This is a genomic window from Microcoleus sp. S13_B4 (assembly GCF_036700885.1).
GTDB lineage: Bacteria > Cyanobacteriota > Cyanobacteriia > Cyanobacteriales > Microcoleaceae > Microcoleus.
In genome coordinates this window covers 1-46,508 of record NZ_JAUBPU010000046.1, presented here as the reverse complement: position 1 = coordinate 46,508, position 46,508 = coordinate 1, and the positions used below count along the sequence as shown (strand labels likewise).

At 45.5% G+C, this 46,508-nt stretch carries 43 protein-coding genes and 3 pseudogenes; 23 read left to right on the top strand and 23 right to left on the bottom strand.

Annotated features, from left to right (window positions below; translation table 11 throughout):
• Positions 1–126: 126 nt before the first annotated feature.
• Positions 127–1,953, bottom strand: a complete 1,827-nt coding sequence (gene mrdA / locus QT994_RS20505; protein WP_333047726.1) for a penicillin-binding protein 2 — start codon at positions 1,951–1,953, stop codon at positions 127–129.
• A 548-nt stretch (positions 1,954–2,501) separates the two neighbouring features.
• Between mrdA and QT994_RS20500 the strand changes: the two genes are divergently transcribed.
• Positions 2,502–2,984, top strand: a complete 483-nt coding sequence (locus QT994_RS20500; protein ID WP_333177614.1) for a hypothetical protein — start codon at positions 2,502–2,504, stop codon at positions 2,982–2,984.
• Positions 2,985–3,155: 171 nt separating this feature from the next.
• On the top strand, positions 3,156–3,953 hold the full coding sequence (gene cysE / locus QT994_RS20495) for a serine O-acetyltransferase (protein ID WP_333047724.1): 798 nt from the start codon (positions 3,156–3,158) through the stop codon (positions 3,951–3,953).
• A 127-nt stretch (positions 3,954–4,080) separates the two neighbouring features.
• Here the strand turns inward: cysE and QT994_RS20490 are convergent, their stop codons facing one another.
• Positions 4,081–4,662 (bottom strand): Npun_F5749 family FMN-dependent PPOX-type flavoprotein, encoded by a 582-nt coding sequence (locus tag QT994_RS20490; protein ID WP_333177612.1) that lies wholly within the window; start codon positions 4,660–4,662, stop codon positions 4,081–4,083.
• A gap of 83 nt (positions 4,663–4,745) precedes the next feature.
• Between QT994_RS20490 and QT994_RS20485 the strand changes: the two genes are divergently transcribed.
• From QT994_RS20485 to QT994_RS20475, 3 genes are all read left to right on the top strand, one after another.
• On the top strand, positions 4,746–5,864 hold the full coding sequence (locus QT994_RS20485) for a tocopherol cyclase family protein (protein WP_333047722.1): 1,119 nt from the start codon (positions 4,746–4,748) through the stop codon (positions 5,862–5,864).
• A gap of 61 nt (positions 5,865–5,925) precedes the next feature.
• Positions 5,926–6,243: a hypothetical protein gene (locus tag QT994_RS20480; RefSeq protein ID WP_333177610.1), complete on the top strand. Its 318-nt coding sequence runs from the start codon at positions 5,926–5,928 to the stop codon at positions 6,241–6,243.
• A 24-nt stretch (positions 6,244–6,267) separates the two neighbouring features.
• A complete protein-coding gene (locus tag QT994_RS20475; RefSeq protein ID WP_333177608.1) occupies positions 6,268–6,426 on the top strand; it encodes a sulfocyanin-like copper-binding protein in 159 nt (52 codons plus the stop codon).
• A 93-nt stretch (positions 6,427–6,519) separates the two neighbouring features.
• On the opposite strand, the gene clpS is transcribed toward QT994_RS20475, so the two are convergent.
• Together clpS and QT994_RS20465 are read right to left on the bottom strand one after the other, a co-directional pair.
• Entirely contained in the window at positions 6,520–6,813 is a 294-nt protein-coding gene (clpS, locus tag QT994_RS20470; protein WP_006633998.1) for an ATP-dependent Clp protease adapter ClpS, read from the bottom strand.
• A 253-nt stretch (positions 6,814–7,066) separates the two neighbouring features.
• Complete coding sequence (locus tag QT994_RS20465; RefSeq protein WP_333177606.1) at positions 7,067–7,669, bottom strand: superoxide dismutase; 603 nt, start codon at positions 7,667–7,669, stop codon at positions 7,067–7,069.
• Between the two features lie 381 nt (positions 7,670–8,050).
• On the opposite strand from QT994_RS20465, the gene QT994_RS20460 reads away from it, so the two are divergent.
• Positions 8,051–8,590 (top strand): phosphate-starvation-inducible PsiE family protein, encoded by a 540-nt coding sequence (locus QT994_RS20460; RefSeq protein WP_333047719.1) that lies wholly within the window; start codon positions 8,051–8,053, stop codon positions 8,588–8,590.
• Positions 8,591–8,949: 359 nt separating this feature from the next.
• Here QT994_RS20460 and QT994_RS20455 read toward each other — a convergent pair whose 3' ends face one another.
• Positions 8,950–9,501, bottom strand: coding sequence for a peroxiredoxin (locus tag QT994_RS20455; protein ID WP_333177604.1), 552 nt, complete (start codon positions 9,499–9,501; stop codon positions 8,950–8,952).
• A gap of 119 nt (positions 9,502–9,620) precedes the next feature.
• Between QT994_RS20455 and QT994_RS20450 the strand changes: the two genes are divergently transcribed.
• Entirely contained in the window at positions 9,621–10,970 is a 1,350-nt protein-coding gene (locus QT994_RS20450) for a peptidylprolyl isomerase (protein WP_333177602.1), read from the top strand.
• 98 nt (positions 10,971–11,068) lie between these two features.
• On the opposite strand, the gene QT994_RS20445 is transcribed toward QT994_RS20450, so the two are convergent.
• On the bottom strand, positions 11,069–11,779 hold the full coding sequence (locus QT994_RS20445) for a tetratricopeptide repeat protein (protein ID WP_333177600.1): 711 nt from the start codon (positions 11,777–11,779) through the stop codon (positions 11,069–11,071).
• A 263-nt stretch (positions 11,780–12,042) separates the two neighbouring features.
• On the opposite strand from QT994_RS20445, the gene QT994_RS20440 reads away from it, so the two are divergent.
• The 5 genes from QT994_RS20440 (at position 12,043) to QT994_RS20420 (ending at position 16,121) form a co-directional block, all read left to right on the top strand.
• On the top strand, positions 12,043–12,237 hold the full coding sequence (locus QT994_RS20440) for a hypothetical protein (RefSeq protein WP_333177598.1): 195 nt from the start codon (positions 12,043–12,045) through the stop codon (positions 12,235–12,237).
• A gap of 149 nt (positions 12,238–12,386) precedes the next feature.
• Entirely contained in the window at positions 12,387–13,091 is a 705-nt protein-coding gene (locus QT994_RS20435; protein WP_333047714.1) for a pentapeptide repeat-containing protein, read from the top strand.
• A gap of 113 nt (positions 13,092–13,204) precedes the next feature.
• Positions 13,205–13,447 carry a hypothetical protein gene (locus QT994_RS20430; RefSeq protein WP_333177595.1) on the top strand — a complete coding sequence of 81 codons (243 nt, stop codon included), beginning with the start codon at positions 13,205–13,207 and terminating at the stop codon, positions 13,445–13,447.
• 284 nt (positions 13,448–13,731) lie between these two features.
• The gene (locus tag QT994_RS20425) at positions 13,732–14,463 is read left to right on the top strand and encodes a cytochrome c biogenesis protein CcdA (protein ID WP_445243929.1); all 732 of its coding nucleotides are present in this window, start codon (positions 13,732–13,734) and stop codon (positions 14,461–14,463) included.
• A 245-nt stretch (positions 14,464–14,708) separates the two neighbouring features.
• Positions 14,709–16,121 (top strand): cytochrome c biogenesis protein, encoded by a 1,413-nt coding sequence (locus QT994_RS20420; protein WP_333177592.1) that lies wholly within the window; start codon positions 14,709–14,711, stop codon positions 16,119–16,121.
• A gap of 450 nt (positions 16,122–16,571) precedes the next feature.
• On the opposite strand, the gene queF is transcribed toward QT994_RS20420, so the two are convergent.
• Complete coding sequence (queF, locus tag QT994_RS20415; RefSeq protein ID WP_333177589.1) at positions 16,572–16,991, bottom strand: preQ(1) synthase; 420 nt, start codon at positions 16,989–16,991, stop codon at positions 16,572–16,574.
• 145 nt (positions 16,992–17,136) lie between these two features.
• Between queF and QT994_RS20410 the strand changes: the two genes are divergently transcribed.
• A complete protein-coding gene (locus tag QT994_RS20410; protein WP_333177587.1) occupies positions 17,137–17,733 on the top strand; it encodes a hypothetical protein in 597 nt (198 codons plus the stop codon).
• Between the two features lie 84 nt (positions 17,734–17,817).
• Here QT994_RS20410 and speD read toward each other — a convergent pair whose 3' ends face one another.
• The 6 genes from speD to QT994_RS20380 form a co-directional block, all read right to left on the bottom strand.
• Positions 17,818–18,240: an adenosylmethionine decarboxylase gene (gene speD, locus QT994_RS20405; RefSeq protein WP_333177584.1), complete on the bottom strand. Its 423-nt coding sequence runs from the start codon at positions 18,238–18,240 to the stop codon at positions 17,818–17,820.
• A gap of 363 nt (positions 18,241–18,603) precedes the next feature.
• Positions 18,604–19,665 carry a pentapeptide repeat-containing protein gene (locus QT994_RS20400; protein WP_333047709.1) on the bottom strand — a complete coding sequence of 354 codons (1,062 nt, stop codon included), beginning with the start codon at positions 19,663–19,665 and terminating at the stop codon, positions 18,604–18,606.
• Between the two features lie 507 nt (positions 19,666–20,172).
• Positions 20,173–20,355: a hypothetical protein gene (locus QT994_RS20395; protein WP_333047708.1), complete on the bottom strand. Its 183-nt coding sequence runs from the start codon at positions 20,353–20,355 to the stop codon at positions 20,173–20,175.
• Between the two features lie 797 nt (positions 20,356–21,152).
• Entirely contained in the window at positions 21,153–22,364 is a 1,212-nt protein-coding gene (locus QT994_RS20390; protein ID WP_333047707.1) for a histidine kinase, read from the bottom strand.
• A 399-nt stretch (positions 22,365–22,763) separates the two neighbouring features.
• The gene (locus QT994_RS20385) at positions 22,764–23,246 is read right to left on the bottom strand and encodes a BON domain-containing protein (protein ID WP_333177581.1); all 483 of its coding nucleotides are present in this window, start codon (positions 23,244–23,246) and stop codon (positions 22,764–22,766) included.
• Positions 23,247–23,737: 491 nt separating this feature from the next.
• On the bottom strand, positions 23,738–24,292 hold the full coding sequence (locus QT994_RS20380; RefSeq protein WP_333177578.1) for a hypothetical protein: 555 nt from the start codon (positions 24,290–24,292) through the stop codon (positions 23,738–23,740).
• Positions 24,293–24,361: 69 nt separating this feature from the next.
• Between QT994_RS20380 and QT994_RS20375 the strand changes: the two genes are divergently transcribed.
• Positions 24,362–25,783 carry an S-layer homology domain-containing protein gene (locus QT994_RS20375; RefSeq protein ID WP_333177575.1) on the top strand — a complete coding sequence of 474 codons (1,422 nt, stop codon included), beginning with the start codon at positions 24,362–24,364 and terminating at the stop codon, positions 25,781–25,783.
• 540 nt (positions 25,784–26,323) lie between these two features.
• Positions 26,324–27,358: a histidine kinase gene (locus QT994_RS20370; protein WP_333177572.1), complete on the top strand. Its 1,035-nt coding sequence runs from the start codon at positions 26,324–26,326 to the stop codon at positions 27,356–27,358.
• Between the two features lie 543 nt (positions 27,359–27,901).
• Here QT994_RS20370 and QT994_RS20365 read toward each other — a convergent pair.
• Both QT994_RS20365 and holA read right to left on the bottom strand, forming a co-directional pair.
• The gene (locus tag QT994_RS20365) at positions 27,902–28,939 is read right to left on the bottom strand and encodes a hypothetical protein (RefSeq protein ID WP_333047702.1); all 1,038 of its coding nucleotides are present in this window, start codon (positions 28,937–28,939) and stop codon (positions 27,902–27,904) included.
• Positions 28,940–29,168: 229 nt separating this feature from the next.
• Complete coding sequence (gene holA / locus QT994_RS20360; RefSeq protein ID WP_333177569.1) at positions 29,169–30,149, bottom strand: DNA polymerase III subunit delta; 981 nt, start codon at positions 30,147–30,149, stop codon at positions 29,169–29,171.
• Positions 30,150–30,325: 176 nt separating this feature from the next.
• On the opposite strand from holA, the gene QT994_RS20355 reads away from it, so the two are divergent.
• Positions 30,326–31,066 (top strand): DUF1868 domain-containing protein, encoded by a 741-nt coding sequence (locus tag QT994_RS20355; protein WP_333047749.1) that lies wholly within the window; start codon positions 30,326–30,328, stop codon positions 31,064–31,066.
• A 265-nt stretch (positions 31,067–31,331) separates the two neighbouring features.
• Complete coding sequence (gene cbiE / locus QT994_RS20350; protein WP_333177566.1) at positions 31,332–32,636, top strand: precorrin-6y C5,15-methyltransferase (decarboxylating) subunit CbiE; 1,305 nt, start codon at positions 31,332–31,334, stop codon at positions 32,634–32,636.
• Between the two features lie 31 nt (positions 32,637–32,667).
• Here the strand turns inward: cbiE and QT994_RS20345 are convergent, their stop codons facing one another.
• From QT994_RS20345 to QT994_RS20335, 3 genes are all read right to left on the bottom strand, one after another.
• Positions 32,668–33,552 carry a type II CAAX endopeptidase family protein gene (locus tag QT994_RS20345; protein ID WP_333177563.1) on the bottom strand — a complete coding sequence of 295 codons (885 nt, stop codon included), beginning with the start codon at positions 33,550–33,552 and terminating at the stop codon, positions 32,668–32,670.
• Positions 33,553–33,637: 85 nt separating this feature from the next.
• Positions 33,638–34,678: a UDP-3-O-(3-hydroxymyristoyl)glucosamine N-acyltransferase gene (gene lpxD / locus QT994_RS20340; RefSeq protein ID WP_333177560.1), complete on the bottom strand. Its 1,041-nt coding sequence runs from the start codon at positions 34,676–34,678 to the stop codon at positions 33,638–33,640.
• Between the two features lie 143 nt (positions 34,679–34,821).
• The gene (locus QT994_RS20335; protein ID WP_333177558.1) at positions 34,822–35,139 is read right to left on the bottom strand and encodes a YkvA family protein; all 318 of its coding nucleotides are present in this window, start codon (positions 35,137–35,139) and stop codon (positions 34,822–34,824) included.
• Between the two features lie 494 nt (positions 35,140–35,633).
• Here QT994_RS20335 and QT994_RS20330 point away from each other — a divergent pair, with 494 nt between their 5' ends.
• Positions 35,634–36,374, top strand: coding sequence for an IS1 family transposase (locus QT994_RS20330; protein ID WP_333177556.1), 741 nt, complete (start codon positions 35,634–35,636; stop codon positions 36,372–36,374).
• A gap of 75 nt (positions 36,375–36,449) precedes the next feature.
• Here the strand turns inward: QT994_RS20330 and QT994_RS20325 are convergent, their stop codons facing one another.
• Positions 36,450–37,562, bottom strand: a complete 1,113-nt coding sequence (locus QT994_RS20325; protein ID WP_333177553.1) for an SPFH domain-containing protein — start codon at positions 37,560–37,562, stop codon at positions 36,450–36,452.
• A gap of 224 nt (positions 37,563–37,786) precedes the next feature.
• Between QT994_RS20325 and QT994_RS20320 the strand changes: the two are divergent.
• A pseudogene (locus tag QT994_RS20320) lies at positions 37,787–37,951 on the top strand (DUF433 domain-containing protein); the annotation flags it as partial.
• A 42-nt stretch (positions 37,952–37,993) separates the two neighbouring features.
• Here QT994_RS20320 and QT994_RS20315 read toward each other — a convergent pair.
• A pseudogene (locus QT994_RS20315) lies at positions 37,994–38,715 on the bottom strand (IS1 family transposase).
• A gap of 167 nt (positions 38,716–38,882) precedes the next feature.
• Here QT994_RS20315 and QT994_RS20310 point away from each other — a divergent pair.
• Together QT994_RS20310 and QT994_RS20305 are read left to right on the top strand one after the other, a co-directional pair.
• The gene (locus QT994_RS20310; RefSeq protein WP_333177551.1) at positions 38,883–39,281 is read left to right on the top strand and encodes an IS630 transposase-related protein; all 399 of its coding nucleotides are present in this window, start codon (positions 38,883–38,885) and stop codon (positions 39,279–39,281) included.
• 20 nt (positions 39,282–39,301) lie between these two features.
• A pseudogene (locus QT994_RS20305) lies at positions 39,302–39,880 on the top strand (IS630 family transposase); the annotation flags it as partial.
• 457 nt (positions 39,881–40,337) lie between these two features.
• On the opposite strand, the gene QT994_RS20300 reads toward QT994_RS20305, so the two are convergent.
• Together QT994_RS20300 and QT994_RS20295 are read right to left on the bottom strand one after the other, a co-directional pair.
• Positions 40,338–42,242 carry an EAL domain-containing protein gene (locus QT994_RS20300; RefSeq protein ID WP_333177545.1) on the bottom strand — a complete coding sequence of 635 codons (1,905 nt, stop codon included), beginning with the start codon at positions 42,240–42,242 and terminating at the stop codon, positions 40,338–40,340.
• Between the two features lies 1 nt (position 42,243).
• Positions 42,244–45,042 carry an ATP-binding protein gene (locus tag QT994_RS20295; RefSeq protein WP_333177542.1) on the bottom strand — a complete coding sequence of 933 codons (2,799 nt, stop codon included), beginning with the start codon at positions 45,040–45,042 and terminating at the stop codon, positions 42,244–42,246.
• A gap of 563 nt (positions 45,043–45,605) precedes the next feature.
• Here QT994_RS20295 and QT994_RS20290 point away from each other — a divergent pair.
• Entirely contained in the window at positions 45,606–45,761 is a 156-nt protein-coding gene (locus QT994_RS20290) for a hypothetical protein (RefSeq protein WP_333049127.1), read from the top strand.
• A gap of 17 nt (positions 45,762–45,778) precedes the next feature.
• Here the strand turns inward: QT994_RS20290 and QT994_RS20285 are convergent, their stop codons facing one another.
• On the bottom strand, positions 45,779–46,051 hold the full coding sequence (locus QT994_RS20285; RefSeq protein WP_445243928.1) for an IS1 family transposase: 273 nt from the start codon (positions 46,049–46,051) through the stop codon (positions 45,779–45,781).
• A gap of 155 nt (positions 46,052–46,206) precedes the next feature.
• Between QT994_RS20285 and QT994_RS20280 the strand changes: the two genes are divergently transcribed.
• Positions 46,207–46,508 (top strand): IS630 transposase-related protein (locus tag QT994_RS20280; RefSeq protein WP_333177617.1); only part of this gene is annotated, 302 nt, incomplete at its 3' end.

Here is a 46,508-nt window from a genome sequence, read left to right as displayed (position 1 = left end):
GGAAGAAGGAAGAAGGAAGAAGGAAGAAGGAAGAAGGAAGAAGGAAGAAGGAAGAAGGAAGAAGGAAGAAGGAAGAAACTATGCCCAATGCCCAATTCCCAATTCCCTATGCCCAATTCCCAATAACTAAGGACTAATAACTACTGACTCCTTCCCCTTTTTCGGTTGCCCAAAATAAGCTTGAAACACCTCTTTGGCGACCGGGGCCGCGGCAACAGAACCAAAACCGCCATTTTCCACAACCACGGCGATCGCAATTTCCGGCTTGTCAGCAGGCCCGAACCCCACATACAAAGAATGATCGTTGTGTCCGATGACCTCCGAAGTCCCAGTTTTGCCCGCCGTCATCGGAATCGTACCGTCATTCATCCCCTGTCCCGTACCCTCGGCAACCACGGCGATCAGTCCTTCCTTAATCACCTGAATTGTCGAAGGTTTCATCCCAATCTTTACCCGTTGAGTCTCCGGTGTGCTGGTCATAGAAGTCAAAAGATGAGGCTTCACCCGATAGCCCCCATTAGCGATCGAACTCACCATCACCGCCGCCTCCAAAGGAGTCACCAAGACCAACCCCTGACCGATCGACATCGTTACCGTATCACCCGCATACCAAGGTTCTTTATAAATTTTCTCCTTCTCCTCCGGCGTCGGGATTTGACCGTGATCGCCGCCGCCTAGCCCCAAAAGATTCAAATCCGTATCCTTGCCAATTCCCAAGCGGTGTCCCCACTTAGAAATTTGCTCCGGCCCCGTACTCATCCCCACTTGATAAAAAAACGTATTGCTGCTGAAAGCCAAAGCCTCTCGAAAGCCTATATCGCCGTAACCGCCGCTGTGTTCGTTAAAATCAATTCCCCCCACAGTAATGTAAGACGAAGTACCGAGAATTGAGTCCGGCGAAAATTTGCCCGACTCCAAGCCCGCGACGGAAGTCACAATTTTAAACGTGCTGCCGGGGGGATAGCCTTGCATGGCCCGATTCAAAAATGGATTTTCCTGGTCTTGAAGAGTTTGCCACTCATCCTTAGTGATTTTTCGCGTAAACAGATTAGGGTCAAAAGTCGGGTGGCTGGCCAGAACTAATACCGCCCCGGTTTTGACATCCAGCGCCACTACTGCTCCCCGGCGGTTCCCCAGGGCTTTTTCGGCTGCTTTTTGCATGGACAAGTCTATGGTTAGCTGCACCGCCTCACCGGGTTTGGGCGGTGTCTCTCCCATCAGCCGCAATTCTTGATTTTGGGCATTGACCTCGATCAGCCGATCGCCCCAAACTCCCGCAATCTTCTTGTTAGAACTCGCTTCTATGCCCATTTGACCGACAATCATCCCCATCGGATATTCAGGATGAGCTTCCAAATCTGCTGCGGTAGCTTCGCCAATATATCCGAGAACGTGAGCCGCCAAACTGCCTTCGGGATAATAGCGGTTAGCTTCGGGCCGCACTTCCACTCCCCGGATTTGTCCCACCTGTTCTGCTAGTGGCACAAACACCTCTGGCGGCATCGCTTGCTTGATCCGCACCGGTCTGTAGGATAGAGGATCGACCTCTTTTATTTTTTCTAAAATTTCTTTTGCCGGGATTTTAACCAGCGGACTCAACTTTTCTGCTGTCGCTTTCCACTCTTCGGGCGTTTGTTCTTTCGGCCACAAATATACCGATCGAGCTAAATTGTTTGCAGCTAGCAACTTGCCTTTGCGATCGACAATGTGTCCGCGATTCGCCGGCATTGGCACTAGGCGAACGCGATTGTTTTCGGCTCGTTCCCGGTTTTGCTTCCCTTGTACCAGTTGCAATTCCACCAGCCGACTAGCGTGCAGCCCCAGCAAACCGGTTGCCACCAGCATTAATACGATCGCCCGGTGTATCGGACGCTCCTGTTTCTTAGGAGTTTCCGCCAGGGTTCTGTCAGAAGAGTGAAATGCTGAGATTGAATAAACTTGTCGTTGCATCATTCTATAGGTAGATGTCAAATCCTAGATTTTAGATTCTTGAATTGTCAATTTTGAAGTATACATCATCAAACCGGGGACAATCGGGCCTTGACTCTTGGGGGAAGTGGAATGATTGATCATTAACTTTTGACTAATCACTAATAACTCATGACTGCGGACTAATCCCCCAAGCACCAAGAAATAGCGAGAAAAATCAAGGTCAGGCTCAGCCAATTAGGGAGGTGGAGCCAGCCGGATAGACCTATAGGTAACAATACCAAGGCCTGTGTCAATAGGGAACTGATCGCCAACAGCAAGGCTAGGAGTATCAAATTTATCATCTTGACACCGTACAATTTCGGACATGAGTCGATCGCCTGTGGCAGAAATCCGAGTGGCACAAGCGAGCGCGATCGTACAGGGATTGTCCTGATAGACATAAGGAAGAGAAGCCAGAAGGTTTTGAACTAATTTAAAAAAAATTATTCTTCCTCCCGAGTTTGGATTCTAGGGGCTGCGATGGGTAAATTCTGAGTTGTGATGTTAAATAGTGACCGAGGAGTATTGCCATGTTGTTTAATCAGCGAGCCAATTTGAAAAACGGTGCGCTCTTGGCTGCGATCGCCGCGATCGCCGCCCTACCAGTTTTAGCAGAAACAGCCAATTTCGGCACTTTAACTTTATCGCGAGGTTTTGCAGCCCCAACAGCAGTTTTGAGAGGTTCCACAGGCGGCTCGTACTCTCTATCTGCCATAGCCAACGCCGATCGCCACAAAAACAAATGTTTGGGTTTTGCCACCCCAACTCCCGACCACATCATAGTCTTGCAGCAAAACTTTTCAAAACTCACAATCCAAGTCAACAGCGGAGGCAAGGACACAACCTTACTCGTACAAGGCCCCGGTAATGCGGTGCGCTGCGGAGACGATGCTGGTCAGAATAAAGATGCTGGGATACTTGATTCTGACTGGCAAGCCGGCTCTTACAGGATTTGGGTAGGTACTCTCGAACCCGGAGTCAAGTCTAACTATACAATCTCAGTACAGGAATAAAACGCAGCGGCGCTGTTGGATGGCGGCAATAAAATGTCGTCAAATTCTACCCCAATCTCCCACACTCTTAATCTCACACTACCCAATCTCCCGATCGACCGCTCACTTCCCCCATCCAGTAAAATGTAAAATCGAAAGTGGCGTGTTTAACCAAAATAGGTAACTCCGAAAGTGCTAAAGACTCTTAGAGCTGACTTCAGTATAATTTTCGATCGCGACCCTGCCGCTCGCAACTGGCTGGAAGTTTTGTTTTGCTACCCCGGTCTTCAGGCTCTAGTGCTGCACCGCCTCGCACACTGGCTTTATGTGCTGGGGCTTCCCTTCATCCCCCGCTTGATTTCCCACATTGCTCGCTTTTTGACCGGAATTGAAATTCACCCCGGGGCAACCATCGGCAAAAGCGTATTCATCGACCACGGTATGGGGGTTGTGATCGGCGAAACAGCGATTATCGGCGATTTTGCCCTAATTTACCAAGGTGTCACCCTCGGCGGCACAGGCAAGGAAAGTGGCAAGCGTCACCCTACCGTCGGCGAAAATGTAGTTGTCGGTGCCGGGGCCAAGGTACTCGGCAATCTGCTAATTGGCAACAACGTTCGCATCGGCGCCGGTTCGGTTGTGCTGCGCGACGTACCATCTGACTGTACGGTTGTAGGGATTCCCGGCCGCATCGTCTATCGATCGGGAGTGCGCGTCAATCCCCTAGAACACGGCAGTTTGCCGGATTCGGAAGCAGTGGTAATTCGCTCTTTGCTCGATCGTATCGAATCCCTCGAACAGCAAGTAAAAAGTTTACTTCCTCAAGCATCTGTCTCCTTAAATTCTGTTCCCAATTCGCCTTCAGGATTCCCAACTTTAAATCAAACGAGCAATGTAGCTGTAGCTGAAAAAACCCAATTAGCTGTTGCCACCACTTGTCAGTTAAAAGATAAAGCAATTCAAGAGTTTTTTGACGGCACCGGCATCTAAAATTTGAATTGGGAATTGGGCATTGGGAATTGGGCATTGGGAATTGGGAATTGGGAATTGGGCATTGAAACTGACAATAAATAACCAATAACCAATAACTAATAACTAATGACTACTGACTTCTTTTTCAAGGATTAACCGATCGCACACACCAATTTCCCTGCGCGTCGCACCAATAAAGCGATCGGTTTTGCGGTTCCCCCCGCAACTCCAAAAAATCCACCGTTTCCGGTTCCAACAACAGCAAACAAAAATTAGGCAGCGGCTCGATCGCATTTGGGGAAGCAGAATCAAAAGCACTAGCCTCGGCTTTGTCATCCCCCGACTGCGGCCAAGTAAACTGCGCTCTAGCGGCCTCAGAAAGCTCCTGCCAAGTTGTGCGGCGCGATGAGCACAACTTGGCCTCTGGATAATCTGCCCCTACCAAAACTAGCTTTCCAGCAATCCGAAATTGTTCGCGAGTTTTTGGGAAATACCAGCAAATTTCCCCCCAAGGATAGAGGTTAATTTCCTCTGCCTTTTGACTCCGAATATCTGTAATAAACTTTAACTGGTTGGTGTCTTCCAAAAAGCCTCGAAACACCACAGTGCGGTTAGCCGGACGCCCGGTAGCGCGAACAGTTGCTAGTTGCAAGTAGCGAGCAAAAGCAAGACTGCGATTGCGGTGGAGCGCGCGAGCTAAGGGCGATCGCCAAAGTGCTAAAGACATAAAGGAAGGAAGAAGGAAGAAGGAAGAAGGAAGAAGGAAGAAACAGTTATCCGTGAATTCCCTGTCATGCTATTGGTAATTTTATGTCAAATTCACTCTCAAAACTCAAAACTATTGAAACTCCCCACAGCGGATACCACTGGGACGGCAGTTCACGGCGCTTTTTTGAAGGCTGGTACTACCGAATAACATTACCGATTCACGGACAATCCTTTGCATTCATGTATTCCATCGAAGACCCCAGAGGCGGTCAACCTTATAGTGGCGGTGCAGCTCAAATTCTCGGTCCGAAAGATAGCTATTTGTGCCGCACATTCCCCGATGTAAATAAGTTTTGGGCCCACCGAGAAAGCTTAGGTTTCGGACATTGGGGCAAAACTAATTTACAAATTAAACCTCAATATTTAGAGCCGCAAGTATTCGACAGCCAGGTCGAAGAAGGCTATCAAGCTACTGCTAGTTTGAATCAAGGTTATCTGCACGATCCAGGAAGTGGCAGTCGCTGTTTGTGGCAGTATGAACTCCAACCTATTTACGGCTGGGGCAACTCTGAGGATATCCAGAAATCTACGGCGGGAATGCTATCTTTTCTGCCCGTATTTGAACCGGGATGGCAAATTTTAATGGCTCACGGTTTAGCCACGGGCTGGATCGATTGGAACGGCGAACGCTACGAATTTAAAGATGCTCCCGCTTACAGCGAAAAAAACTGGGGCGGTGCTTTTCCCCAAAAGTGGTTTTGGATTAATTGCAATTGTTTTCAAGGCGAAAAGGATTTAGCTTTAACTGCTGGTGGTGGCAAGCGGGGCGTGCTGTGGTGGATGGAATCGGTAGCAATGATTTGTCTGCATTACCGAGGCAAGTTTTACGAATTTGTGCCTTGGAATTCGCAAGTTAGTTGGAATATTGAACCTTGGGGAAGCTGGAAAATGCAGGCTAGAAACAGTCAGTTTGAAGTTGAGTTAATTGGCACTACAAACAGTCCTGGTACTTATGTGCGAACTCCTACAGAAAAAGGTATGGCTTTTTGCTGCCGGGATACGACGCACGGCGAATTGCGCTTGCAACTGCGAGAGTTGTTGGGGGGAAAAGTTGAAAACAATGGCAAGCAGCGTTCTAGAATTATCTTAGAGGCTCAAAGTTCTTTATCGGGTTTGGAAGTTGGGGGCGGGCCTTGGGATGAAGTTTGGCGATCGAATTAAATCAGTAGTCATTAGTCATTAGTCATTAGTCAGTTAATAGTTAACAGTAGTCATAACAGCCATGATCAATTTACTCGGTTGGCAATTAGGGAAATTCTACCGCAGCCAGCGGTTACAACCAGCTCTCAAGGTTATTTTGGGACTAATTTTATGTTTGAGTACAATTTTGATGCCGGCGACAATTGCTAGTGCTGCAGGTGATTTGTCTCGCCAACCAGTCACCGAAATTACTGTTAGTTTAGGTAACGAAGCTGGGGAACTTAAGTTTTTTCCGAATTTGCTAGAATTTGAATCGGGCAAGCGCTATAAATTAGTGCTACAAAATCCCAGTTCGCAGAAACATTATTTCACTGCTAAAAACTTTGCTGATGCGAGTTAGACTCAAAAAGTTGAAGCGGGCAAGGTGGAAATTAAAGGAAGTATTCACGAATTGGAACTTAAACCGGGCGCTAGGGCAGAATGGATGTTTGTACCGATGAAATCGGGAACCTATAACCTTCGATGTACCGTAGCTGGACATAGGGAAGCGGGGATGATTGGCAAAATTACGATCGCCTCTTAACCCCAATCTCCGTCGCCTCACCGGACATCCTATCAATTTCCGATTAATTAGCGACAAACAATCGATCGAACTTTCGGACCTTTTACACACTTTTCAAGTAGACTCTAGCGGAGCCATTGTCAGTCCCGCACGGCTTAATTGCATATGATAAAGTTCTGCTTGCTCTTGGGGGCCAACCCAGACGGTGGCCTGGCCTTCGTGGTGGATTTGGTTGGCGAGTTTCCAAGCTTGATCGCTCGTCATCCCTGGAATGTATTTGGTCAAACATTCCACAACGTGCTGAAATGTGTTGAAATCGTCGTTGAGGACTATTACCCGATAGTTGGGATAAGGTTTGCGGGTAACTTGACTCGATCGAACGGGTGCTATGGTTGGTGAAGAGGTCATCGCGCGAACAGCCACTAAAACTACAAAATTCGTAAAAGAGTTACCGATTACAGTATAACCCTATTTATGAAATTTTTAACCGCTATTGGGCAGTGCGATCGGCTTCGAGGTTTATTTTCACCGCAGCACGCTGCGTTGCACCGCGCCCGTCAAACTCAAGTTAATTAATACTCATCTCAACAAAGACTTTAGTCCTCACTACCAACCTATGAAGTTGTGTAGTAAGGACTAAAGTCCTCAAACTCAGATGCTACTAAGCCGCAGCCAAATTTGCTGCTGCGAAATCCCAGTTAGCCAAATTATCCAAGAAATTAGTAATGTAGTCGGGACGGCGGTTTTGGAAATCCAAATAATAAGCGTGTTCCCACACATCCAAAGTCAGCAACGGAGTTTGCCCGTGTGCAACCGGGGTGTCAGCGTTCGCAGTTTTGGTAACTTTCAAAGTGCCGTTGTCCACAACCAGCCAAGCCCAGCCGCTACCGAACTGAGTTGTCGCAGCAGTCTTGAATTCTTCTTTGAATTTGTCGAAGCTGCCGAAGTCGGCGTTGATTTTGTCAGCTAAAGCTCCTGTCGGAGTGCCGCCGCCGCCCGGTGCCAGGGAATTCCAGAAAAAATTGTGGTTCCAAACTTGACCTGCATTGTTAAAAATGCCTGCTTTGGATGGGTCTTTAGCAGATTCCTTGACAATTTCTTCAAGGGATTTGCTCGCCATTTCAGTCCCTTCAATCAGTTTATTCAGATTGGTGACGTAAGCAGCGTGGTGCTTGTCGTGGTGGAACGAAAACGTCTCAGCCGACATATGAGCTGGTTCTAGGGCGTCAGCGGCGAAGGGTAATGGTGCGAGTTCAAATGCCATTGTGTTCAATCCTCTCTGGATTACTTTTGGTTTTTCGGTTGACTTGGTGGCTTTTGTATGATTAAAGCCGAGAGTCACTAGCTTGAGTTTATCAAGCTGTGGTAAATAATTCTTTACAATTTTCCTATTTTATAGCAGTTGCAGCATTTCAGCATTCAGACTTCTATTTTTTAGATATCAAAGCTACTTATTGCAGGCTTCATTTAGCATAAAGTATCACTAAATGTCAAGCCACCTGGGAGGCAAATAAAAGTGTGTGGGAAATTGTCAACCGCTCGAAATTTTATGAGACTGATAAATAGATTAAACCTGTAAATTGTCAAAGATTAACCTAAGTTCAATTAAGCTGTATGAAAGTCAAATAAGTGGCAGGAGCTGTCAATGGAAAAGCGTTTAAACAATTCGTCCAGTAACCCCGCTCAATGGTTGAATCTGCAATTAATCGTCACCGCTCTGGAAACAGTCCAAGACTTAATTGTAATTTCCCTATGTATTGGTTTGTTTTGTTTCATGGTGCTAGAACTGCGAGAAATGTTCTTCTCGCTGCTACCTCCTTTGAATTTCCAGCAAGTCACGGCCGATATTTTATTTCTATTAGTTCTAGTGGAATTATTTCGGTTGCTAATTATTTACTTGCAAGAACAAAGAGTTTCGATAGGCGTAGCTGTGGAAGTTTGTATTGTATCAGTTTTGCGAGAAGTTATAGTGCGGGGAGTGCTAGAAACTCCCTGGGTTCAAATATTATCAACTGGCGCATTTTTGCTAGTTTTGGGAGTGTTGTTGGTAGTCCGAGTTTGGTTGCCACCAACCTTCGAGGGAATTGACCCGGAACGCCGCCTTGCTAGCCGAAATAGAAAATTTTCCGATCCTGAATCTTCTTCCGAGCCTGTGGCAGTCAATAGCAAGTTTAATTCTCATTGAGTATGGCGGGACAGGCGATTTTAGATTTTAGATTTACTCTGATATTGCTTGTCACGTTACCAGCCATCATTTCCAGTAAAACTGAGATGTTGCACAATTGTCAAGAACGGGCTCTGGGGCCCGTTCCACAAAGAGTAGATTTTCTTGTGGGGAGTAGGGGTTGGGCAGGATGCCCACCCAAAAAAGGATTATTGACGATGGTGCAAGATGTGAGGTCAAATCAACCTGATAACGTTTGTAGAGAGGACTACAATCCTCTGAAAATACCGAGGAATGTAGTCCTCTCTACAAATACGATATTCATCCGCCATTGCCCATTATTAAAATCTCAAATCTCAAATCTAAAATCTAAAAGGGTATTACCCGTTAGCCTGTAATTCCCCCAAACGAGCCAACACTTCTTTGGAGTGAATCGCCGGATTAATCTTCACAAAAGTTTCGCGCAAAATTCCTTCAGGGTCAATAATAAAACTGTGTCGCGCCGAGATAAAACTCATCCAAGAACCGTAAGCTTTACTCACTTTACCATCCGTATCAGCTAACAGGGGAAATTTCAAACCTTCGGAATCGCAAAATTCTGCATGAGAATCGACATCATCAGCGCTAATGCCGATAATTTGAGTATTCTTTGCCAAGTATTTCGGCAAGTCTTGCTGAAATCGACGCGCTTCGATGGTACAACCGGATGTAAAGTCTTTTGGATAAAAATAGACTACCAGCCACTTACCGCGATAATCCGACAGGGAGACTTGTCCGTCGCCGCTGTTTGTTGGCAAACTAAAATCCGGCGCTGGTTGATTTACCGTCGGAAGCTTGCCACCGAGGGCAAATGCAGGTGTGGCAAAATTGAAACTTACAAAAACTAGACAAATTGCCAATAAAGTGCTGAAAAACTTGCGACGGGACATCATAAATTTAGAAGTAGAACTGTACTTAAGACAAGTTTACAGTTTTCTGATTAAATGGGTAGGGGCAATTCGCGGATTGCTTCTAAAACCCAAAGATCACTCACTCAAATAGCAATTTACCCATGAGCGCTGCACTCCCGTTAACAGGCAAAGCTATAGTAGTCCAGGTAATTAACGGTCAACCCGTTACGATCGAAGTAGACGGCACTAATGCCCCGATTACTGGGGGAAATTTTGTTGACTTAGTGGAACGCGGCCTTTACGACGGGGTGATGTTTCACCGAGTTGTGCGCCAGCCAGATCCTTTTGTGGTGCAAGGAGGTGATCCGCGCAGCAAAGATCCTACAATTCCAGCAAGTCAATTGGGAACGGGTAATTTTATTGACCCGGATACCAATCAGGCGCGTTTTATTCCTTTGGAAATTAAGCCGCAAGGGGCCGCGCAACCTGTTTACAACCAAGTTGTAACCCAGACGCCGCAGTTGCAGCACACTCGCGGGGCCGTGGCAATGGCTCGTTCTAATGCTTTGGATTCGGCTTCTTCGCAGTTTTATTTTGCTTTGGATGATTTGCCATTTTTGGATGGTAATTATGCTGTTTTTGGCAACGTTATTCAAGGTTTTGAAACGGTGAATGCGGTGCAGCAGGGCGATCGCATTTCGACTGCAAAAGTGGTTCAAGGAATTGTTCCCAGTCGGGTTTCTACCATCATTCCCGATGTTAATGTACTCAACGATTTAATTAACAGTACCAATTTTGTAAATCTGCCTTTGCGAGCCCTCAGATTGGCCAACACCCCAAACAACTATCAAGTCACTTCCCAGGACTCTCAGCAAAATCCTAACGGTGTAGTGGGAGGTAGCGCAAACGATCGCATCGTCGGTTCACCCACTGATGATGCAATTAATGGCAGCCAAGGCAATGATAGTATCAGTGGTGAAGTGGGTGACGACTTTTTGCGAGGTGGCAAAGGTAACGACTCCATTAGCGGTGGTGTTGGCAACGATATTCTGATTGGCAATTTCGCTGACGATACTCTCAATGGTGATGCTGGTAACGACTTTTTGCGAGGCGGTCAAGGGAATGATATCTTAATTGGTGGTGATGGCAATGATATTTTGATTGGAGATACAGGCAACAATACTCTCACAGGAGGTAGTGGTGCAGATACTTTTGTTTTGCTTGGAGTAGATCCTGCTTCTCTTCCTTTTATTACCCTACCCCCGACAAGTCATACAATAGTTGATTTTCGACCAGAGGAAGGCGATCGCATTGCTTTGACAGGAAAATTATCCGATACTACATTCACTCAATCGGGAAGCAATACTGTCATTAACTTGGCAGGGGCTTCTACTGTAGTACAAAATTCTACTGTCGCCTCTGTTCAAAATGCAGCCTTTGCAATTCCTTTATCTACGATTCTTCGTCCTAACGCTCTACCAACTGGCGATGCAGCCTTGAGAATTGGCTAACTTTAACTATAGGTGTAGGGTGCTTATGGCGCACCTTACAAATTCCCCAATTCCGCATTCCCAATTCCGCATTCCCACTTCCCACTTCCCAAATTCAACTAACACCATAGCTTTGTAATTTGAGAAACTGCCTCTTGATAAGAATCCATTCTCCCCTGCTGCTTAAAAAGCTCGGCCGCCTTCTGAAAATCATCAAATGCTCCCTGAAGCTCTCTCAATTTATATCTAGTCACTCCTCGGTTGAAGTAAGCTTTAGCAAAATCGCTATCGAGGCGAATGGCTGACTCAAAATCAGCTAGTGCGGCCAGGGAATTTTCCATTTGCAGGCGGATAGCACCTCGGTTAAAGTAAGATTGAGCTACATTAGGGTTGAGCAGGAGTGCCGAGTTGTAATCGGCGATCGACGCAGTATAATCTTTTAAACGAGTCAGAATAAACCCCCGATTGCTGTAATACTTGGCTCGGTAAGGATTGAGTTCGATAGCTGTAGTTAAATCTGCGATCGCCGATTGCTTGTAGCCTAATTTGTAGCGGGCCACACCGCGATCGTTGTAAGCTGACGCAAATTGCGGATTAATGTTAATTGTGGCAGTAAAATTTTTAATAGCACCGTGCAAGTCTAGTTGTTCGAGATTTTTTAAACCCTGAGTGTAAAACTTTTTGGTACTAACTTTTAAATTTGCCTCTTGTCGGGATTCAGCTTGCTCCCCCGAAAATACGCCGGCCATATGAGTGAATCCCAAATATTCGATCGAATTGAAAATAGTTGTGACAACTAATTGGGTTGGGAGAAGGGGGATAGTAGGCATGGGAGGAGTGGTGTTCAACTGTATGCTGTCATTTTCCTCCATACTTCAGCTACTGACAGTGATATCCGTAGTGTCAGGAAGGTGATAAGTTTGATGAGATTTGGTGATGCTGGGGCATTGACTTATGTGATGAAAGTTCGGCTTAGTTAGTGATGCCGATCGCAATTAACACCAATTCCGTCTACAACCCTTTAAATATAAGGCTTTCAGGCTCGAATAGCGGTTTCTTGATTCCCATAGTGAGCAGTTTATACCAGGATTGTTTGCAGATATGCCCCTGGGGGAGCGATCGCAACTGCCTGCTGCAAGTATTACTTTGTAGCGATATTGCACTGGCAAATATCGATCGAACTTGCGGTCATCTTAATACCGGATTTTTAGAAAAAATATTAGTTTGGCAGCGAGGCATCTGTGAAGCAACCGGGTTTCTAGCTCAAAGCGCGTCTAAGACTGGCTAAGTTAAGTTTGTGCCTGCGCCAACCCTGATAAACCTTTCACTACACTAATATTTTTGAGTAATCTTGCTGAGGGAAGTTGCAGATTATTTGCTATGCTTTGATTAGACATCAATAATTTATGGCGCAACTTAGTGTCAATGAAAAGAGTTATGAGGTTGAAAACTTTCTTCGCGGCAGTGTTCGCGCTTGTTCTGTTCACTCTCTACTTAACTCCTCCTGTTATGGCCGCGAATGCGGAGGATGTGAATCAGCTATTAAAGGATAATTGGTGCGTCAGTTTTTTGTGGAAACAGTGCGATTTGAGCGCAGTCGATTTGCGGGGAGCCAATCTTCAAGAAGCCAATTTGAGCGGTGCTAACTTGTCCGGTGCTAATTTGTCCGGTGCTAACTTAAAAAATGCTGACCTTTCTGACGCAGACCTCAGCGGTGCTAATTTAGCAAATGCTGAGATTTTAGGCACGGATCTCAGTCGAGCTAATTTGACAGAAGCTAATTTCAACTGCACGAAATTGTGGGATGCTAATCTCACCTTGGCAAATCTGAGTCGCGCCAATTTACAAGCTGCTAATTTGTTAGATTCCCGGCTTTGGGGAAGCAATCTTACCCAAGCTAATTTAACGGATGCGACGCTGCACGGTGCTGACTTGCAATATGCTAATTTGGCGGACACTAATTTGACAGGTGCGGACTTGCACAGCTTCTTTTTCCGAGGTTCCAAACAAGTCACAAATTTGAGCAATGCTAATTTAGAAGGTGCTATTTTAACGGGAGCAAATCTCAGAGGTGCGGTGCTGGCCGGGGCAATAATGCCAGACGGCTCTATTAATGAAGAAAGTGGCTTTAATTTAAAGTAGAGTTAAATTAAAGTCTGCTTGGGAAATTTCAACAACAGGCTTTCGGGCCGATTTCACAGTCAATGAATTATCTGATGCAATAGGCTGCGCCCGTTGCCAACAGCTTGTTGAGGATGCTGTCAAGATATCAATTTAAACCAGGGTGCGATCGACCTTTTAACTCCCAAGCTGCGCCCATTGCCAACAGCTTGTTGAGGATGCTGTCAAAATATCAATTTAAACCAGGGTGCGATCGACCTTTTAACTCCCAACCAGTAAATATCGCTAAAATCTTAAATCTCAAACCGAACCTGCGCGCATCTGTTACAATTTTCAACAAAGCCCCAACAGCCCCGAACCTGAAGTCACCTGCCTAGGGGTACAAGCCCCCGACAGGAGTAGTGAAGAGCAAAAAAATTAGATATTTAGTTTAAACTCCCAGATTCCTCTGTAGAGTCAATCTAAAATCTAAAATCTAAAATCGCTCGACTGTGGAAAGTAAAAAAATTAGATATTTAGTTTAAACTCCCAGATTCCTCTGTAGAGTCAATCTAAAATCTAAAATCTAAAATCTAAAATCTAAAATCTAAAATCTAAAATCGCTCGACTGTATAGTCAATCTAAAATCTAAAATCTAAAATCTAAAATCTAAAATCGACTGATGGAAACCCTGCAAACCCAACTTTACGAAATCGCACAATTTGCTAATAATTTAGTAAATACTCAACTGACAAACCTCAGTTTAGTCAGCGTCGGAGTCATCTTTCTGGCAGGGTTGCTAACGAGCTTAACGCCCTGTATGCTTTCAATGTTGCCGATCACGATCGGCTACATCGGTGGATACGAAGCAAAAAGTCGCCTGCAAGCTGCAGCCCAGTCTGCGTGGTTTTCCCTGGGATTAGCCACCACCCTTGCGGGTTTAGGTATTGTAGCATCATTTGCCGGACAAGTTTACGGCAAAATTGGCCTGGGTTTGCCGATTCTTGTCAGCATTATTGCTATTCTAATGGGGCTGAATTTACTCGAAGCTTTACCCTTACAAATGCCGTCTTTCGACGCTGTGGGGTGGGTTCCAAAAGATTTGCCGGCGGGGGTGCGATCGTACTTATTGGGATTAACTTTTGGTTTAGTAGCGTCTCCCTGCAGCACTCCGGTTTTAGCTACACTCTTAGCTTGGGTTTCCAAAACAGGAGATACAGTTTTAGGTGGTGTGTTGCTGCTGTTTTACGCTGCGGGCTACGTCGCTCCGCTGATTATAGCAGGTACTTTCACTGCTAGCATTAAAAAGTTGTTAGAATTACGTCGGTGGTCGAGTTGGATTACGCCTGTTAGCGGCGTTTTGCTAGTAGGATTTGGCGTTTTCTCTCTGCTTTCCCGCATCCTTCCCGCTTAAGTTTAGTAGTAAGGATTTCTGTCTTTATTTAAAGATATAGAAATCTCTACTGCATGGGCGAATTAAGTTGTTTTTAACGAACCGCGAAAACGCGAAGAACACGAAGGAAGAAAGAAAAGAGAAATAATTCAAAATTGATTGAGACTTGCTCGATAAAAATAATAATATTTTATTCATTTTGTGTTTTTCCCTCCTCTTTCTCCCTTCTTCCTTCTTCCCTCTTCCTTCTTCCTTCATAATTACCAATGACATCAAAAGAAGTATTTCTATCAAAACTCTCAAACTGGGCGACTGCCCCTCAAAGGTTTTTCAAACGAGAAATCTTGCCGATACTCGCAGATTTGCGGCTGGCAATTATCTTGCTGCTGGCGATCGCATTTTTCAGCATTTCTGGCACTGTTATCGAACAAGGTCAATCCATACCGTTTTACCAATCTAACTATCCAGAACACCCGGCTTTGTTCGGCTTCCTAACTTGGAAAGTTGTGCTAATTGCAGGACTTGACCACGTGTACCGCACTTGGTGGTTTTTGTCAATCCTAATTTTGTTCGGCAGCAGCTTAACAGCTTGTACATTTACCCGACAATTTCCCGCATTAAAAGCCGCCCGCCGCTGGAAATTTTATGAAGAACCAAAGCAGTTTGAAAAATTAGCTCTCAGTGCGGAATTAGAAACAGTTGGTTTAAGTTCGTTAGAACCACTTTTGCAGCAAAAAAACTACCGCATATTTCGAGAAGGCGAAAAAGTTTATGCTCGCAAGGGAATAATTGGTAAAATCGGCCCGATTATTGTTCACGCCAGTATGCTAATTATTTTAGCTGGGTCGATGTGGGGCGCGATGACGGGATTTCTTGGTCAAGAAATTGTTCCCAGTGGCGAAACATTTCAGGTGCAGAATATCCTGGATGCGGGGCCTTGGGCGGGGCCGCAAATACCGAAGGATTGGTCGATGCGAGTTAATCGGTTCTGGATTGATTATACTCCAGAAGGCGGAATCGACCAATTTTACTCTGATCTCTCTGTTTTGGACAAAACAGGCCAAGAGGTCGATCGCAAAACCATTCACGTTAACGAGCCCCTCAGATACCGGGGAGTAACTTTTTATCAAGCAGATTGGGCAATAGCCGCCGTGCGAGTTCGCCTCAACAAAAGCCCGGTTTTACAATTGCCAATGGCTCAGTTAGACACTCAAGGTAAAGGCAGAATTTGGGGTGCTTGGATTCCGACAAAACCAGATTTGAGTGCGGGAGTTTCTCTGCTAGCAAAAGACTTGCAAGGAACGATGTTAGTGTACGGTACGGATGGCAAATTGTTAACTACTGTTCGCGCAGGGACGGCGGTAGAAGTTAACGGAGTCATGCTGACAATTGACGAAGTTGTAGGCAGTACGGGATTGCAAATTAAAGCTGATCCGGGCATTCCGATCGTTTATACTGGCTTCGGGTTGTTGATGCTCAGCGTGCTAATGAGCTATATGTCTCACTCGCAGATTTGGGCTTTGGAAAAGGACGGCAAACTATACGTCGGCGGGCGCACAAATCGCGCTCAGGTGACTTTTGAAAGAGAAGTTGTGGAGATTTTGGACAAGTTGGCAGAACCGAAAACAGCAGAGGAAAAAAGTGCGATCGCCCCGACTTCTGTTGTAAGTCAAAGCTAACCGTAGGGTGCGCCTAGCGCACCTTACACCAACGATAAATATCAACAAGATTAGTTGAGTTTGTAGCGTGCGCGTTGCCAGATATGTCGAGGTGGTTAATGTGAAGCTGAGAAAAACCATAAAACCGCTATTTCACGTTATGATATTTCAAATTTCAAGCAATGAAAATTGCTATACGGAGTTTTGGTTTAAAAATCCAATGCTGAAACGACGGTCAATCGGTACTCTCCGGTAGGCGACAAACTCAACCGATGCCCAGTGTACACCCTACAAACTACGAGATTTTAAGCGTTTGAACGACTTTTTGAGCATCTTGAGAGGGCTGCCCTTACTCACCCTACAATTACTTACTAATTTTATTAACAATCCTATTTCTTAAAACTATTGTGGGGTGCGCTTCGACGCCACCCCACAATTAAATCTCAATGCCACAACAGCTTAATACCTGCCCTACTTGTGGTGCGACACCTCAATCACGGTATGGACGTTCCCCCGTGGCGAAAAATCGCCTTTAATCGTCGCTTCCAGCGGCGCGCAAGCTGCCACAAAATCGTCTAAAATTTGATTTATCGATTCTTCGTGAGAAATGTAGCGATCGCGATAACTGTTAACGTACAGTTTCAGCGCCTTTAACTCTACCACCCGCTCGTCGGGCACGTAAGTAACGTGAATTGTCGCAAAATCTGGATAGCCAGAAAATGGACACTTGCAAGTAAACTCCGGCAAAGTAATGTTAATCGAGTAGCGCCGCCCGACTCGCGGATTCGGGAAAGTAATTAACTCCCCTTCCAAAATCTGGCGTTCGCCGTATTTCATTTCCTCGGTGCTTGACTTTTGCGACATACTTTGTTCGACTGCGTAGTTGTTCATAGCGATTGCCTAATAACTTGTAACATTAAATTAAATTTACGTTCAATATCTGTAACAAATATCTTGACGAATTGTGTTGCGATCGATCTAATTGCAAATACTCTCAGGCTAAACTAAAACAAGTTCACCCTCGCCATCTACAATTATGCAAAATACTACCTTATCTGACAATACTTCCCCTGAAAACTCCAATAGTTACTCTCCATCGGTACCGATTTCCCTCTATCGAGAAGTCACGGCAGAGCTGCAAGCAGCCCAAGCGATGCTCGATTCCCTCAAAACCCACAATCAGCAATTAGTCCAACAAAATCAACAACTGCGGCGAGAAGTAGAAACAGTAGTTCAAGTATCCCAACAGTTACAGCAAGTAGTCAACTCGGCTCAGAGTGTCACCCAGACAGGGATGCCTCAAATGCCGTCAGTCAAATTCAATTTCAGCATTGAACCCCCGCCCCCAGCACCTGCAACCTCGCGGACTAACTCTACGATACCTCAACCACCTCAGACAGTGGCTTTTCCCTTCCCCCTACCGGAAGCGGAGCCAAAAGGCTCCCCGATGCCGCAGCCACTTCCAGAAAAATTATTTACAGAGGTGCGGGAAACTCCTTACCGTGTGATATCTAAACCCAAAAAAACCTCAGACTTAAGCGGATTGTGGTTGGCGATCGCGATTTTTCTGATTGTGATTGCAGCTTTCGGCGCAGGTTATTTAGTTGTCCGCCCTTTATTAATGAAAAAGTAAATTCCAACAAGAATCCCACGACTCCAGCCGTGGGATTTTAAACAAAACCTAGCATAAAATGTTCAAAGTTACGCTAATTGGCCATTATCCTCTGGCGGCACTCGTTTCTACTGAACGAGGGGCATACTGCTCTTCACAAGCAGAACCTACAATACCCACCCCTGGCTCGAAACCGCGCGTGAACTCAGTGAGTTTTACCTGTTTAGCTTCCAAAGCTGTCTGTAGCACCTTCATGGCTCGGTGAGGGTCGCCGGCTCCGCAGAAAAATAAGTCTGCGGCAAAATAACCGTGTTCAGGCCAAGTATGGATTGCTATATGAGACTCGGCCAAAGTAGCAGTAGCCGTCACTCCGTGAGGACTAAACTGGTGTACGCACAAATCGATGAGAGTAGCTCCTCCGGCTTCGATCGCATCGAGTATGGCGCGGCGGATACGTTCAGGATCGTTGAGCAGGTCTCCAGGAGCCTGCCAAGCATCAGCGACCAGATGGGTTCCCAATTGTTTCATTCTGCGGGGTTTTACCTCTATTGATTTTAAGTCTCAAACCTTTTAAGGTTAGCACGGTGTCCATAAATTTTCAAGTAAATTCCCAACATATTTCCAAAATAGCGATGAGCGCGAGGATACCGGGTTTTTTGGGGCGCTTTGGCCCTGGCCGAGTGCAGGAAACATCGATGTTTCCTGCATTTCCTGCCAAAATCGGCTTTCCGTAGAATGGGGTTAAAGCCCAACCGCCTTAATCAGCTCCTGGCGATGGAGAGGCTAGAAACCAGGAAGGGCGGGTACTCTGGGCACCGCCCTACATTAACCGGGTTTCTCGGTTTTCGGTTTTGTTGAGATTGACCTACTTAATTATGGTTAATCAACTCATCAATCCCGGCTGTGAGTAGCTCCATTCGGCAAAATTGCCCCGCTCAAAGCCGCTTCATTCAAATTCGCAACATTCAAGCTCGCCCCAATCAAATTAGCCTCGGACAAATTAGTTCCTGTCAAATTCGCTCCTGTCAGAGAACTCAGCAGCAAACCTGCTCCCGACAAATTGGCGTGACTTAAATTCGCTCCCCGCAAATCGGCTTCCAGCAAGCTAGCACCTGCCAAATTCGCACCGCTCAAATTAGCTCCCCGCAAAGAAGCTTTGTTCAAATTCGCAGCCCTCAAATCAGCATTGTGCAGAATCAAACCATTCAAATTAGCTTTACTCAAATTAGCTCCCTGCAAGTCCGCACCGCTCAAATTAGATCCATTTAGATTGGCGGATTGCAAGTCAGCACCGCTCAAGTCAGCACCGCTCAAATTAGCAGCGCAAATACAAGCCTCCCGCAGACTTGCTTCGCTCAAAGAAGCCCCAACCAAATTGACACCGCTGAGATTTCCGCGATTGAGATAAGCCCGAGTTAGATTTGCTCCGCTTAGGTTCGCCCCGTTCAAATCTACCTCGCTGAGAATTGCTCTAGTCAGATTTGCTCTGCTTAAATCAACCCCGCTCATAATTGCTCGGCTCAGCGTCGCCCCGCTCAAATTAGCCTCGGTTAGTTTCGAGCCGCTTAGCAAACAAGCTCCTACTAAACTCGCTCCAGTCATAACTGCTTTGCTCAAGTCAGCCTGAGACAGTATTGCTCCGCTGAGATTGGCCCCGCTAAAATCTGCTGCGATCGCCACAGTTCCAGTTAAACTAGAACTGCCGAGGTTAGCTTCAATTAATTTGGCTTTAGACAAATTAGCCCCGCTCAAGTCGGCACCGTTTAAATTAGCTCCAATCAGTTTGCTTCTAATTAAGTTGGCGCCTTTCAAATTAGCGCTGCTCAAATTTGTTCGACTCAGATTAGCTTCACTCAACTGAGCTTCAATGAGGTTAGCCCCTCGAAAATCTCGTTCTCCGTTTCTATGTCTAGTTAAAAGTCCATCGGCACTTAAAAGCTCTGTGAAATTCATAAAAAAATTGAGTGAGTTTCCTTAATTTCTCGATGTTCTATGCTGTCTGAAAATTTGTACTATCGTCTTGGGTAGTAAGTTTGTTCAACCAATTCGGCCACATTAACAATCGTCAAAACTGGTTGATTGCTAGCATCACCCTGCTCACCTAGTTATAACTTACGAAAAACCCGCTTTCTAGTAAAAAATGGGTTTTTTCAGCACGGGAGTCATGAATAAACCGAATTGCTCGCCGCGTGTAAGTCCTGTAACTATTATTTTTCTAGTAGTTAGTTGGCGGTTGATGTTAGTCATTAGCAGTTAGTGGTATTTATACTAACTGCTAATGACTAACTATTAACTGCTAACCATTTACCAATATACGGAGAAGTTATCGATCGATATTGTCAAGGTCGATCGAATATTTGGGGTATTGCTGGCCGCATCCGCGCCGCCTTCTCACCCGAAAATTTGCCAGTACAGGCGATCGAATTTATGAGTGCAATCAATAAACAAGATATCGGAGCTTCAACCCCTAATGCCTTCTAAATAAGTGCCTTCTACCTTCGATCGCCCCTGAAAGCAGAGCCCGGTCAGCTCAGCTAGTGTCACCTCCCCCCACTGTGCTCGATGCCAGTGAAAACCAACAGGAAGGCTGTTTCCGTCGGAGTGCTGAGCGAGTCGCAGGCGAAGCAAGCAATACGCTGCCATTAGCCTGAGATTTCGCGGAAAAATGGAGCGCGAGCCGTTCCTGTATTCTCGCGCTGCTGTGCTTGCTGTTAATCTTTACTCGATCCATGAGCGCTTGCGGTTCTAATTAACAGAACACCCGACACCAGACGCGCTCCCCAACATAAAAGCTGTTCCTGGGCTTCTCAAATGCTTCGCTGAGGCATTCCCAGAAAAAGTATATTCCTGTAGCAGGTCTTGCCAACGGCAATTGGGCTGCTACAGCCAACTAATGACCAGCCTAAGTCTTGCCGGAAGGCGACGACAATATTATTATTCTAATATTTGCCGACCACCGCAGGCTTTTCTGAGCGCGTGGGACTTGCTACTTCACCTGTATAAGTTGCTGAAATTAGCTACCCATAATTAAAGATAGTCGCTATTTGACTAAGCGGGCAATATCTGTGGTAATTTATGTCATCAAATTTGATAATACTGCGGGGTTTAAAATCTAGCAGTAGTGAGTGTTACAGACTAAAAAACCGCAGCAAATTTCTGCTGTAAAAATTAAGAGAGCCGATCGATTCTCCGGCGCCAAGCCCAGCTCACGGACTGGGCCCCTAATCAAAATTAAACTTTTGACAGGTGGCTTTTTTAAGTTTCCAGAACAAAACAAAAGCCGGCTTTCAGAGAAAAAGCCGACTTTTGAGATAATTTTACGGACGAAGTGTAAAACTCCTAGCTCGCCAATGTTGGTTGGATCACTTTCCACAATCCGAGTGCGCGAGTGCGACTACCCTGCAGGAAGTAGAAACAATACCCAAACAAACTCTGAACTATTAAATCAGAGGGCGGCCCGTACCGCCATGAGTGGGATCGTAAATACCAGCGGTAGTATCAACCCCAGGAGTGCCGGGAGCGCCGTAATCAGCCCGAGCGCTATCGCCGCTGGGATGATAGTCGTAGGTGTTCCAATGCTGAATGCCTCCGCGGCTCAGGATGGTTTCAGCTTTAGCGACTTCTGCTTCGCTGCCGTCAACGAGTACCAAGTAATCTCCCCTTGCCACGCGATCGCTGTATGCTTTAGCTTGCTCTTCGGGAATTCCCATACCGACTAAAGCTCCGATCAAGCTGCCCGCAGCCGCACCCAAAGCCGTACCGGCGAGTGTAGTGGCGATCGCCGTAGCTGAGGCTCCTGCCAGCATAATCGGCCCGATGCCCGGAATTGCCACTAGGCCGAGACCTACCAACAAGCCTGTCAAACCGCCCAAAGTACCACCTGTGAGTGCGCCCTTTGTGGCCCCTTCATCGGATTTGTTGTCCGCGCTGTCGTGCACGTCAATCCCTGCAATCTCGCCTTTAGAGTCAGCATCCTTAGCAATGACCGAAACCCTATTCATGTCGAAACCGGCAGTTCTAAGTTCTCCCAGCGCGTGTTCCGTCTCGCGGCGGGTTGAAAATACTCCCACGGCGCGCTTCTGGTGGCCCGAAGCTCTGCGGCCAGTATCTGCCGGCACATCGTAAATGCCCCAATCCTGAATGCCCCGCACGCTCATAATTCCTTCGGCTGTGGCAAGTTCGGCATCTGTTCCTTCTACGAATACCAAATATTCTCCGCGCGAGACGCGATCGCTATAAACTTTAGCTTTTGCTTCGGGAACTCCCAAACCGACCAAACCACCTACCAAACCGCCCGCTGCCGCCCCAATCGCGCCTCCGACTACGGTATCTGCCAGCAGAGTGGCGATCGCACCCCCCGCCATCACCGGACCCACTCCCGGAATCGCCAGTGCCCCAAGACTTCCGAGCAACCCAATCAAACCACCCGTCACGACTCCCGCTGTCGCACCGGCTTTTGCGCCACCGCCCACTTTGTCGTCGGTACTCTTACCAGCGCTAGCGCCCGCAATTTCGTTGCTATCGAGCTTTTCCCCAACTACCGAAACTTTATTCATCGGAAACCCGGTACTTTGCAGCTCCATCAGGGCTAGTTCCGTATCTCGGTAATTAGAAAATGATCCTACAGCTCGTTTGTGTTGACCTAAAGCCATTTTTTTTCTCCTCGAAAATATACTACTTTTACACAACCACAGAATTTATGATCTACCATCAATCACATTTAGTCATTTTTTCCCAACAATTTTCATCGGTCGCTGGGAATAACTTCCAGCTCTATCTTCAGGTTGGTTTCCCACTAATTATCAGACCTGAAAAATCGGAAATTGGGAAGGGGGAAGTTGCAGGTATTGCGCGAGTTTTGAGTGAGTGAATTTTAAATTCCATTTCAACTCTTTAACTTAAAACCTCGCTCTCCCTAGAGAGTCAGCTAAGCGTTTCACTCCGCTCCCCAAGCAATCTTACAATGCCAAACTTTACCCTCTTCCCTCAGACTTCTCTCCTAGATCACTAAATCATTCTTCCTTGTTTCCCTCGGACTTCTTCCTTCTAATTTATTGCTTGCTGCTAGGCGCTGAGGGTGCAGCGGGGGCGACAACAGCAGTAACATTCACTTGTTTGACACCCTTAATCTGTTTAGCTAGCGGCTCAATTTTAGCTAAATCAGTTTGACTGGGAACGGTGCCACCTACGGTGACAAGCCCGTCTTTTGCATCCACAGTTAGAGCCCCTTTGGTGATGTTTACTTCTAACTTGGAGCGCACTTCACTTTTGAGGTCGCCATCGGCTCTTGTTGCATCGCCGCCCGTCACATTGTTGCGCTGTTCTCTGGCCCTGATATCATTATTTGCTTGGTTTTTGCGAATATCGCTAGTGGCATCATCCTGAGTTTTTTTAACGGTATCGGCTGGGGGCGGGCTAGTGGTATTTTCTGTGGTAGAATTAGGAGCATCAGAGCTAGTTTTAGCTCCGTCGCTGCAAGCGGCAGCTCCAAATAATAGGAGGCCGCTGAGGAGAATTGGTGTTAGTTTGTTCATAATATGTTAATACCCTCCGGGTAAGCTTTCGATGAGGCTGACTTCGTGGAGCCAGATTTAGGGGCCAGATTAAGCAAGACAGAATCTTTGTTTGTGTCTTTCTTTGTGCTTCTTTCTGCCTGCGTTGGTTTTTTATAGGATTTAAAAATCCTTATATCAAATATATAAACTTGAGCAAGGATCTACATCGCTCCACGGGTGTAAAATTTATCTATGTCGTTAGATAGAGTACAAAAAACCAAATAAGGTCTTAGAGCTAATTCAACTTAATTAGTCAGTCCGGGACGCACTATTCCTCAGAAACCCGGTTGATTCCGAAATGTTTAGTTACTAAAGCTAATATTTTCCTATACACCAAGTTTAAAAGCTTAAGTTTTATTAATAAATTTGAGCGCTACTCCCAACTAATTTTTCCATCTTCCCGGTTCACTCAATATCTCTCCCTGAAATCCGTTAAAGTCCGGAAACTACTCAGTGTAAAACTTCCTGCTTCAAAACAAACGAAAAGAGTCGAGAAATTTTTGAGCATTTTCTGGTTCTGGGGTAGTGGCAACCAGGCCGTAAACGCGCGTTTCCACTAAAAAAACTTGACCTACACCTACAGGTTCATTGGGTGAAATTGGCTGAAACTCAAATTCTTTTCCCGGATAGCCTCCGAGGGAAATATCCCGCACTTGCAAGACTTTAGAATTCGCTGCAACGACGAAAAAATCAACGGCATTATTTAAAGTAATTCTGATATTATTGATATTATTGTTAGTCAGCCTAAAATCTAGGTCAAAGTATTGAAGCAAATAAGTTTCTTTGTTTTTTAAGTTTGAGCGGTATGTATGAGCAATAATTTGATTTGAAAAAGTTTCTGAATTAATTTTGGGATTTCCCGGCATATCGATCGCAAACTGACCCATCGCCGAGCAAAATGGCTGCCACTCTGGCGTCTGAATTTCTGCCCGCGGCGGGGCTGGTTGAGATACAGCGGGACGGGCAAACTTGAGAGGGTATGAAAGTAATGTAGCAGTAACTAGAAGTAAATACAGAAATTTCATTTGGGTAAAAATTATATATGCCCGATCGATCTGCGCTAGCCTAGAAATATATCTGCAAAGGGGCGATTTATGCTGAATATTATATTTACTCAACGGCGAGGCAACTCTCAAGGACGATCTAAAACCAGTAAAACCAATAAAACCAATATACTTGCTGCTGTAAATACTTGGCTGGCTGTGTGTCTGCTGGCTGCTGTCACAGCTTGTGCAAACAGCCCCAACAGCAAGACCCTGGAAGAATCTTTAGCCGCCGATCCCAAATTAAAACAAAACCCAGTGGTTTTCTCTTCCCCGCCACCAGCGACAGCAATTGAGACAAACTCTACCGCCAAACTTCCTCCCGATTTTCCGCCAGAGATTCCACTATATCCTAATGCTGAGTTAATCGAAGTTAGTGGGGAAACAGATGCCTCGCAAAAAAATGTGCGGCTGCGCTGGGAAAGCAGTGATCCGGTTAATTCGGTTCAGAACTTTTACTCTACAGAGTTTGGGCGTCGCAACTGGGAAATAGTCAGCCGCCCCACCGCCGAGGGACAAGGTTCTTTGGTAGCAACGCGAGATAATTTACGGGTAACTGTGTCGCTTTCTCCTACTCAGAAAGTAGGAGGTTCTACAGAATTTGCGATCGACTACAGCAAAGAAAGCCCCGAAATTGCCGCCAGTCCCCAACCTAATAATTCCGAGTCTAGCGCATCTCCAACCGCTTCACCAACTCCATCTAATTCAGAGGGAACTACTCCAACGCCCTCGGCCTCGCCAAAATCAGCCAAAGTTAGCGAAGAAGAAAGCCAAATTCCTCAACAGTTGCGGCAGTATGTGGCAGATTTAACTCAGTTGGAAGTGCTGAAAGTGCGATCCTCTCCGAAGGCTTCGCTAACGACAGAAAGTGCTAATTTAGAAAATGCCAGCACTTTGCCCAAACCCAACAAAATTGTCACTCGCCGCGAATACGCCCGCTGGTTAGTAGCAGCTAACAATCAGATTTATGCTAGCCGTCAAGCCAAACAAATTAGATTAGCAGTAGACTCTAGCGAACCAGCCTTTTCTGACATACCCAAAACAGACCCGGATTTTTCAGCAATTCAAGGTTTAGCAGAAGCCGGTGTAATTCCGAGTTCGCTTTCGGGTGAAACTAAAGATGTGAAATTTCGCCCGGATGCACCTTTAACTCGCGAAACAATGATTCTCTGGAAAGTACCTTTAGATAGTCGTCAAGTTTTGCCCACAGCTAACATTGAGGGAGTGAAAGAAAAGTGGGGTTTTCAAGATGCTTCTAAGATTGATTCCCAGGCGTCGCGGGCCGTTTTAGCTGATTTTAACAATGGAGACTTAGCAAATATTCGCCGCGTTTTTGGTTTTACTACTCTGTTTCAGCCGAAGAAATCCGTGACTCGCGCCGAAGCTGCTGCTAGTTTGTGGTATTTTGGCGTTCAAGATCAGGGATTGTCGGCTAAAGACGCTCTGGAAGCAAAGTCTCCACCAGCTCAATAGACTTGTTTGGGGTGGTTAAAAGTTTTGAACAAAGCATCTACTTACCAATACCCAAGAAACCGGGTTTTTTCTCTGTAACCAAACCCGGTTTCTGCGTCCACGGCGGACGAAATTTTACCAACTTTTGACAAATCGGCGCGCGATCGCCCGCCACAAAAATTGCAGCTTGAGTTCCTAGAAGTTCGGTGAATATGGCTTACCCAGAAACCGACTTTTATCTACGAAAATGCCCTGTAAAACGCGAGGCATATCCCGTGAAAAACTTCGTTTCGTTAATTCCTCTGGGGGAGTTCTCGTAAAAAATCCTTTCAACAATTAGACATCGGCTTTTCTGTTTTTGTGGCCTACCCTAGGGGATAGATTTTTTTGGCTTTAATCTTAATTTCTGTATCCTGCCATACAACCGCTGGATTTGGCGGGCAAATTTTCTACATATTTTAACTAATACTTTGTTCAAAACTCTCCGTAGGATTCCGGATGCCGTAGCGGTCTTAACGATAAATGAACAAGAGTGTTTGAGCTCTTGGAGAGCATTTTTTAATGTACGATATTACCTTATTTACCCCGCAAGACATGGCTAAATGCAGCTTAGTCCTGCGCCACTTAGGTAGAAATACTGCTAGTATGGAAGCCAGCAGCCAGAAGATTGTTAACTATATTTACCAACATTTTTGCGATTCGCAAACTGGAGAAAATACCTGTGCCTTAGTGCGTTTATTTAAAACTCATCCCTACGGGGAATTAGAAGACTCATTGCAACAATCCGCCCGCCGCTTGATGAAGGGCAATTCCCCCGCCGCCGACATGAAATGTTGGACTATGCTAGCAGCAGCAGGCACACAACCGCAGTGGAATTCTCAGCACACAGCAGCAGAAAACACAGCTATTCCATTAGTTAGCACAAAATTAGTGGCTCAAATGCCGGCGATTTCGGAAATAATCCGGCAGTTCGGTTTAGACATTCCTACATTCCTCGGGATTGAGCCAGAAAGGTTCCTGCAATTAAAGTCCGCAGTATTAAATATTTTTCACGTATCAGAAGCAAAGGGCAGCCCCTTTATTCCTGAGCAAAATTCCTTAATTATCCCCTACCAAGTCAAGTCTGTCTTGGGATTTGGGGGACTTCTGCCATCAGGAAGTGTGTTTGCGGTAGTGATGTTCCTGAAAGTTAAAATTCCCCACAGCACGGCTGAAATGTTTAAAGATTTGGCACTTAGTGTCAAAACGGCATTGTCCATGCCCGACGAACAAAGTGTTTTTGAGTATTCAGAAAATTCTAAAAGTTTTGTTAATAATAACAATTTTGCCGAAACCCAGTTACTTGAACATCAAGTTGCCAATTTGATTCACTTACTGGATTTTTCAGAACAAGAAATGCTCAGACAAGCCACTCGCTTTCAACAGACTATTGACAATTTACAGCGCGAACTAGCCGAATACAAAAATAAAGAACAAGCTTTGAAAGCAAGTCAAGATAAATTTACAGGCATCCTCAATATTCCCAATGATGCTATTGTTGTGGTCGAAGAAAGTCAAGTAATTCAGCGCTTTAATCAAGGGGAAGAACAGATTTAAACTAAGCTCTGTGTTTACTAACCCGGTTTCTTTGATAAACCGGGTTGTTGCTGTGTTTTTTGAGTTATACCAGTTACCCAAAAATAGGCTGCAATGATATGACAATAGTCCGGACAGTTTTTGGAACGATACTACAAGCTTACGCGGGGCAAGGAGCATAAAAAAGTCCAATTAAATGCCGCGTCAGGGGTGGAGCTGACATTGATTTAATGATCCACAGGGGCTGCGAAGTCAGGCGAGAATAAGCCATTGGGCCATATAAAAACTGTCCGGACTATTGATCTGAGAGTTTAAGGATGATTATATCAAAGTAAACTACCAAGAAAGAATTGATTTAACAGTTAATGTCTTATGCACTTTTGAGGAGTCCTTGAGAAGCCTAAACTATAATTTACTTAGTTGGTGTATGAGTATGTCACTAAAATTGAAAAAAGTCAAAAGGTAAGAAAGCTTTGAGTAAAAAAAAGATTTTTTACTTTTGGCTTTTGACTTTTGACTTTTACCACATCCAGTATTCAACTCAAAACTCAAAACTCAAGACTCTTAAGGCGCTGCTGCCGCCCTGCGGTTGGCAACAATCAGATTAGCCTGATACTCTGCCGCTTTTTGCTGAGCCTTTTGATAGTTCGGGCTGGTTGACGGCACTGCTTTCATGAGCCCAACCGCTTTCTGCCATTCGCTTGCTACTGTGATCCACTCATTTTGAGACTGAGCCGTCTGGGCCGAAATTGCTGCCTTCTGAGCTGTGTTAACGGCTTCCCTCCAAGAGTCAGGCTTAGGCGCGGTGGCTTTTGGTGCAGGAGAGGCTGCCTTGGGCGCCGGAGATGCAGCAGCAGCTTTGGGTGATGGAGATGTCGGAGTTGGGCTTGCGGGCGCAACAGCAGTAGGAGCGACTTTTGGTGTAGGAGAGGCTGCCTGTGGCGTACCCGGAGATGCAGCCGGAGAGGATGCGGCCGCTTTAGGCGCGGGAGATGCGGGTTTCGGGGAAGGGGAAGCAGCTTGGGGGGCGATGGGTTCTGGGTTCGAGTCGCCGAAGGGAAAAGTTTTAGTAAAGAAAAGCCCTGCGATCGCCGCCAGAGGTACTAAGATACCCACAGGTATTACCCATTTGGGAAATTGCTTTTTCGGAGGCGGGGCTTGATCTTCGTCTTCGTCTTCGTCTTCCTCGTCGTCATCTCGATCGAATTCTCCTTCTTGATAATAGTCTTCGCCTTCGGGCTCGACATCATCTAAACCTACAGAGTCGTCAGGCATTCCACTATCCAAGGGGTAAGGCATTGAATCCGCAGGCATCAGATCAATTTCATCTTCCCACGCAGGCGATCCGTCACCTGTTCGACGCCCGTAAACCTTTACAGTGTGAATTGATTCGAGTCCCAGCTTCGTCATGCCGGTGCGGATGAAATCGACCAATACCATTTGATCCGGTACTTTGTCTGCCTCCAGAATTATGTGGAGGCAGCCGTTGTCCCGCGTCACATCGGCGTTGATGCCTTTGGGTTTGAGTGTACGGTTGATGCTAGATGCGATCGCTTTTGGATCGCCTTGCTTGAGCAGTTCCCGCGGGTTCTGTTGTGTCATGGGTAGCGCTCTTTTTTTGGGGGGGGTGGAGAGCCGGCAAATAATATTAACCGATCGGCCTTCGGCGGACAATATTTATTTACCACATTAACTTCTACTTTGGCATTCTGAGAGTATTTCTAGTATCTATTGACCTTTTGGCCCGCGAGCCAGCATCAAGCACATAGCCGCTATCGAAATTTGTTGTAAAAATTTACAGTAAGGGGCCGATCCTGTGCACTGTCGCGCATCAGCGAAACAAGCTAGAAAGTTCTATAACTTTGGTTTGCAGGGTTGAGATTTCTTCTCGCCCCCGTTTTAAAGAAGCTTCTAACTCTAGCAGCAAAGGCAAACTTTTTTGCAGTTTTTCTAGGCTGGCGTTCTTGACTTCTTGACGAAAATAGTATACTCGTTTCGGATTGCCGAGGTCTAGAGCTTGAGCAATTTTATCATCGCGATCGCCCGCTTGGATCATTGCCTTTACCCACAGCCAAATCCGAAACTTACCAGTCAAGCCAGCCACAATCCTCAAACCAGGCTCGCTGCGGCCAGTTAAGCCTGCCAATAAATCCAAAGCGGCGGAGGTATTGCCCTCGCGAATCGCATCGGCTAGCTGGAAGGTATTTTGGGCGTGACAGTGCACCAGTGTGGCAACTTCTTCCGGGTTCAGAGGTTGGCTGCGGTTGCCCGCAAACAGCAGCAATTTTTCGAGTTCGCTGTATAGCTGGCGGGTATCGCTGCCAATGGATTCGGCCAAAAGTTCGATCGCTGTGGCTGTCAATTTTACGTTCATTTCGTCGGCGACTTGGCGCACCCGCTGGGCTAATTCTTTGTCATTCCAAGGCGGAATCGGTGAAAATTCCCGCACTTGGGCGGCGGACTGGGAAATTAACTTGGTAGATTTGAGCCGGCTGTCGGGTTTTTTGACGGATGTCAACAGCAGCACGGTGGTAGGGGGAATCACTGGCAGCGTCCGTTCAAATTGCGCTAACAGTTCGGGAGAGCACTGCTGCGTTACAGTAGTATTTGCCAGCCAGACAAAACGGCTGCCAGTACCGAAGGGGGGCGTTAAGGCTCGATCGAGTCCTTCGACCACAGCGTCGGCTCGATCGGCAATAATCTTGTCATAGTTAAAACTAGCCCAGTTGGGGTCGAGGACTGTTTGGCGCAAACTTGTCACAGCCTGCGCGATCGCAAAGTCGTCTTCCCCCCAAAACAGGTAAATTTGCATGAAAAACGCTCAGTAGCCCAAAAAATCAGAGTTGCAGGTTCCGCAAGTCCAACATATCCTGAATTGGACTGTTGGATGCCCGCACCATAATATAAAATTTGGTGTGGGAGTTTGTCACCGCGAGGAAATCAAGATTGGATGATACTTATCAAGCTTACGTAAATCGGGTGGCGCGAATGACGCTGCTGGACTCCTACAAGTCCCAGGTGGAACACATTCAGGAATCTCCAAAATTTAAGCCCGACGAAGCAGGCAGGAGAGATCCTGTACCTTTTCCAGGTTATTCAGTGATTACGCCCCCTGCGGGGGAAGATGCAGAAAATGCTGCATTTTATAGTAATTTGCACTCGAGCCAACAACGGCTATTGCAGGAAATAGGGGAGGGTGCGCTCGTGGCACTGCCTCCTGATAGCTTCCATTTAACCGTAGCCGATTTGATTTGGAGCAGCGCTTTTCGAGATGCCTCTGATAAAAATCCAGAATTTGAGGAGCAACTGCGCTCGCGCATGGCCGATCGTTTTGCCGCCTGCAAACCCTTGGCGGGCGGCGCTCCCATTCGCTGGATAGTGCTGGGGTTGATGGTGATGACTAGAGCTGTGGGTGTTTGTTTGGCACCGACGGACGAAAACTCTTACAAGCAAATTCTGGAGTTTCGCCGATCGATCTATCAAAATCCCGATTTAATGGCTTTGGGAATCGAACAGCAATATCATTTTACGGCACACATTACTCTGGCTTATTTTGGGGACACTGGGCCGAACTTAGACCGCGATCGCTTGTGCGCTTTGCTGTCAGAGTTAAACGAGCAATGGCTGGACACGCCGCAAGAACTGTCCGTAAACCGAGTGGAACTGCGGAAGTTTGACGACATGACCACCTACCTCCGGCAACCGGAATGGCCTGTTTTTGAGTTTTAACGAAGGAAGAGGGAAGAAGGAAGAAGGAAGAGGGAAGAAGGAAGACGGAAGAGGATCGATGTGAAGATTTTTTCCCATCTGCCACTCTCCCCATCTCCCACTCTCTCGCCCCCTCTCCCACTCTCCCACTCTCCCCTGTGACAAGAGTCCGGATATTGCCTATTAAATGCTTTAATTATTTTTGTTTGACAGTAAAGTCAAGGAAAAAATTTATGAAAAACCAGGAAAAATCAGTAATTCTGGTTTTTTACTTTTTGCTTAAAAAGTGACAGTACACGTTGTTGGTATAGGTTTAGATGGAGCTGCTGGGCTGAGTTCCTCGGCGAGGCAGGTTGTAGAAATGGCCGCTCTGCTAATAGGCAGCGAGCGCCATTTGAGCTATTTTCCCCAGCACGACGGAGAGCGCTGGGCGTTGGAAGATTTGACCGAAACAATTCTGGAAATTCGGCGCTGGTGGGCAACTGAACCCGAATTAGAACCCTCTGTGGGGACGGTGGAACCCCGCGATCGACTGATCGTAATTTTAGTGGCCGGCGACCCGCTGTTCTACGGCTGGGGAAAGTTGTTAATTGCCCAATTGCCGACAGAAAAATTGACTTTTCACCCCCACGTCAGTTCTGTGCAGTTGGCTTTTAACCGCTTGCAAATCCCTTGGCAAGATGCTCATTTTGTTGGCTCTCAAGGACGTTATTTTGAGGAACTGACGGCAAAACTCAAACTCGGTGTCGAGAAAATTGCGGTGCTCGCGGACGAAACTCATACTCCGGCTGCCCTGGCAAATTTGGTGAAAGCTCTAGATTTGCCTACACGCTACGAGTTTTGGGTTTGCGAAAATTTGGGTTCTGCTGACGAGCGCGTGGGCTTGCGTTCTCTGTCAGCTTTGCTGGGAGAGTCTTTTGCACCGCTGAGCGTGGTTGTGATGCTGCGGGAGTCCCCGCCGAGGGCAGAACCTTTGGATTTGGAAAAGTTGCCTTTGTTGGGAGTACCGGATGCAGCTTTTATCGGTTGTGGCGACAAGCCGGGTTTGACGGTTGAACGGGAAGTGCGGGTGTTGGTGCTGGGACAATTGGCTTTGCAACCGGGACAAGTTGTCTGGGATGTGGGTGCTGGTAACGGTTCTGTGTCGATCGAAATTGCTCGTTTATTCCCGCAGTCTGAGGTGTACGCGATCGAAAAAACGGTTTTTGGCACTTCTGCGATCGAGTTCAACTATGGCCGTTTTGGGCTGCAAAATGTGTTCTCGATTTACGGAACCGCCCCGGAAATCTTGCACCGCTTGCGTCCTCCGCACCGGATTTTTATTGGCGGTAGTGGCGGAGGGTTGACTAAAATTTTGGGCGTTTGCGCGCTGCGGCTGCTTCCTGGAGGCTCGATCGTCCTGGCTTTGGATGCTTTTGAGGATATTGCGACTGTTTTAAGCTGGATGGGCGATCGGGTGCGCCGGGAACCGCACTGGAGTTACCGAATCGTGCAAGTGCAATTGTCGCGTTCTGTAAATGCGGGCAATTCAACTCGTTTTGACGCGCTGAATCCGGTTTCGATTGTGACGATCGATCGACACTTGAATTAATGTCGGAATTTTTACCGCAGATTTAAGCTGATTAGCGCTGATTAACGCTGACTTGAGTCAGGAAGAGTAAGGTTGCGGTTGCTAGTAGCAATAAAATGCCGGCTACACCTGCTAGAGGTTTTGCTGCTATTCCTGTAATCCATTCCGGTGCGCGGCCTGTCGGATTAATTGCGCCTTCTGTATCTACGGTAGTTATACCCCAAATCCAAGCTGCGTGAATGCCGATCGCCAATCCTAAACTGCCATTGTCGGCGATGCGGGCTAATGTTAAAACCATCCCCATCAGCCACAATCCGGGCAGTTGCGGTAGAGTTTCTTTGGCTGCCCAAATTAGGTGGGCGATCGCGAAAATAAAACTGGCGATCACTGCTGCGATTAGCATTGAGTAATCTTGCTGGAGGATTGTTTGCAAGCAGCCGCGAAAGATTAACTCTTCTGTGGCGCTAATCCACAGTCCTAATAACAGAGTCAGCAGACTAGCCGGGTTAAAAATTAAAGTCCACAAATTAATTTTTTTTTCGCCTGTTTCCGTGGAAGCCTCGCTTTTTTTTAGCTCGATCCAGCCTGTGGCTAATTGCAGACCCAATAAAATTACTAAGCTAATTATTCCTAATCCTAATCCCCGCATTAATGACATCAAAACTGCGGGTTGCCAATCCCAACCCCAGTTGGCAAAAGAGGTGTTTTCAATCCAACTTGTCGCCCATAAAATGAAGGGGACAATCACGTATAGGGAAGCTAGTAAAGGTAGTTTTTTGTTTCCCAGGGGTTGGGGTGGATGCCATTTGAGGGCGATCGCCAGCACAATCGCTGCCGGAAGCCACACAACAATCCAAGTCGAGAAAAACAAGATTATTTTGACAATGGCTGGTATTGACGGCGACAGCAGTCGCAGATTGGTTATGCTATTCCACATTTAAGGGGCTGCAACTATAATACTGTTGACTGTTGGCTGTTGACTGTTAATTCTTAACTAATGACTAATGACTAATAACTAATGACTACCGATCGAGCTTGCGCTGAATTTGCCTCAGAGACTGGTACATTTCGGGCAAGCGGTTGTAGACGGCTGCGGCTTTGAGAAATAATTTGTGGGGAATTGCTGGAACGCCCGTCACGATCGCACCTGCGGGCACGTCACTGTGAATTCCGGCTTTAGCAGTGGCGATCGCACCATCTCCAATTTTGGCTTGATTAGCAATTCCCACTTGACCTGCCAAAATTACATTGTTGCCAATTTTAACTCCGCCGGCCATGCCAACGTGAGCGGCAAACGCGCAATTTTTCCCGACTTGACAGCCGTGACCTACGTGTACTAAATTGTCGATTTTTGTATTCGGGCCGATTCGGGTTTCTCCGACAGCGGGCCTGTCGATCGTGCTGTTGCAGCCAACCTCAACGCCCTCTTCTAATACAGTGCAGCCAGACTGCTCCATTTTCACCCATCCTGTGGCTGTTGGCACGAACCCAAAACCTTCGCTGCCGATCGCCGCACCGCTGTGAATCACGCAATTTGCCCCGATGCGAGTACGTTCGTGAATGACACAATTAGCGTGTAAAACTGTGCCGGCGCCTATTTCCGCATCTGGGTAAATTACGACATTTGGGTGAATGCAAACGTTGCTGCCAATTTTGACTTTTGCTTGAATAACGACGTGGGGGCCGATATAGACATTTTCACCAATTTCTGCTGAGGGGTGAACGACGGCTGAGGGATGAATTTCGGATGCTGGGCGAAACGGTTGATAGAAAAGGGCGATCGTTTCAGCAAACAGTAATCGCGGATCTGCTGCGGCAATCCAAGCAATGTTGCGATCGGTACATTGAGCTTGGAGGCTTTCATCTAAGGGTAAAATTAAAGCCGAAGCATTTGTAGTGGCTGTATGAACGGCAAATTTAGCACCTTCTATATAACTGATTGTGCCCGATGCAGCTTCATCAACAGGGGCCGCGCCTGTAATTTCTGGATCGGTAGCAACCGACGCTGTGAGGGTGCGACTGGTGGCTAAGTTAAGTTTTTCTACTATTTCACTAAACTTCATCTATAAAAATTTGTTGTTAGCACAGATCGATCATAGTTAAAAATACCAGGTTTGGAGCACGATCTCAGCAGTTGCCATTTAAAAAACAAAAACCCCGGTTTCTTTAAGAAGTCGGGGTTGTAGCGCTCGATTATTTTTGGCAATTATTTTACAGAAACTGCATCTACGTCAACTGTGCTGCCGTTGGCTTCAGAATAATTGGCACCGGTGGCTTCGGATGCTGAAGCTGTCTCTGTTTGGCGGGATTTAAAGTAGTCGATCGCCATTTGCGAAACTTCGGAAATCAGCAAGACTGCGATCGCCACATCGTCAATTTGTCCGATGACGGGGAGAAAGTCTGGGGCTATGTCGATCGGGCTTACCAGATATGCCAGCGTTCCCAGAATAATCCACCAGCGGTACTTGGGGTTGCGGAGGGTGTCGCGGTACCAGTTGTAAACAGATTGTATAGAAAAGCTCATGGGGTTGTCCTCTACTTATATTTTCAATCTTGACAAATTGTCGCTCGAAATGCTTGTGGAGATATCCCCCCTAGGGTTGGCAAGAGACTTCTACCTGGGAGTATAGGGAATTGGGGAGGGAGAACTTGTCAAGCTGTGTCGGAAGGGCGGGGACTCTTGACAACGCGCCTACAGAAACCTGACAGATGAAAGGCGATGGAATTAATCTGTGTTGATATGCGTTTATCTGGGTTTATCGGCGGTTAAAAAAAATTATATTGTTGACGGTAGATTCGGAATCTATTACTTGTATATAACTATAGCAAGTCTATTTGAGTCATGAATGTAGAACCACCTGAAACGCTGGCGATCATTGAATCGATTGTTTACAAATCAAATGGTTTTGCTATACTTAGATTGGGATTTTTAACCGCAGATGTCAGCAGATAAACACAGATGGGTAGTCCTAAAGAGGAAAGGGTGAGAGAATGGAAGTGCTGTGACTCTAATGTTGTATGTCTACTGCTCTGCCTATCTGTCCGAATTGTCAGTCTGACGCTGTGATGAAAAACGGTCGAACTCGGCATCAGAAGCAAAATTACAAATGTCGAGACTGTGGACGGCAATTTGTTGAAGACCCGCAGTGGCGGATGATTAGCGAGGAAACTAAAGGCATCATTGACCGATTGCTCTTGGAGAAGTTGTCGCTGGCAGGAATTGCCCGTGCCTTGGAGATCTCAGAACTGTGGGTGCAACAATACGTCAATGCGAAATACCAACAGGTAGAGCAGGAGGTGCAAGTGCGCCCAAAGCCAAAACGCCGTCTGGCGGTGCAGATGGATGAATTGTGGTCATTCGTCGGCAACAAAGGCAACAAGCAGTGGGTGTGGCTTGCCCTGGATGCCCAAACCCGTGAGATCGTCGGGGTGCACATCGGCAACCGCAGCGCAGGCTCAGCACAAGCTCTGTGGCGGTCGATGCCCCCGGTTTACCGCCAATGTGCCGTAGTCTACAGCGATTTCTGGTCAGCCTATACGGAGGTCTTACCCAGCAAACGGCATTATGCAGTAGGCAAAGAAACAGGAAAAACCAGCTACATTGAACGCTTCAATTGCACCTTGCGTCAGCGCGTGTCGCGTCTGGTTCGTAAAAGCTTGTCGTTCTCAAAGAAGCTAGAGAATCACATTGGAGCAATTTGGTTATTCATCCACCATTACAATGCTTCGCTTTCTGTCTGCTCATCCTTTCCTGCTTAGGACTACCCACAGATGAACGCTGATGGGATTCATTGGTGTTTATCTGCTGTTTAAAAACATCTTCATATCTTTCACTCACGAATTTTGAAAGATCCATTTTTGGTCGCCGATCGCAATTTCGCAGCCATTTGGCAGCCAAAAAGGCTCGTTAGCAGCCAGCCTCTGCCCACCCACAAAAGTGCCGTTGGAACTGCCGCTATCGACAAGCTGATATCGCTGTTTACCAAGTTCGTCAGTGGCGCGGCGGATTTGAGCGTGGTAGCGCGAACTTTGCGGATCTTGTAATACTAATGTGTTGGTTGGTTCGCGTCCAATTGTAAAGGGATTGGCAGTTAGGGCGATCGCTTCTCCAGAAAGTTTGTAGATTAAATATGCGGTTGTTTTGCGATCGTTGCTTGCGAGTACGGTTGGTGCAAGTTGAGGAGGATTTCTCCCAGGAGGGAGGCTGTTTTGAGCAAGTTGTTGTGTCAGTTGTTGTAAATCTCGATCGAACCCTGCTGTGTCAGAAGCTGGAAGACTCGCAGGAGAATTACCTGAAATTAAGTTTAACTGCTGTACGGGAGATTGAGGAACAATGGGACGGCCGGCTTCGGCAATTCTCATTTGCAGGGCGGCGGCATTTTCTGCTTCCTGTCGGGCACTCATTCCCTCAACTTGGCGAATAACTCCGTTGGTTTCGGGAAAGCTGACATCGCCAATTCGCACGTCTTCTAAGTTAAAACCTAGAGTATAAAAATCTTGGACGCGATCGAGCAAATTTTGGCGCAGCAACAGCCGTCCTTGACTGATAAGCTGTTGTAGGGGTATTTGCCCGATAGCTAATCCCATACAATCCTTAACTGCACTTGCTAAAACAGCTAGAGGATCGGACAATTCCAAAGCTACTCGTTTCGGATCTATAACTTGATAAATAACAGTCAGAGTAGCATCAATTAAAAACCGATCCTTAGATAAAAAATCTCCGTGCGACTGTACCTCCAAATTGCGGAGTTTGGTGTCTACGAGGACAATTTGACACTGTTCCAGCAGGGGAAGGGCGAAGCTGAAATGCCGCCCGGATTTCAGGGTACGCACGGCGCGGCCGTTTTTGACCAACAAACCCGTGTAACCCGCCCCTATAAAGTCCATACTAAACCCGGCCCAGCGTTCTGGAGTTATCGTTTGAATCAGGGGAGAAGCGTTGTTCATGGGAGGGAGTTGAGGGAGGTTCGATTCTACTTTTAGGGTAACAAATTGCTGGGGGCGAGCGATCGGGCGGTGTGCCGGTTCCGCAACCTCTATTCTATACTTCTGGATTCCCCGCGATTCAGGCCGGACTGGATCGAGTTTGCATCTAGTTGATGGTGGGGGCGATCGAAATGCCGTTCGTAGGGTAATTTATAATCAAGATTAATGTGTCCCGTTAATCTCTCATGACTACACAATCTGCTTCGCGTTATGTCGCACGTCACCCTGAAATCTTGCAAGGGGAACCCATTATCGCAGGAACGAGAACTTCGGTTCGTGCGATTGTAGAATTATGGCGTTTAGGTATTACTCCTGAAGAAATTCCGATGCACTTACCTCATCTGAAATTAGCTCAAATTTTTGGTAGTAGTAAATATGTAGTGAGTGAATATTTATTGCCTCAACGTATAATTATAATGATGGATCACATACCAAATAGCACCAATATGGTTTTCTATTTTTTTAAAAAAGGAAAAGTTTTTATTACGAGACGAGAAACACGTTGGTGCCAAGTATTATTGAATATTTCAATAGGATTAGTTTTTCCACTATCTTTACCAACTGGCTGAGGGCGTTTGCTTGGAAAAATACAAGCATAGGCAGCCCAAAAATCTGTATAGCAAACAGCACATGGTCGATATACAGGAGGTAGAGAATTCCATAATTGTTTTGCTCCTTCTTCGCTACGATCCCAACATAAACACCAATAATTTCTCTGGTCTCTCTATCCATTGCTAACCACACCAATTGCTTATTTTGTGGGTCATCTACCAATGTTCACAGTTCGTCAAATTCAACCTTCAATCTGACTTTTTTTTTAGATTTAACCTTTACTCTGCGTTCGATTGAGGCATATTTATTATTTACGTAATCCTGTAAGCATTTTTGAGAAACACGCCTTTCTCCTGGCTATACCAGCCAAATAAATCTTCTCCTAAAGAAGTCGAGCGATTAATTTTTTTGCTGGTGAGCTAATTACTTTCTTGCTAGGGTTCTCTACCAATGGGCGGCCGCAACTCTGACATTTTTGTGATGGTTTTTTATCGTGAATTCTACCCTTTTTAACTATGTTATTTGAACCACAATCAGGGCAATATGGTCGTGAAAATAGCAGATTATATGACTAAATTAATGTGGGCAAATATCAAGGATTCCAGCAAGAGTTACTTAGGATAGCATAAGTGTAACTCACTCTACATGCGAGCGCGTAAAGAAATATTAAAAGCACAAAATTTGATTGCGTGAGTTATACAGCAATTTGAGATCAAACTCGCCACAAAGATGATAAACTTTAAAGATGTAAAAAAAGGAGATTATTTAGAGATGGCAGCATATTCTATTGACTTACGACAGAAGATACTAAGTGCGTGGCAAAGCAAAGAAGGTACACAAAGAGAGTTAGCAAAACGATTTAAAGTGAGTTTATCGTTCCTACGTGACTTTTTGCGTCGGTATCGAGAGACGGGGGAGATAGCTGCCAGGGTTCAAGGAGAGGATCGTCGCTCGAAGCTTAAAGGTAAAGAGCAAGAATTGTTAAAGATAATAGTCACAGAGAAAAGTGATATATATTTGCGAGAAATTCAAGAGGAAATAAAAGAGCGTCAAGGCATAGAAGTAAGTATATCAAGTTTGTCCCGCACTCTTAACCGCTTAAAATTAAGGCGTAAAAAAAAACTTTAGTAGCGACTGAGCAAGCTACAGAAAGAGTCCAAAATTTGCGCTATGAATTTAGGCGTTGGCTAGATACTATAGACATCAAAAACCTCGTATTCATGGATGAAACAGGTGTAAATCTGGCTATGACACGAAATTATGGCAGGTGCCAAGGTGGAGCCAGAGTCTATTATAACCGCCCAGGAAATAAAGGCAAAAACCTCACTTTAATTGGAGCTATGAGTGAGGTCGGCTTAATTGCCACTATGACTTTTCCAGGTAGTCTGAACACAGCTAGTTTTTTAGTTTTTGTTGAGCAAATATTACTCCCTCAGTTGTGGATTGGAGCAATTGTAGTCATGGATAATTTACCGGTACATTATGCTGAAACTACAAAAGCTTTAATTGAATCTGTTGGAGCTTTTGTAAAATTTTTGCCTCCATACTCGCCTGATTTATCGCCCATCGAGTTATGTTGGTCAAAGTTAAAAGAAATTCTTCGTTCCCAAGGAGCTCGCACATCCGATGCTCTTGATGAAGCCATCACTATGGCTGTTAATCTTATTACTGATGAAAATGCTCTCAATTGGTTTAATCATTGTGGTTTGTTTTTTGAGCCTATTTAGAGAGCTACTTGTTGTGGCGGGGTTGCTCGCAAATTGCTGTAAAATTATCCTATGGGTTCAATTACTGTAATTAAATTACACTACCTATTTATCACTACCCAGGATTTGTGTTGAATTTAAGGCGAGTGTGGCCTTAGATAGCTTTTGATACCAAATCCGCACAATCCCAGATTCCGCACCCCCCAACGGAGAGCATACACTGCAAGAGTCCGACTCGAAGTCGATCGTCCGAAACAATAGTGAATCAAAATATCGGAAATTGTGTGTTACTGAGCATAAACCCGTTAGGAATTCCTGAAAATTAACGTTCGGGCATGAGGTAAATTTTATTAATCCATAAAATATCAAAAATCCCACCCAAACTAAGTATTAATTCCCAGCAGAATTGAGTTCGCATGATGAGAGTATGCTTTTGGGCCTTTCCCACAAGAAATTCATAAAATTTATTGCGGCCAAACTAGATGGCAGGCCAGCTTACTACCCCTACTTTTAAGCCTAATAGTTCGGTTGCCTTGAAGCTGTCTACAGGCTTAGAAAATAAATATCCTTGCCCAAATTCACACCCCAAATCTCGCAGTTTCTGTAGCTGTGTTGGCGTTTCTATACCTTCTGCAACGATATCCATACCTCGGCTGCGAGCCAGGGTCACAATTGTCTGGATAATTTCTACGCCACTGTTGTCTACCCCAATGCGACTCACAAAAGAGCGGTCAATCTTTAAGGTATCAATGGGAAACTCGTGTAAGCGGCTTAAAGAAGAGTAACCGGTGCCAAAGTCATCGATACACAACTGAATGCCTAAAGCTTTTAGCTGCTTCAACATCTTTTCTTCCCTGGATACTGTTTCTAAAATGCAACTTTCAGTAATCTCTAGTTTTAGACAGTAGCTTGGAATGCCAGTCTGCTGCAAAATGTCCTCAATTCGATTGAGTAGATTTACTTGCTTTAGCTGCACGCCGGAAAGATTGACATTAATCGCCAAGGGAGGTGTTTGGGGAAACTGTTGCTGCCAAATACCGATTTGGTGACAAGCTTCCTGCAAAACCCACCACCCCAGTTCATTGATCAAACCAGTTTCTTCAGCCACAGGGATAAACTCAGCAGGCGGGTAGATAATGCCAGATGCGTGATGCCAGCGCACCAAAGCTTCAAAGCCACTCACTTGCCCCGTAGAAAGTGAGACAATTGGCTGGTAGTGAACGCAAAATTCTTGTAGTGCGATCGCCCTTCTCAAGTCGTTCTCCAACTGCAAGCGCGTCCTCGCCACAGTTTGCATCGCTGGATCGAAAACTTCGTAACGCCCTCTGCCTTGAGCTTTAGCATAATACATTGCGATATCCGCATCTCTGAGTATGTCTTCTGGGCGATCGTAACCCATTGTGCTAACGATAATTCCCATGCTGATCTCGGTAAATACTTCATAATCATTCAAATTAAACGGCTGCCTTAATTGATTTTGGATGCGTTCAGCCACCCTGTTTGGTTCATCAATATCTTTAATATCTTCTAGCAATATCACAAATTCATCTCCTCCAAACCGCGCAACTGCATCTGTATGGCGCAAAGAAGCTTGCAGTTGACGAGCAACGCTTTTTAGTAATTCATCCCCAACCAAATGTCCGAGGCTATCATTCACTACTTTAAAGCGATCTAGGTCAATAAATAGCACCGCATATAGATAATCTTCACGTCTGTACGACAAGTCGATCGCCTGTTGCAGCCGATTCATAAACCAAGCGCGGTTAGGCAAATCCGTTAGCGCATCGTGAAAAGCATCATGTCCTAATTTTTCTTCCCTTTGCAACAACTGAATTTGAGCCTGTTGAAGCTCATTGACGGCTTGTCTAAGTTCAGCCGTTTGAGAAGCCACCCGTTGCTCTAACTCAGAAGTGAGTTTCTGCAAGGCTGCTTCCGCCTCTCTTCGCGCTTCAATTTCTTCTTTCAGAAGCACATTTTGCTCTTCCAGCGTCTTGGTCAAATTTCGCAGTCCCAGGTGTAGTTGCACGCGAGCGAGGACTTCCTCTTGCTGAAAGGGTTTGGTAATATAATCTACTGCCCCCATTGACAAACCTTTAACCTTATCCACCCGATCCGTAAGAGCTGTCATAAAAATCACAGGGATATCTTTCGTGACCACCGATGCTTTTAAGCGGTAGCAGGTTTCAAAGCCATCTATCCCCGGCATCATCACATCTAACAATATGATATTTGGCGAAACTTCTTGTAACTTCTCAAGAGCACTTTCCCCATCCTTAGCCACTAAAACCTTGAAGCCTGAATCCTTCAAAAAATCGAACAGAAGTTTTAGGTTATTCGGGTTATCGTCAACAATTAAAATTACATTTTCCTTTTTGTTAAGCATTTTATTTTCCAAAATGTGTCTTCATAAAAGCTAGTAGTTCTTTTTCTTCAAAATTTTTCGCAAATTGCAATATTTTATTAGAAAATGGTAAATAGTTTCCGTCTATCTGCTTGAGTCTATTGGCTTCCTGCTCAACAACTTCAATATCGCCGATCCGAGCCGCATTAAACAGCGCTACCAGCTCTGTTGATGGTGGTATCACAAGCTCACCACTCTGAACGTTTAATAAATCAGTGAAACCTTCCTGATGTGCGTTAGCCAAATCCGCAGGTTGGTCGTAAATCCATTCTATTTGTAAGTATTTTTTTAATACTTCTAGCAATTCTTCTACTTGGATAGGCTTTGACAGGAACTCGTTACAACCTGCTTCTTGGCTATTTTGCCGATCGAATTCAAACACGCTGGCGCTGGATGCTATCAATATTACATCCTTAAATTCTGATGACTGTCGGAAGCGCCGCGACATTTCAAATCCATCCATTACTGGCATCACTAAGTCTGTGATAATCAGATCGGGTTGAAAATCAATGGCTTTATTTAAACCCTCTTGTCCATTACAACCTTCCATGATTTTAAAACCTAGGGGTTCTAAAAAACTTCTAATAAAATTTCTATTTTGTAATAGATCGTCTACTAACAAAATTTTATTTTTATTTCCTTTAAAACCCGTTAAATTAAGTGAAGTATTTAGCGAAGGGTGAGCAAGAAATTCAGATGATTGAGTTAACTCTAAATCAAAGGAAAAAATGCTGCCTTGACCGAATATACTTTCGACTTTTATTTCGCCTCCCATCATTTGAACAATTTTCTGTGCGATCGCTAATCCTAACCCAGTGCCTTCTGACTTGTGCTGGCTATTTCCGACTTGTTCAAACGGTAAAAATATTTTTTCTAACTGTTCTGGCGCCATTCCAATCCCAGTATCTTGGATATGGAAACGAATTTTAGTACGTGGTGATTGGTCGGAGTCTTCCCCCTCACCTGTTACGCCTACCTTAAAAATAACACCACCTTTTTCTGTAAATTTAATAGCATTGCCCAAAAGGTTAATCAAAACTTGGCGCAGTCGTTTTTCATCAGCCTTGACAGCGTTAGGAAGTTGATTTAATACTTGATAACTAAATGTAATTTCTTTTTCTTCAGCTCGGATGCGGCACATTTCCACAACCCCGATCACAAAAGAAGAAAAATTAAAATTGGAACTGTAAAGTTCCATTTTACTGGCTTCAATTTTAGAAATGTCTAAAATATCGTTAATCAGAGTTAGTAAGTGCGAACCACACTGGTGAATAATTTGGATAGCATCTTTTTGTTTAGGAGTGGTAGTTTTATCGCGTTCCATAATTTGAGCGTATCCTAGGATTCCGTTCAGGGGAGTGCGGAGTTCATGGCTCATGTTCGCGAGGAATTCGCTCTTGGCATTGTTAGCAGTATCAGCGGCAATTTTTGCCTCTCTTAGCTCACTTGTTCGTTCTTCTACTCGATTTTCTAGCTCTGCATTGGTCTTTTCTAAAGCAGCAAAATACTCGCGCAATTGCTGTGCCATTTGGTTAAAAGATTGAGCAAGAACTGCCAGTTCATCTATCCCATTTACGTCTACTTTTTGGTTTAATTGACCGCTAGCGATCGCTCGACTCGCTTGACTCAAACGAAAAATAGGATGGGTAATCCAACGGGAGGCGAGAATTCCTAACAACGTCGCTAGCACTAACGCTAAAACGCAGAGTAGGATAGTGCTGCGGGTATTGGCATTGATTTGCTCCATAAAGTCGGCTTCTGGAACGACTACAACAATCAGCCAATCGAGACCTAGACCATCTTGGAATGGGGATACTTGCACAAATTCCCGCTGATCATCTAGGATGAAATTTAGTTGCTGGTTGCTGTCAATTTCGGTGAAGTTACCAAAGCGTTCTATTAAATGTTGCGCTGTACCCTTGATCAAAGGTACGCTGCTTTCAATCGCTTTTAATCTTTGCGTTTTTTTGCTATTTTTGGTTTTAATAAATGGCTGTTCGGCGGTGGATGAAGCTACTAGCAAGCCAGAGCGTTCTATGATGAAAGTCTTTCCCGATCTACCAATTTTTAAAGTTTGGAGAAAATCGCTGATTTTTGAGAGAAACAGATCGGTACTTACAACTCCTCGGAAAGTGCCATTTTTGTCGTAAACAGGTTGGCTAGCGGAGATTCCTAGGCTAGGTTGAATAAAATATTGATAAATTTTATTCCATTGGGGTTTGCCTGCAACTTTTGCGGATTTATACCAGGGTCGGATGCGGGGATCGTAGTCTGGGTGGGTTTCCTTAAACTGGGTCGGGTTGCCCTCTCTATCTACGCGGACGATCGTATTAATAAAATTAGTAGAGCGATCGGTTATTTCAATAACAACACTGCCATCATCCTTATATCCAGCACCCGCATATTCTTTTCTTTCCCCTCCAAAACTGATGTAACTAACGGTGGAAAATTGCTTGAGCTGCCACAAGAAGTAACTTCTCATCGAACCCATATTCTCTGGATTCCATAATCCAAAGCGGCGAATGGCATCGACGCTGATGGCATTGACCAAATGGGGCGTTTCCAAGTAAGTGTTTAATTGTTGATTGATGCGGGCGACTACCTCCGTTCGTAATTGGCTAGTAACGTTGTTGACGGCTGTTTTGCCGTTGCGTAGCGAGAGCCAACCTGTCAGTCCCACAGCGGCAAAGATTTGCAGGACGAATGGTACGACTAAGACGAGGCGCAGCGGGATTTTTTGAGGGCTTTTTGCAAGTTCATTCTCACTTGCGATTAGTGTCATGGCAGAGTCACTTTGGTATTTGGATTATTTCAATAACAACAGTCGCTCACCCTTGGTCATTTAAAGTCAGCTATAGGAAAATTATTGATTTCGTCTCTCTTGAACGCCAATTGGTTTAAGGATATCTTATTGTTGAATAACCGGGCTGAAAAGAGTGGGTAATACTGATACAGTTTGCAAATTTATGAAAAAAAAGAGCTCCCCCATGTGAGACGAAATCTCCATAAATGTCAAATGATATATTTTGCTTGGGATTGCAGTGTAAGCCTACCTGCAGATTTCATGGATATTGAGTACACCTTCATTCACTTGTAGGTCTTGACCTCAATACTAATTGATCTAAGCATACAACTATAGTCAGAACTTACGAACTATAGGGTCTAAAACCCAGCTTCCCCGTGCTGCCCTTAAAAAGGGGGGGAACCGCTTCAAAAAACTGGGCACTTGAAAGCCCTCTTGGAAAAAGGGTTTGGCGGTTCTATGCGTAAGTCGTAACTGCTCAATAACCACTGGTAGAGGCGCTCCTCGTCAATCAGGTGTACTGAAGCGAGGAAAACACTTTCATGCTTGTTGTAGCATTCCTCTCCCAAATCTGGTTAAATCAAAATATGACACTTCCCTACCTAGCTATTGACATTCCCCAAGGGGAACGGACACCGTTGGGGAACTGGCTGCTGAACTTGATAGCTCAGCAGCCACAGCTACTTGGACGTTGCTGAATCAAGGTATGATAAACTTATAGTGCGATCGTAGACAAGCGAAAATGATTTCTTTGATTTTGATACGAAACTGGAACATCTGCAAATTTTAGATAGTGAATTAGTAACTGAATTGAATATCTTAGCAACTTGCTGTCTGATTTAGAATAACAAAGATTTTTGCGTTTTAGGCGAGCCAAATAATGCCTTAATCTTGTATTTTTACCCTCAACTCTTATCATATATGTTTTGCGGTGGAATCTGCTCTCCATCGGGAATAAACTTCGGGTAAACTTTCCCCCATCTGTCACATAAAAATGGCATTATTTATTAACAATCTCCCATAGTGGTTCAAAGGTTTTGGCACTATGGTCGCCTAAAACCCATCCTATATAGTCATTTCAAATAAATGTGAGACAGAGGCAAGATCATGATAAAATCGATAAAAATAGTTAATGAGAAAAAAATGGCTTACAGTCTAGACCTCAGACAAAAAGTAGTCAATTATGTGGAAAATGGAGGGAGTATAACGAAAGCTGCCGCCATATTTAAGTTAGGAAGAGCAACAATTTATAGATGGCTAGGTAGGGAAGACCTTCGACCAACTCAGGTCACTCACCGTCAACGAAAGCTAGATTGGGAAGCCCTCAAAAAAGATGTTGAAAAAAATCCGGAAGCAAGATTAGTAGAAAGAGCAAAAACTTTCTCCGTCAGACCGAGTGCCATCTGCTATGCCTTAAAAAAATTGAAAATTACACAAAAAAAAAA

Bases quoted from the DNA above. Each gene is read 5' to 3' on its own strand.
- mrdA (WP_333047726.1), bottom strand. From the start codon at position 1,953: ATGATGCAACGACAAGTTTATTCAATCTCAGCATTTCACTCTTCTGAC.
- QT994_RS20500 (WP_333177614.1), top strand. From the start codon at position 2,502: ATGTTGTTTAATCAGCGAGCCAATTTGAAAAACGGTGCGCTCTTGGCT.
- QT994_RS20490 (WP_333177612.1), bottom strand. From the start codon at position 4,662: ATGTCTTTAGCACTTTGGCGATCGCCCTTAGCTCGCGCGCTCCACCGC.
- QT994_RS20485 (WP_333047722.1), top strand. From the start codon at position 4,746: ATGTCAAATTCACTCTCAAAACTCAAAACTATTGAAACTCCCCACAGC.
- QT994_RS20480 (WP_333177610.1), top strand. From the start codon at position 5,926: ATGATCAATTTACTCGGTTGGCAATTAGGGAAATTCTACCGCAGCCAG.
- clpS (WP_006633998.1), bottom strand. From the start codon at position 6,813: ATGACCTCTTCACCAACCATAGCACCCGTTCGATCGAGTCAAGTTACC.
- QT994_RS20465 (WP_333177606.1), bottom strand. From the start codon at position 7,669: ATGGCATTTGAACTCGCACCATTACCCTTCGCCGCTGACGCCCTAGAA.
- QT994_RS20460 (WP_333047719.1), top strand. From the start codon at position 8,051: ATGGAAAAGCGTTTAAACAATTCGTCCAGTAACCCCGCTCAATGGTTG.
- QT994_RS20455 (WP_333177604.1), bottom strand. From the start codon at position 9,501: ATGATGTCCCGTCGCAAGTTTTTCAGCACTTTATTGGCAATTTGTCTA.
- QT994_RS20450 (WP_333177602.1), top strand. From the start codon at position 9,621: ATGAGCGCTGCACTCCCGTTAACAGGCAAAGCTATAGTAGTCCAGGTA.
- QT994_RS20445 (WP_333177600.1), bottom strand. From the start codon at position 11,779: ATGCCTACTATCCCCCTTCTCCCAACCCAATTAGTTGTCACAACTATT.
- QT994_RS20435 (WP_333047714.1), top strand. From the start codon at position 12,387: ATGAGGTTGAAAACTTTCTTCGCGGCAGTGTTCGCGCTTGTTCTGTTC.
- QT994_RS20430 (WP_333177595.1), top strand. From the start codon at position 13,205: ATGCTGTCAAGATATCAATTTAAACCAGGGTGCGATCGACCTTTTAAC.
- QT994_RS20425 (WP_445243929.1), top strand. From the start codon at position 13,732: ATGGAAACCCTGCAAACCCAACTTTACGAAATCGCACAATTTGCTAAT.
- QT994_RS20420 (WP_333177592.1), top strand. From the start codon at position 14,709: ATGACATCAAAAGAAGTATTTCTATCAAAACTCTCAAACTGGGCGACT.
- queF (WP_333177589.1), bottom strand. From the start codon at position 16,991: ATGAACAACTACGCAGTCGAACAAAGTATGTCGCAAAAGTCAAGCACC.
- QT994_RS20410 (WP_333177587.1), top strand. From the start codon at position 17,137: ATGCAAAATACTACCTTATCTGACAATACTTCCCCTGAAAACTCCAAT.
- speD (WP_333177584.1), bottom strand. From the start codon at position 18,240: ATGAAACAATTGGGAACCCATCTGGTCGCTGATGCTTGGCAGGCTCCT.
- QT994_RS20400 (WP_333047709.1), bottom strand. From the start codon at position 19,665: ATGAATTTCACAGAGCTTTTAAGTGCCGATGGACTTTTAACTAGACAT.
- QT994_RS20395 (WP_333047708.1), bottom strand. From the start codon at position 20,355: ATGGCAGCGTATTGCTTGCTTCGCCTGCGACTCGCTCAGCACTCCGAC.
- QT994_RS20390 (WP_333047707.1), bottom strand. From the start codon at position 22,364: ATGGCTTTAGGTCAACACAAACGAGCTGTAGGATCATTTTCTAATTAC.
- QT994_RS20385 (WP_333177581.1), bottom strand. From the start codon at position 23,246: ATGAACAAACTAACACCAATTCTCCTCAGCGGCCTCCTATTATTTGGA.
- QT994_RS20380 (WP_333177578.1), bottom strand. From the start codon at position 24,292: ATGAAATTTCTGTATTTACTTCTAGTTACTGCTACATTACTTTCATAC.
- QT994_RS20375 (WP_333177575.1), top strand. From the start codon at position 24,362: ATGCTGAATATTATATTTACTCAACGGCGAGGCAACTCTCAAGGACGA.
- QT994_RS20370 (WP_333177572.1), top strand. From the start codon at position 26,324: ATGTACGATATTACCTTATTTACCCCGCAAGACATGGCTAAATGCAGC.
- QT994_RS20365 (WP_333047702.1), bottom strand. From the start codon at position 28,939: ATGACACAACAGAACCCGCGGGAACTGCTCAAGCAAGGCGATCCAAAA.
- holA (WP_333177569.1), bottom strand. From the start codon at position 30,149: ATGCAAATTTACCTGTTTTGGGGGGAAGACGACTTTGCGATCGCGCAG.
- QT994_RS20355 (WP_333047749.1), top strand. From the start codon at position 30,326: ATGACGCTGCTGGACTCCTACAAGTCCCAGGTGGAACACATTCAGGAA.
- QT994_RS20345 (WP_333177563.1), bottom strand. From the start codon at position 33,552: ATGTGGAATAGCATAACCAATCTGCGACTGCTGTCGCCGTCAATACCA.
- lpxD (WP_333177560.1), bottom strand. From the start codon at position 34,678: ATGAAGTTTAGTGAAATAGTAGAAAAACTTAACTTAGCCACCAGTCGC.
- QT994_RS20335 (WP_333177558.1), bottom strand. From the start codon at position 35,139: ATGAGCTTTTCTATACAATCTGTTTACAACTGGTACCGCGACACCCTC.
- QT994_RS20330 (WP_333177556.1), top strand. From the start codon at position 35,634: ATGTCTACTGCTCTGCCTATCTGTCCGAATTGTCAGTCTGACGCTGTG.
- QT994_RS20325 (WP_333177553.1), bottom strand. From the start codon at position 37,562: ATGAACAACGCTTCTCCCCTGATTCAAACGATAACTCCAGAACGCTGG.
- QT994_RS20310 (WP_333177551.1), top strand. From the start codon at position 38,883: ATGATAAACTTTAAAGATGTAAAAAAAGGAGATTATTTAGAGATGGCA.
- QT994_RS20300 (WP_333177545.1), bottom strand. From the start codon at position 42,242: ATGCTTAACAAAAAGGAAAATGTAATTTTAATTGTTGACGATAACCCG.
- QT994_RS20295 (WP_333177542.1), bottom strand. From the start codon at position 45,042: ATGACACTAATCGCAAGTGAGAATGAACTTGCAAAAAGCCCTCAAAAA.
- QT994_RS20290 (WP_333049127.1), top strand. From the start codon at position 45,606: ATGCTTGTTGTAGCATTCCTCTCCCAAATCTGGTTAAATCAAAATATG.